Here is a 55,403-nt window from a genome sequence, read left to right as displayed (position 1 = left end):
CGATGACCTATCGGCGTGCGAGGCTCCTCCTGTGGGGGATTCGGGTCGGGCTCGACCACCTTCCGATAAAGATGCCAGGTGGCATGACCGAGCACCGGCAGCACGACAGCGAGGCCGACAAAGAACGGCAGCGAACCGATCACCAGCAGCGCCGCCACGATCAGCCCCCATGCGGCCATCACAAATGGGTTCTCTTTCACGGCCCGCAGCGACGTCCGGATGGCGTCTATCGCAGTGGCATGTCTGTCCAGCATCAACGGAAACGATACGACGCTGACGCACAGGGACACGACGGCGAACAGGAAGCCGACGCCGCAGCCGATGATGATGAGCGACCAGCCTTCCGGCGTCGTCAGCACGCGCGTTGCGAAATCAGGGATGCTCGCGGCCGCGGCATGGCCGAACGTGGCAACGTAGATAGCGTCCGCGGTGGCGATCCAGACCCCGAACAAAACGAGCAGGAGCACGCCGAGGCCGAGAATGGCGCCGAAGGACGGTGCGCTCAGCACGTGCATCGCATGCCATGCCGCGGGTTCCTCGCCGCGTTCGCGGCGGCGGCTGAGTTCGTAGAGGCCGAGCGCGGCAAAAGGACCGATCAACGCAAAACCGGCCGCCAGTGGAAACAGCAGCGGCAGCACCGAATAGCCAAGGACCAGCCTGAACAACACAAGACCGAGAACAGGATAAATTCCGCACAGGACGACAGCGTGAGTTGGTATCGCTTGGAAGTCTTCCCAGCCCAGGCGCAGCGCGTCGCGCAAGTCCGAAAGGCTGATCCTGCGAACGGCATAGGCGGTGGAGACGCCGAAGAATTGCAGGTGAGGTCTTGCAAAATACTGAGTAGCCATGGCTCCGGTCTCCTTGCTCGTGATCGCAAGGGGGAACGGCGCGGCCTTCAACTCGCGCACATTCGCCTCATGCGCGGAAATCGCGATCGAGCCCGACGAGCCAGATTCAGCGAGAAGGAGCTTTGCCGGGCGACACCTGTCGCAATGGTGTAGGAGCTTAAGGAGATGAGAGCAAGATGGCGCTCACGGTTGGGTGAATTGTGCGGTTGCACAATCTCTCTTGTTGCGTCGCATCATCAGGCGGACGGTTGCCGTCCGACAACGGTTTGCGCGACGCCGCTGACGCGGGGCGCGGCATACTCCACTATTGACGCCCGGCTCGACGCGTACCATCCTTCATATAACGCCCCCAGCTCCGATGAGACTTGCGGTCGTGGCATGCAATCCGCGTCGCGACCAGTGGAATGGGCGAGGCAAGAGGCACGACGACAGCGGATGTAAAGTCCGCCATCGCGACAGACGTGAGCTCCGCCCTCCGGTTCGTATCCGCAGCCTTTTAGCGGCAAGGATGCATGAGGGATGGCTGTAGCAATTATTCTGCTTTTGGTCGCAATCGCCTCGGTGGTGTTCCACCTCTTCAGCCCGTGGTGGTGGACGCCGCTTGCCTCGAATTGGGGCTACATCGACGACACCATCACCCTGACATTCTGGATCACCGGCGCGGTCTTCGTCGCGGTCGTCGCGTTCATGGCCTACTGCGTCTTCCGCTTCCGCCACAAGGAGGGAAGGCGGGCGGACTACAACCCCGAAAACAAGCGGCTCGAATGGTGGCTCAGCGTCGGGACAGCAATCGGCGTCGCGGCGATGTTGGCACCGGGACTGGTCGTCTGGCACCAGTTCGTGACCGTCCCGGCCGGTGCGACCGAAGTCGAGGTCATGGGACAGCAGTGGCAATGGAGCTACCGGCTTCCTGGAAAAGACGGCCGGCTGGGGACCACCGACGCCCGCCTTATCAGTGCCGACAATCCCATGGGCTTGAATCCCGACGATCCGAACGGAAAAGACGACATCGTTGTTCAAAACGACGATCTGCACCTGGCGATCGGCAAGCCTGTGAAGGTGCTGCTCCGCTCAATTGACGTCCTGCATGATTTCTATGTGCCCGAGTTCCGGGCCAAGATGGACATGATACCAGGCTCGGTGACCTATTACTGGTTCATGCCCACCCGCACCGGAACGTTCGAGGTTCTCTGTGCAGAACTCTGCGGTGCCGCGCATGCGCAAATGCGCAGCAAGGTCGTCGTCGAGGAAGAGAAAGAATATCACGCGTGGCTGGAGAAACAGCGGACATTCGCTGAGTTGTCAGGCCAGCGCAACGTCGCGAAGGCGGCGTACAAGACAGGTAGCGAATGAGCATACCGCCGAGGAGGCGCGATCGATCGTGAGGCGAACTCCTCGCTGAACGGAAGGCCAAGGAGGGAATTCCGATGGTCGATGTCCCGTATGACACAATCGCAGGCGTTCCGCCCGCTGAGGTTGCGGAGGTCGAACTCTATCATCCGAAGAGCTGGTGGACGAGGTACGTTTTTTCGCAGGATGCCAAGGTCATCGCCGTCCAGTATTCGATCACGGCGATGGCGATCGGAATGGTCGCGCTGGTGCTGTCGTGGCTGATGCGACTGCAACTGGGATTTCCCGGCACGTTCTCCTTCATCGATGCCAACCAATATCTCCAGTTCATCACCATGCACGGCATGATCATGGTGATCTACCTGCTCACCGCGTTGTTCCTCGGGGGCTTCGGCAACTACCTCATCCCGCTCATGGTCGGTGCCCGGGACATGGTTTTCCCCTATGTGAACATGCTGAGCTATTGGGTCTATCTGCTCGCGGTTCTGGTGCTGGTCTCGACCTTCTTCGTGCCTGGCGGGCCCACCGGCGCCGGCTGGACGCTCTATCCACCGCAGGCGATTCTCTCCGGCACTCCTGGGCAGGACTGGGGCATCATTCTCATGCTGGCCTCTCTGATCCTGTTCATTATCGGCTTCACCATGGGCGGCCTCAACTATGTGGTGACGGTGCTGCAAGCGCGCACGCGCGGCATGACGTTGATGCGGATGCCGTTGACGGTGTGGGGCATATTCACCGCCACCGTCATGGCGCTGCTGGCCTTCCCGGCGCTGTTCGTCGCCTCGGTGATGCTGCTGCTTGACCGGCTCCTCGGCACCAGCTTCTTCATGCCGACCCTCGTCGAGATGGGCGAGCTGACGAAATATGGCGGCGGCAGCCCAATCCTGTTCCAGCACCTGTTCTGGTTCTTCGGTCATCCCGAAGTCTATATCGTCGCCTTGCCGGCCTTCGGCATTATTTCGGATCTGATCAGCACCCACGCGCGGAAGAACATCTTCGGCTATCGCATGATGGTCTGGGCCATCGTGGCAATCGGCGCTCTCAGCTTCGTCGTATGGGCGCACCACATGTATGTGAGCGGCATGAATCCGTATTTCGGGTTCTTCTTCGCCACCACGACGCTCATCATCGCCATCCCGACCGCGATCAAGGTCTACAACTGGGTGCTGACCCTCTGGCGCGGCGATATTCATCTCACCATCCCGATGCTGTTCGCGCTGGCGTTCATCATCACGTTCGTAAATGGCGGTCTGACCGGCCTGTTTCTCGGCAACGTGGTCGTGGACGTTCCGCTGTCGGACACGATGTTTGTTGTCGCCCACTTCCACATGGTGATGGGGATTGCGCCGATCATGGCCGTGTTCGGCGGGATCTATCATTGGTATCCGAAAGTCACGGGACGAATGCTCAATGAGGCGCTCGGACGGTTCCACTTCTGGGTCACGTTCCTCGGGGCTTACGCGGTCTTCTTCCCGATGCACTATCTGGGCCTTCTGGGCATGCCTCGCCGCTATCACGACATTGGCGAAACGGCCTTCATCCCGGCATCTGCCCATGACCTCAATGCGTTCATGAGCGTGGCGGCCCTGATCGTCGGCTTCGCCCAGCTTGTCTTCATCTTCAATCTGATCTGGAGCCTGTTCAAAGGGAAAGAGGCGGGCGGCAATCCCTGGGGAGCCGCATCGCTGGAATGGCAGACACCGGAGACCCCGCCGGGGCACGGCAACTGGGGCAAGGAGCTCCCGATCGTCTATCGCTGGGCCTACGACTACAGCGTACCCGGCGCCGCCAGGGACTTCGTGCCGCAAAATGAACCGCCAGCCAAACTATCGCCGCAGGGGGCCCATCCGTGAGCGCCGTTATCCTGTTCATGGCTGGAATAGCGGCAATTGCGGGATGGTGGCTCTCGCAGCAACGGCTGACAGCAAAACCCTGGCTGGAGGAAGGAGTGATCTTCGATCTTCGCGAGGAGAGCGGATCGTCGTCGCAGGCAGCGAAGATCGGATTGGGGGTGTTTCTCGCGGTCGTCGGCTCGCTGTTCGCGCTGTTCATCAGCGCTTACTCCATGCGCATGAACATGGTGGACTGGCGGACGCTGCCGGTGCCGGCGCTGCTGTGGTTCAACACGGGCGTGCTGGTGTTGAGCAGTGTCGCGCTGCAATGGGCGTACATGGCCGCGCGCCGCGGCGACATGGACAGTGTCAGCGTCGGCCTCTGCACTGGCGGAGCATGCGCCGTTACATTCCTGGTTGGGCAGCTTCTGGCGTGGCGACAGTTGAATGCCGCTGGGTATTTCGTCGCGTCCAACCCAGCGAATTCTTTTTTCTATCTGATCACCGCGGTGCACGGGCTGCATCTGATGGGCGGTCTGGTGGCGCTCGGCAGAACGATCGCCAAAGTGTGGCGTGGCGCTGAGGTCGCAAAGGTGCGCGCGAGCGTGGAGCTCTGCGCCATCTATTGGCACTTCCTGCTGCTGGTTTGGCTGGTCTTGCTTGGTCTGCTGACCGGCTGGACCGACAATTTCGTCGACATCTGTCGCCAGTTGCTCAGTTAGGGAGGGCAGGGATCGATGGCAGAGACCGCGCTGACAAACATCGGAGCATCGCCCGCGCGGCTGGCGGGGTGGCGAGGGATCGTTGCCGACTGGTCCTCGGATCAGCGCGCATTCAAGAACGTCTCCTGGGGGAAGGCCATGATGTGGATCTTCCTCCTGAGCGACACCTTCATCTTCAGTTGCTTCCTGCTGTCGTACATGACGGCGCGAATGTCCACGACAGTGCCGTGGCCGAACCCCAGCGAAGTCTTTGCCCTCAATATCGGCGGCCAGCACATCCCGCTCATCCTGATCGCGATCATGACCTTCATCCTGATCAGCAGCAGCGGCACGATGGCGATGGCGGTCAATTTCGGTTACCGCCGCGATCGCGTCAGAACCGCAGCCTTGATGCTGGTCACCGCTGCATTCGGCGCCACGTTCGTCGGAATGCAAGCCTTCGAGTGGACCAAGCTGATCATGGAGGGCGTCCGGCCCTGGGGCAACCCGTGGGGTGCGGCGCAGTTCGGCGCCAGCTTCTTCATGATCACCGGCTTCCACGGCACCCACGTGACCATCGGTGTGATTTTCCTGATTGCCATCGCACGAAAGGTCTTGCGGGGAGACTTCGATGTCGAAAGGCGAGGCTTTTTCACAAGCCGCAAAGGGTACTACGAGATCGTCGAAATCACCGGCCTGTACTGGCACTTCGTCGATCTTGTGTGGGTGTTCATCTTTGCCCTTTTCTATCTTTGGTGAGGTTGGCGCATGACAGAAGCCGCGATACATGTGGAAGGCCAACAACCTTCGCTGCACGTTCACGCCCATGAGGCCCATGCGCCGGGAGCCGCCCAAGCAAAGGGCCAGCAGCATCCGATCAGGCTCTATCTCGTGGTCTGGGGATGGCTGTTCGTCCTTAGCACCTGCTCCTATCTCGTCGATTATTTTGGCATCCATGGCCATCTGAGATGGTCGCTGATCCTGCTGTTCATGGTTTTGAAGGCCGGTCTGATCGTCGCCGTCTTCATGCACATGGCCTGGGAACGGTTGGCGTTGGTCTATGCCATCCTGCTGCCGCCGGGGCTGGTGCTGGTATTCGTGGCGATCATGGTGTTCGAGTCCGACTACACGCATCTGCTCCGGGTCATATTTTTCACGCCAATGGCGTAGCTCCCATCGCTTCGGAGCGAAGGAGAACGGCAATGACCGAGGACAGCGTAGCGGCACACGAGTGGAGATTTCGGGATGCAGTTTACCGTCGGGTTTAAGCTAAGGGGGAAAACGGACCATGTCGTCCTGGACGGACAAGACGCGCTCGATGCCGCGCTGAAGGTGAAGGCAGAGCTCCCGGAAGCCGTCATCATGTACGTGCGCCCACAAAACCGGCGTGGCGACACACGTCATCCGTCACGTGCGCTCGCTGAAGATGTTCTTCGATGAGAGCTCGGCGGAAACGCACCTCACCGCATCTTCGACGACGGGTCGGAACGCGTTGAGTAGATCGCCGTCGAGCTTGTTTCCCATATCCTGCATTATCCTGAAGGCGTTCATTGGCGGCAGCGATTGGCGGTAAGGTCGATCTTCGACCAGTGCGGAAAAAATATCGGCAATTGTGATAACGCGTACGAGGTCTGCAATCTGCCCGGTGCGAAGCCGGTCCGGATAACCCGATCCATCGAGCAACTCGTGGTGATGAAGCACGCAATCGAGGATCTCAGCCGGAAAGCCGCCCTGTTGCGTGAGCAGGTCATATCCGTACCGGGGATGTTGTCTTATCTGCTCCATCTCATGGTCGGTCAATTTTCCCGGCTTGTCGAGAATATCAATTGGAATGAACGATTTTCCGACGTCGTGCAGCAGCGCGGCGTGCGCGATGCGTTGTTGGTCTTTGGGACGCATCTTCAGCTTCTGTGCGAACGCAACGGCGAAACCGGTCACGAGCAGGCTGTGCCTGTAGGTGCCGCCATGATGCCTCCGCACCGTTTCCATCCAGGGACCAATTCCCCAGACGTCGAGCGCCTCCAGGATCAGCGGGGTGTTGGCTTCGAGAGTTTCGAATGGAAATGAGCTCTCGTTGTGCGGCGCCTCGATTGTCTGCGCCAGCGCGCGATGAGCAGCGAAAACGCCCCGCAATACGATTTTGTTGCGCGATGGTGTTTCCGACTTGGTGCGCGCGTCATGTATTGGAGAAAATACCCGCAGCACTTCATCGGCATCGAATGGATGGTGGATGTAGTTGCGTACGCCGAATGTCTTTGCGCGACGTATCCTTTCGGCAAGCGCGCGTTCTCCAATGCTCTTGTCGATAACGAGGAGGCTGGGCAGCGAACGTGCCAGGATTGCCTGACGAGTGGGACGAAGCGCTCGGATCACCTGCGTTGACGAAAGATCAACGTCAAGAACGACGCAAGAAGCGAAATCATCGATGACAAGAGGGTCTATCGCCGGCGGCAGCAAATGAACGTCGCAGGTTTGACTGAGTATGGATGCCAGCGGTCTTGTCCGTTCCGGCGTCTCGGTTATGAGGGCGATATGAAGTTGTCGGACTGTCGTGGCGGCCTCGATCATGCGATTCACTTTCCTGGCGGTCTCGCCTGTTCGTAAATTATCGCGGCTGTCTTTTGGTGCGCTGGTACCTGCGCGAGCGACGGGGAGGCAACGGCGCATGCAATGTTGCGAACATCCACCTCATTCCTCCTGCTGCCGCCATCATTCGTTTGATGGCTTGTCGGCTTGAGATGAACAGAGAGAGTCGCGTCCCTGTCCAAGCTGCATCCGCGCGCTTGTGATCGTGATGTTGCCAACATTTCCCGGGATGTCGGCGGACATAAGCAGGAGCGCTGTTCACGTCATCTGCCACGTATCTCATGCGTATGCAGCGTTGCTGAATGAGGTGTTACCAACGCGCGGGCGCTTCGCCTTTTGGCCATATCTCGCGCGAATTGGATAGCCACCGTTAAAATTGACGCCTCGTGGCACCGCGTTGCTTAACCGGAGAATTTCGATTAATCGCGAAACAATTACGGTATGGCCTGCTCGGAATTATGAGTTCGTTTTTGCGTGTTGCGTCCCAAGACAAGCGCGGGGTTGGTTTCGATAAGTACCTTGACTGTCTCTCTATATTCCTGCCGGACGTTTCGGCGGAGCCGGAGAAGGCCGGGCGACAATTTTCGTGGCGAGCCAACTTCGCTGCGGTCAACGGCCTGACCTGCTGGCGAGTGCAGGGTAGCCACGGCTACGAAATAACCCTCAATGAGTCAGCGGAGAGCTTGCATGTCTCGCAGCCTGTCATTGGCGCTGTTGCTGCAATTGGCAGGTACGGTGCCTGCCGAGCGCTCCCAGGATCTCTGTTTACACATCTGACAGACGCGCCAAGCCGAATTTCCACCAAGGGGGCTCATGCAACGAGAGGGCTACGGTTCGAACGCCCAGAATTGATGCGGGCGCTTTCCACATTCGATGAAAAGCTCTCTGTTCAGGATCTTACGCCTCTGATGCTCCATCATCTGACGGAGACGACGACGCAATCACTTTATCACTCCGCGCAAGCGGTCGTGTCCGCCGTTCTTGATGAGGATCTTCAGGGGCGCTCCCCCATCGCAATGGCGCTGCTGAGCGAATCCTTGCTCCTGCTGGTGCTTGAGAGACTGACATCGGGCAAATTGCGGGAGCCCTCTGAATCAACCATGCGCCACCTTCGGCGGGCGGTCGATTACATGCATTCCAACATTCATCGGCCCTTTACCATGAGCGACGCCGCAGCCGCAGCGGGTATCAGCGTACGGACGTTGCAGACCGCTTTCCAGGCGCACTACGGTGCAACGCCGGTTACCTACTTGCGTCGCATCAGGCTGGAAGCCGCACATCTGGAGCTTACATCTTCGGACAACATCCTGCCTGTCTCCGAAGTCGCCCTGAAATGGGGCTTCACGCATATGGGGCGCTTTGCTGAGATATATCGCAACACCTACGGTCTTCTTCCATCCCAGCTTGCCGGACTGCGAAGGCGGAATGGTTGATCTGTGCCGGCCGTGATCTCGGCCCGCATCGCGCCGGCGGCTCCGCCGTTTCGATTTCAGCGCAAGAACCGGAGTTCGGCTTCCTTTGGTCAAGCGTAAGCCTCGTTCAGATCACCACCCGACGTCGGTGATCGTCACGAGACACAAGGAGCCATTCCAATGAGCAAGGAAGAGGATAACAAGGCCGTGGTCGGCCGCTGGTTCACGGAGTTCTGGGGCAAGGACGTCAATCTTGCTGTTATCGACGAGATCGCTGCGCCCGACATGCTGCTCAAATATTCGCTGCATGAGCCTCGCCGCGGCCGCGCCGATATCAAGGCGTTCATGACCGATTTCCGTGCTGCATTCCCCGATCTCAATTTCTGGGGCACTGCGGACCTGATCGCCGAAGGCGATTACGTCGTCGGCCAATGGGAAGGTGGCGGCACCCATAAGGGGCCGGCCTTCAACGATTTCCTGGTCGGCGGCCTGCCGGCTGCAACGGGCCGCAAGATGCATTTCACCGGCACCACGGTGCTGAAGGTGATCGACGGCAAGATCGTCGAGGAAATCGGTCTCGACGACGGCGTGACCGCGCTCACCCAGCTCGGGCTGCTCAAGGCGGCCTGATCGAAGCGGTTCCGCCACAATGGCGGCTCACCCTCGGCCGTCGAACGAGGTCCGCACGCGCCCGGGCGGGCCTCATTTGCACGCGGTCGGAAATCGGGTGGCGTTGTCCCCCATCGTCGCCGACCATCGGACAATGCGGGCACTCGCCCGCCGCCGGCAATCGAATTCGAGCGCAAGAGCCGGAGTGCGTCGGCGGGGAATTGGCGGCATCATCGATCCAACACCATATGAGAAAGAATCCAACACCATATGAGAAAGAAGATGACTGCGACCCCTGCCAGGACCCCGAAGTCAACGCCCACGTCGGTGGTGGATGATCCGCGATGGGCACGCATTGTCGCGGGTGACAAGACGGCCGATGGCCATCTCTGGTACTCGGTCGCAACGACAGGCGTCTATTGCCGGCCGTCCTGCCCTTCGCGCGTTCCCAATCCCAGGAACGTGCAACTCCACGACAGTCTGGAAAGCGCCAGGGCGACAGGTTTCCGGCCTTGCCAGCGTTGCAATCCGGAAGGCCTTTCGACCGAAGCCGAGAACGCGGCCCTGGTGGCGAAGGTGTGCCGGGTCATCGAGGAGAGCGAGGAAGAACCTTCGCTGGAGCAATTGGCCGCGGCGATCGGCCGGAGTCCGAGCTATTTCCATCGCGTGTTCAAGGCCATGACCGGGCTGACGCCGAAGGAATACGCCGCCGGCCATCGTGCCGGGAAGGTTCGCCGGGGATTGGCCTCGGGCAACTCCGTCACCGAGGCGATCTACGACGCTGGCTTCAATTCGAGCGGACGCTTCTACGAGAAGTCGACGGACATGCTCGGCATGACGCCGTCGCAGTATCGCGCCGGGGGCACCAACGAGGAGATCAAGTTCGCTGTCGGGCAGACATCTCTCGGCGCGATCCTCGTTGCCTCGAGCACGAAGGGCGTGGCTGCGATCCTCCTGGGCGACGATCCGGACGAACTCGTCCGCAATCTCCAGGATCGTTTTCCGAAAGCGCATCTCATTGGCGGTGATCACGACTATGAAGCGCTGGTTGCCCGGGTCGTCGGCTTTGTCGAAGCGCCGGCGATCGGCCTGAACCTTCCCCTCGACGTCCGCGGCACCGCCTTCCAGCAGCGGGTGTGGCGGGCCCTGCAGGAGATCCCAGTCGGCGAATCGGTGTCCTATGCCGAAATCGCACAGCGTATCGGCTCCCCCAAGGCGGTGCGCGCGGTGGCCGGTGCTTGCGCGGCGAACAAGCTTGCCATCGCCATTCCCTGCCATCGCGTCGTTCGGAAAGATGGCTCGCTCTCCGGCTACGCCTGGGGCATCGAACGCAAGCGGGCTTTGCTCGACCAGGAATGCTCGGAAGGTACGTGAACATCGCGAGTTTGAAAGCAATATTCGGAGTGCCCTGGTCGCATTCCCGTGCATTTTACTCGGTCATTCAGGTGATTGATGCATGCCTGTTGAAATCGCTGGTGATCGCCGACGCTGATCGACTGGCGGAAGGAACGCTTCAGACGATGTTTCCTCGGGATGCATTCGACGCAAAGACGAAGCGCGAGAAGCGCCGCCGCACCAGGACAATGCCCGATGCGACCGCAGGTCTCGTTTACGCCGATCCGGCAAAAGGGCGCGTGATGGCCTATTTCCGCCGGCTCGTCGCCGACGGCCATGCAGAGTGGCAGATGCTCGAGAACGGAGATATCCGGCTCCGCTTTCGCACCGGCGAAACCTATCTTCTCGCGAAGACGACAATCATCCGCATCGCGTGAGCTGACGGAGCATTTTCGATCATAAGCGCAGATACTGATCAGGAAGGAACGATCTCATGACAGTCCGTTCGTCCACCATCACCCGTGCCCCTGCGGTTGCGTCCGCAGAGGCGCGGGTTGCCGCTTACGACTGGCAGGTGCTCGCAGGTGAGCTCGACAATTACGGCTGCGCCGTCTTGCCCAAGCTGCTTTCACCTGAGGAATGCCGCACCCTCGCAGGCCTCTATCCCGACGAGAGCCATTTCCGAAGTCATATCCACATGGCGCGGCACGGCTTCGGCAAGGGCGAGTATCGCTACTTCAAATACCCGCTGCCCGACCTCATCGGCTCCTTGCGAAGGGTGCTCTACCCGCGCCTTGCAGGCGTTGCCAACGAATGGAACGCCCGGATGGGGATCGGCGAGCGCTATCCTGGCGACCATGCGGCGTTCCTCAAGCAATGCCACGACGCCGGCCAGACGCGCCCGACGCCGCTTCTGCTGCAATACGTTCCGGGTGACTTCAATTGCCTCCATCAGGATCTCTACGGCGATCTCGCATTCCCGATCCAGGTCGCGATTCTGCTCTCGCAGCCCGGTACGGACTTCGCTGGTGGCGAGTTCGTTCTGACCGAGCAGCGGCCGCGCATGCAAAGCCGCGTCGAAGTCGTGCCGCTCCGGCAGGGCGACGCGGTCGCCTTCGCGGTCCATAACCGGCCAGTGCAGGGATCGAAGGGCAATTACCGCGTGAACCTTCGTCACGGCGTGAGTCGCGTGCGTTCCGGCATGCGGCACACCGTCGGGATTATTTTTCACGACGCGACCTAGCGGCGCGGCAGACGCGATCTTGTGCTGTCGTTTTTCGCGTTCCGGCGCATCCTGAACTCTATGAAGGGCTCTGGCGCGTCAGGCCGCCTCGTTGGCGCGTTTCCACACCGGAAACGGATCGGGCAGGCCGGCCCAGGTCTGCGTATCCATGCCGGGTCTTCCTTTCACGAGGCACGCATCGAGACGCGCACGGATCGCGGCTTCGTCCATGTTTGTGCCGATGAAGACAAGTTCCTGCCGCCGATCACCGTAGAGATCGTTCCAGCTCTTCTTCAATATTCGCTGCCACTCGGGATCCCGTGGCCAGCGTTCGCGCGGTATCGCCGCCCACCAGAATCCCAAGGCCTCAGTCTTGGTGATGGCGCCGGCCTGGCTCATCTCACCGACCCACTGCGGACGCGTGGCAATCCAGAAATGCCCCTTGGCGCGAATGACGCCTGGCCAGGCGTCATGAAGGAAGTGATGAAATTTCGTCGGCTCAAACGGCCGCCGCGCACGATAGACGAAGCTCTTGATGCCGTATTCCTCGCTCTCCGGCACATGGTCGGCAAAGCCGTATAATTCCTTGAACCACAGCGGATGCTGTTGCGCCTTCTGAAAATCGAAGCGGCCGGTATCGAGGATCTGGTCGAATGGGACCTTGCTGTGATTGGCTTCCAGGATCTCGGCTTCAGGATTGAGCGCCCGGATGATCTTGCGTGCAGCATCGCGCTGCACGGGTGTTGCGTCATCCACCTTGTTCAGCACGACGACATCGGCAAATTCGATCTGCTCGACAAGCAAATCGACCAGCGTGCGCTGGTCGTTGTCGAGGGCCTCGCCGCGCTCGCTAAGGAAATCGGTGGAGGAATAGTCCCTCAACAGGTTCACGGCATCGACGACCGTGACCATGGTGTCGAGCCGCGCGACGTCGGACAGGCTCTCGCCGTGCTCGGTCCGGAAATCGAATGTGGCCGCAATCGGCAGTGGCTCGGAGATGCCGGTCGATTCGATCAGCAGGTAATCGAACCTTCCGCCTTCAGCCAGCGCGCGCACTTCCCTCAGCAGGTCGTCGCGCAGGGTGCAGCAGATGCACCCGTTGGTCATCTCAACCAGCTTCTCGTTCGTCCGGGAAAGATTCGCACCGCCATCGCGGATGAGGTCCGCATCGATGTTTACCTCGCTCATATCGTTCACAATCACGGCCACCTTCAGGCCGTGTCGGTTGTTGAGCACGTGGTTCAGCAAAGTTGTCTTTCCAGCCCCGAGGAAGCCGGACAAGACGGTGACGGGCAGTTTTTGCATGGAGATCGAACAGCCTTTGCAGCTCGAGGAATTTTCGCCCGGCAGAGGGCATCGGGGCATCCATATGTAATGTTATAACATTACATAATCTGAGCCGTTTTCGATTGTCAAGCTGCACCGACGGTAACGTGTGCAGTGTTGGAGCAATGCGAGCCGGTTGAAGCGGCCAGATCATCAACTGACGCCAAGTGACCCAACAACCTGACCAAGAGGCCACGCCTGACCGCCGTGGCTTGAGCTCCCGGAATGATCAAACATCAGGGAATGTAGGAACGAAGCAGATTCGATCGCGTTGCGCTCCGCATCTGCGTAGGTCCTGCATCGGCACTTCTGGTGCGTGCTCCGAACCGGAGGTCGCTCATGTCGAAATACCCGAAAATTGCGGCCGCACTGGCCGTAGCGAGCTTGATTGCAGTCGCTGCATTGGCCGATCCTCTGCCCCCAGACGCGACCTACAGGCCGCTTCCGACGCAGCCGCTTGATGTGGTGAAGGCGCTAGATGAGGCGCAGAAATCGCAGGTCATGCAGCGCCAGCAGGCCCTGTTGGAGCAGCGCTACGACCTCTCGAACCGGCCGATCGCGAATGTGATGATGTCGGGCGGCCGAAAGCCCGTGCAGGACGGAGTGCGGGTCAGGCTGCCGGCAGGAGTAACCTGGGACAGTCTGTCGGCGATGAGTCCGGACGAGATAAGGCAGCGTGGATTATTGCCGGCTGCTTTCATGCCGCTGCCGCATGTCAAGCAGGCGACCGGCGGCCAGGTTTTCCCGAACCAGCAAATCGACGAAATCAACCGGCAGGAATCGCGGAACATCAGGCGCTTCGATGTTGATTTCGATCTCCCCGACCAATTCACGCCGGAGTTTCCGCCGCCGATCTTTCTGACCAGCCATCCGGAACTGGGTGATGTCTCACACGGCCAGCTCCTGACGATAAAGAACTACTATCAACTGATGATCGGCATCATCACGCCCGTGCAGATGGAGGGAATGCGCCTGTTGCTGACGCCGTTCCCGCAGGAAGAGTTCAACCAGACAGAAGATCGCAAGAGCGCAGACCAAAGCCTTGGCGTCACCTGCCTCGACTGTCATGCGAATTTCCACACTAACGCGGCCTTCCACCAGACGCCTGACGTGCGCCCTCAGGCGGCCCGCTTCCGCCTCGATACGGTCAGCCTTCGCGGCATGTTCAACCAGCAAATTCATGGTTCGAAACGGTCGCTGCGCTCGATCGAGGACTTCACGCAGTTCGAGCAGCGGACGGCCTATTTCAACGGCGATCACGTCAGCGCGCAGCGGAAAGGCGTGCACCTGCCCGACCGATTCGATCAGGTCCCGATGATGGCGCAGATGCAGAACATCATCGATTTCCCGCCTGCGCCAAAGCTCGATCCACTGAGCCGGCTCGATCCCAGCAAGGCGACACAGCAGGAACTCGAGGGAGAAAGGGTATTTTTGGGCAAGGGACAATGCGCACAGTGCCACGTGCCGCAGACGTCATTCCTTGACAACAATATGCACGACCTGAAGCTCGAGCGCTTCTACAATGTCGGTCAGACCGTCAATGGTCTCGTCGCATTGGCTGATGGACCAATCAAGACCTTCACCCTGCGCGGCATCAAGGACTCACCGCCCTATATGCACGACGGGCGCTTGCTAACGCTCGCCGACACCGTCGAGTTCTTCAATCTGGTGCTCGGCTTGAAGCTAACGCAGGAGGAGAAGGATTCGCTGGTGGCGTACATGCTGACGCTGTGATGCCAGTCGGGTGCCGGCAGTTATCCCAGCGAGTCGCAAAAGGAGATTGAGTGATGCGTCTTCTAACGCTCTTAGCGATCGCGATTGCATTTCTTTCTCCGGCGGCTTTCGGCCAGTCGACCAATCCCGTGAGCCCCGCGCCGGGTAACCCCGGCGGCATGCCGCCGGGAACGAGACAATCTGCTCCGGGTGTGCCGGCGCCGCGCCAAGCCAATCAAGCGGATCGCGCCTTCATCAATGCCGCAGCAACCGGAGGATTGGCCGAAGTGGATCTTGGCAGATTCGCGGCGCAGCAAGGGGCGAGCCGCGCCGTGACGGAATTTGCACAACGCATGGTTCGCGATCACAGTGCCGCCAATGATCGGCTTTCAGCACTCGCAAAAGCGAACGGGATTGCAGCGCCCGACAAACTCGACGAAGAACACAAAGCCATGCGTACGAAGTTGGAGCAGTTCAGCGGTCCTCAATTCGATCGCGCCTACATCGAAGGACAAATCATCGACCATCAGAAGACTGCTCAGCTTCTGGAGTACGAGATCGGTTCAGGGGAGAACGCTGAACTGAAGGATCTTGCGTCAGACCTTCTGCCAACCGTCCTGGGTCATTTGCGGATGGCGCAGGCGATTGCCTCGGAAATGGCACAGCGGGCAGCAGCAGAGACACCACGAACGGAAAGACCCAGCGAGCGGCGTTAGCGATACTGCGATCGGCGCTCCCCTGAGAGGTTTCGATCGTGCGCAAAGGCAAGCAATTGCGCGTCGTCGGGCGAGGTGCGCGCTTTCGCCGCAATGGCGACGGTGCCATGTGGGGCTATGTTGAGTGCATTATGACATACGTTGTCGACATCGATCCGCGCATCGCGCGCTTCTGTCTGCACGCCGGCCGCCTGCACGCAGGCACTTAGCCGGACGGCCGATCGAGCCGTCCGGGTTCTGTTCTCATCGATATCTCGAGTTCGTGGCTTCCGTGCAGGAGCCCGATTTACTTTGAACAGAAGGAACGTGCCGTGCCGCCTCCGTCAGAGACCGTCCACACCGCATCCGATGACCGCCGCCTCGAGCGCACGCGCGAAAGTGTGAAGCAAGCCGAGTCGAATGTCGTGCCGCTGTTCCGTGCGCCTGTGGTCCGAAAAAAAGATGGCGCGATCGACGACGACCCAGGGCCAACGGCTGCCTGAAGAAAGGTGACAACAATGAGTAAGAATACCGAACCCAATCTGCCGCCGATCCGGGTGACAACGGAGGAGAAGCAGCGGCTGAGCGGACTTGCCAACTCAAGCATGGAGCTTTTTCCGCGCGTGGCCTATTTCCTTGCGCGCGAGATGGAGCGAGCGAGTATCGCGCCTGACGATGCCGATTTGCGAAACGTCGTCCGCATGGGCTCGCAGGTCGACTATCGTGACGACAGCACCGGTGCGGCGAGGGAGGTGGTGCTGGTCTATCCGCACGAAGCCGACATCTCGCGCAAGCGCATTTCGGTGCTGACTCCGGTCGGTGCCGCGCTGATCGGCCTATCAGTCGGCCAGACCATCGAATTTCAAACGCCGGATCGCCGAACGCGAGCGCTGACTGTGTTGCGGGTTTCGCATTGAGCAGGAGCTTTGCGCCCATGCGCGACCGTGTGTTTGAGCAAGCCGGGCTGATCGTGATCTGCATCACCATCGGGCTGATCGGGCTCGTCGTCGGCCTGAGCTACCTCGCGCGCTTGTTCATGTGAGTCCCGTGGCTGCTTGAGCTTGGTGGCCGGGTTCGATCCTTGCAGCGGAACGCGCTATAATTGCGCATCGCTTAAGGCGAGGCGCTTGTCATGACACAGTGGTACTTCGTCTGGATCGAAGGTCCGCGTGGGCCCGTGCCGCAAAAGTGGTCTACGGAGGGACTTTGGGGGCAGGTCAGCCGTCAGGATGTGATCGTGCGCTTTACGTTGACCGAACGCGAAGCCGCGCTTTCGCTCGACGAATTGGCGAGGTTGCATCCTGTTCCCGAGGAATGAACCTTGGGGAACTCACGAATTTAATGCGAGCGCGGGGTTGAATAGGCGGGCTCGGACCCAATGTCCCGCACTTCACGTTCGTTGAAACGCGGTCGAAACGGATCGTATTTGGCGAAGAGCCGGCGACAGGATGGCAATTCGAAGAAAATCATCCAACGGCGGCACAAGTGAAGCTCCAGTGCGTCGTCGTGTTGGCGGGATGGCTGTCCCGCGAATGCAGGCGGCCGCGTCCGGCTTAGGCCGTTGCGCGGTGCAACCCTCCAATCCAGAGGAGCGAGGAACATGAGACTGAACTCAACGCAGGTCGAGCGGGCCTTGAGCCAATTCGATGCTCACTGCCTTCCCGACGATCATCCGGCGGTCGCCCAGTTGAACCGCTTGTTCGGTGATCACACCTACTTCCTTGACACCAACGGGCTCAACGTACTCGAGCCGAGCGAGTCCGCGGAGACGGACACACAGATCGGCAAGATCGTGAACCTCGCCCATTGGAGCGACGACACCCTGACGAATTTGATGCCGCACGAGCCTGAACCGACCGGCGTCATCGTCAGTCTTGGCTCCAAGCACTGATCGTTTCTGATTGACCATCGTGAAAGCCCGCCTCCGGCGGGCTTTTATTTTGCAGCACTCATCACGGTGCTTTGGGTTCAGGCGGATAGACGCAGCGGAAGCCGATATAGGCGAGATAGAACCGCCGCATTGCATGCTATCTTGGGCCTCCAAATGGAGTGACCCTCATGCCAACCTGGACTTGCGAACAATGCGGCGCGCAGTTTTCCGACAGCGCCAATCCGCCGCCGTCTTGCCGGATCTGCGAGGACGAGCGGCAGTTCGTGAACTGGAACGGACAGGTCTGGCTCAGCCGCGAGGAACTGGCCAAACGCCATCATGTCGTCTGGCGCGACGATCTTGGGCTCGTTGGCGTCGCGGTCGAGCCGCGCTTGGCGATCGGCCAGCGTGCGTTGCTGGTCCCCGATGGCGAAGCTCTTGTGATGTGGGACTGCATCCCGCTCGCGACGCGCGAGGCGATCGACTACGTCAGGTCGCGCGGCGGACTGAAGGCGATCGCGATATCGCATCCGCATTATTATGGGGCGCTGGCCGACTGGAGCGAAGCGTTCGGCAACGCGCCGGTCTATCTGCATGGGGACGATGCGCAATGGATCACGCGGCCGCATCCGTCGATCGTGCCGTGGCGGGGGGAGGAACTCGCGATATCGGACGATCTTCGGCTGGTCCGCGCCGGCGGGCATTTCACCGGCGCCACCGTGCTGCATTGGCGCACGGGGGCAGACGGCAGCGGCGCGCTCCTGGCCGGCGATGTCGCGCAGGTGGCGATGGATCGCCGTCACGTCAGCTTCATGTACTCCTATCCGAACTACACGCCGCTGAATGCTGTCGCCGTGCGCCGTATCGCTGAGGCGATCGCGCCACTTGCGTTCGATCGCATTTATGGCGCCTGGTGGGGACGTAACATTGAGCACGATGCGAAGGCGGCGTTCGATGTGTCGGTCGCGCGCTATCTTGCGGCGATTACTGGGTGAGGCGTGAAAGGGAGGGCTCTCGCCTGGGAAATTGATAGCGATCTATTTGGCTGGAGGCAGCTCCTGGAATGGATCGATGACGGTGACGTCCATAGGCACAAAATGGCGAACATTCCGGGTTAGGAGCGTCAGTTTGTGCCAATGAGCTGTTGCGGCAATCGCGACATCTGCAAAGCCTGGAGCATGCCCACGGCTGCGTGCAAGATCAGTCAGTTGGCCAGCGATCTCTGCCGTCGGCGTATCAAACGGGAGCACCCGATCACCATAGAGATGCAGCACGGTTCGCAACCAATCCGAGAGCCTGGAGGCCTTCCGCTTGGCACCCTCGCGCTTGGCCTTGGCGATGCCATCGGCGATCTCGGCCACAGTGACGGCCGACAGAAACAAAGCAAGCGAATGAGAATCCATCCAGGCAACAAGCTGCTGCGGCGTCACCGCCGACGTGGGTGCCACAGCCGAAATGATATTGGTATCGACCAGATAGCGCGTCACAGGCCGGCGTCGCGGGAGGGCGCCTGGTTACGCTCGGGCAAGTCACCGGCTTCGATCGGCGCGGACATCAAGAGACGGCCGAAGGAGGGTACGCGCGACAGCCGTTCCCAATCCTCAAAGCCGAGGATGACCGCCTCCGGTCGCCCGTGGCGGGTAATGACGGACGGCTTGCCCCGCGTGGCCTGATCGACGACGGCGGACAATTTCGCCTTTGCGTCTTTCAGCTGAATCTTGCGCATGTTGCCTCGTGTGACTACAGTGGTCATATTTATAGTAGGTTCAACGACATAGCGCAATGCCGCGGTCGGATCATCCCGCTGCCGTCGCGGCAAATCTTGCGGGCGGAGATGGCTGCGCTATATCTGGAGTTTCCTACCCCCTATTGGTTTCACCTGAGCCCAGCAATGACTGCCACCACGACCTCCCCCGAATCCCAGCCGTTCCAGGCCGAGGTAGCCGAGCTCCTGCACCTGATGGTGCACTCGGTCTATTCGGAAACCGATATCTTCCTGCGCGAATTGATCTCCAACGCCTCCGATGCCTGCGACAAGCTGCGTTATGAGGCGATTGCCGCGCCAGACCTGATCGCCGATGGTGCGCCGCCGAAAATCTGGATCAGGCCGGACAAGAAGGCCGATACGTTGTCCGTGATCGACAGCGGCATCGGCATGGACCGGCAGGAGCTGATCGACAATCTCGGCACCATCGCGCGCTCCGGCACCAAGTCGTTCCTGGCGCGGCTCACCGAGGCCAAGGACGGCGGCAATTTGATCGGCCAGTTCGGCGTCGGCTTCTATGCCGCCTTCATGGTCGCCGACAGGATCGTCGTGATCAGCCGCCGCGCCGGGAGCGATGAGGTCTGGACCTGGACCTCGTCGGGCGGCAGCGGGTTCGAGATCGCGCCCGCCAGCGAGGAGGATGCCAAGCGCGTCACCCGCGGCACCGAGATCGTGCTGCATTTGAAGAAGGACGCCGCGAAATATCTCGAGACCTATGAGATCGAGCGCATCGTCCGCGCCTATTCTGACAACATCCAGTTCCCGATCGAACTGGTGCCGGAGGAGGGCGAGCCAAGCCAGATCAATTCCGCGAGCGCGCTGTGGCAGCGGTCGAAATCGGAGCTGTCGGCGGAGGATTACAAGGAAGCCTACAAATCGATCGCCGGCGCATTCGACGAGCCGGCGATGACGCTGCATTATCGCGCCGAGGGCCGGCAGTCCTATGCCGTGCTGCTGTTTGCGCCGTCGACAAAGCCGTTCGACCTGTTCGAGCCGGCGCGCAAGGGCAGGGTGAAGCTCTATGTCCGCCGCGTCTTCATCGCCGACGATGCCGATCTTCTGCCCGCGTATCTGCGCTTCATTCGCGGCGTGATCGACAGCGAGGATCTGCCGCTCAACATTTCCCGCGAGATGCTGCAGAACAACCCGCAACTCGGGCAAATCCGCAATGCCGTGACCGGCCGCGTCATCGGCGAACTCGAGCGATTGGCGGATAAGGAGCAGGACGCGTTCGCCAAGATCTGGGACGCGTTCGGCCCGGTCCTCAAGGAGGGCCTGTGGGAGGATTACGAGCGGCGCGAGAAGCTGCTCGGCCTGGCGCGCTTCACGACGACCGCGGGCGAGAGCCGTTCGCTCAAGCAATATGTCGAGGCCATCAGGCCGAACCAGACCGACATCTACTATCTCATCGGCGAAAGCATCGAGCGGTTGAAGTCGAACCCGAAGCTGGAGGCCGCGCAGGCGCGCGGCGTCGAGGTGCTCCTGCTCACCGATCCCGTGGATGCGTTCTGGACCTCGGCGCCGATCGATTTCGGCGGCAAGCCGCTGAAGTCGCTGAGCCAGGGCGACGTCGATTTCAGCCTGATCCCGTTCGTCGACGACAAGGCGGACGAGAAGAAGGACGAGCCGGCGGCGGATGAGGCGACGACGATCGCCGCGATCAAGGAAGCGCTCGGCGAGCGCGTTGCCGAGGTCCGCGCATCGCAGCGGCTCACCTCGAGCGCTTCGTGCCTGGTCGGCGGCGGCCGCGACCGCATGCTGGAGCGCCTCCTCGCGCAGCAGAACCGCGGTGCGGTGACCAAGCCGATCCTCGAGGTCAATCTGCGCCATCCGTTGGTCGCCGCGATCACGCGCGAAAAGGACGCGGCGAGGGATTTGTCGCTGCTTCTGCTCGAGCAGGCGCAGATTCTCGAAGGCGAACTGCCGGAAGACCCGGCCGCCTTTGCCGGCCGTCTCAACCAGCTCGTGCTGCGCGGATTGGCGAAAGCGTAACGCGCACTGTTGCTCCATCATGCCCGGGCTCGTCCCGGGCATCCACGTCTTCCCTTCCGGGAGGTGGCTCTTGCGTGGATGGCCGGGACAAGCCCGGCCATGACGGCGTCCGGTTCTACGCAACCGATCCCAAGACCGGCCGTATCTGCTAGACAGGCGCCGAAAGCGGAGCGGTCCATGGCGGCGGCAGGCGGCAGCGAGATCTTCTACGGCGGCATTCCGGTGTTCCGCGGCTTTGGCCGCCTGATGGAGCCGTCGCTGTATTCGCCTTTGCCTGATGATTGGACCATCGGCGTCGCCGACATCGTGGAATCGACCAAGGCGATTGCCGCAAAGCGCTACAAGGCCGTCAACATGGCGGGCGCGGCCGTCATCGCCGCCGTCACCAATGCACTCGGTGGCCGCGAATTCCCCTTCGTGTTCGGCGGCGATGGCGCGAGCTTTGCGGTCGCGCCCGCCGATGTCGACGCCGCGCGCGAGGCGCTGGCGGCGACCGCGACCTGGGTGAGGGACGATCTCGACCTCATCATGCGCGTGGCGCTGGTGCCGATCGAAGCAATCCGTGCGCAAGGACTTGATGTGCGCATCGCGCGCTTCGGACCGTCGACCAATCTTTCCTACGCGATGTTCTCCGGTGGCGGGCTTGGCTTCGCGGAAGCCGCGATGAAGCGGGGTGAATTTGCTGCCGCGCCGGCGCCGTCGGGCACTCAGCCCGATCTCAGCGGGCTCTCCTGCCGCTTCGAGGAGATCCCTTCCGCCCGCGGCGTCATCCTGTCCGTGCTGGTGGTGCCGGCGAAGGGCGGCGATCCCCACGCGTTCCGCAAGGTGATCGAGGACGTCATCGCTCTCGCCGAGCAGAGCCCGGATGCTGGCCGTCCGGTGCCGTCGGGCGGGCCGGCGCTGCGCTGGCCGCCGCAGGGCCTCGACTTCGAGGCACGCACCAAGCGCCGCGGTCCGCTGTTCGCGCGGCGCGTGCTGGTGTTCGTCAGCACGTTGTGGGTCTACACGGTCATCCGCTTCGGGCTCAAAATCGGCAAGTTCGCGGCGAAGGACTACATGCAGCAGGTGGTCGACAATTCCGACTTCCGCAAATATGACGATGGATTGCGGATGATCCTCGACTGCAGCGAGGAGTTGGCGCAGGCGCTCGCCGAACGTCTCGCGCAGGCCTCGGCCAACGGCGTCGTGCGTTACGGCCTGCACCGGCAGGATGCCGCGATGATGACCTGCTTCACGCCGTCGGCGGTGCGCAGCGACCACGTGCACTTCATCGACGGCGCCCGCGGCGGCTACGCCTCCGCCGCATCAGCCATGAAGGCGATGGCTGGCTCGCTCTCCACCTCCCCTTGAAAAGGGGAGGTCGGCTTGCGCGCTAGCGCAAACCGGGTGGGGATTTCTCTCCACGAGCAACTGTGCTTTTGGCTTGACCCCCATCCCGACCTTCCCCCTTTCAGGGGGAAGGAGGAAGTGAATCCGATGCACTCTCCAGTTAGCGTCCCACCCGCGTCCAGCTTTCGCCGCCGCAGAGCGCGCCGACGCAGCCTTCGACCCGTAGCGTATCGGGGCCGGCGAGCGAAATGCTGCTCGCATAGGTGCCGCCGTCGTCGGCGTTGTAGATCTGACCGGTCCACTTGCCGCCGGCCGGCCGCATGCCCGAAAACAGCGGCAGCCCGATGATCGGACGGGTGGTGAGCGACGGATTCGGATTCTTGTTGTCGACCTGCGGCTTGCCGGTTGCGGGATCGATCGGCTCGCGCAGGGAGACGATCACGCCGCAAATCCCGCCGCCGCATTTGCTGACCTTGACGCGGGCGTCGCCCGCCTGCGTCTGCCAGACGCCGGATGGATCGGCCGCGTTTTGCGCGCGCGCCGTCGGTGCGGCCAGTAATACCGCCAGCACCGCTGCGATGAGAGCTGATCTGCAAGCCATGATTCGTTCCCCAAAAAGGCACGCCTGCATAGCAACAAATCGGCTTTGTGCAATCTCACTTCCGCGCGTCGGCGCGCGATCATTTGCCCCAGTGATGCGCATCTGTCACTGCGTCTCGCCCTGAAGATTGTGTGAAGATGATGCCCCGCATCTTACGGACGGCGCAGGCCAGGCTAACCTATGCAGAGATCACCACGGCAGGCCGCACAGGTCGATGGTCCCCGTATCAGGCGCGCGCTTGATGTCGAACACGAACGGTGTCATCGCCTCGAAGCGGACGCGTCCGCCCGGCTGCTCGCAATAGACCTCGCCGGTGAAGGGCCGCCAGCCGCGCGCCTGGTAGAACGCGAAATTGTGCGGCTCACAGAACAGCAGCATGAAGCGCGCCGCTTCATTGGCACGCACGGTCTCGACCGCGGCATTGAGCGCGATCGAGGCATAGCCGCGGCGCCGGCAGTCCTCGCGGGTCGCAACCCCGCCGATGCCGCCAATATGGATCCGGTGTCCGTTCCAGGCGATGGTGCGGAAATGGATGCCGACGTGGCAGCCGACGCCGCCCTCGGGCACTTCGAGCAAGACGCGCAGGTCGGCACCGGCCCACTTGATATGGCCCCAAGGCAATTTCGCGACCACCTCGCGCGGCCAGACCGCCCGAAACAGCGGCTCGACCGTCTTCCAGGAAGCATCGCCGTTGAGGACTTCGATCTCGATGCTCACTTGAGTGGGTCCTCGCATTCCATTGGCGCGATCTTACTCGCACAAACGGGAAAACGCACCTCCGTCCGCGCCCTGCCGCTCGGAGTTGATCTTAAGCGTTTCATTCCCAACACTATTTTGCAGTTGGTTCGTTGCGCTGACGTTCTGCGAATCGCCTGCACGGCCTGCATGCCTGCGCCGAAAATGCGGTGTTTAAGTGTGATGGAACCTTCTATAAGAGGTTTCCGTTAGTGTCGTCTCCCCTCATGTTGGACATCACACCATGACTTTCACGCTACCCGACCTCCCCTACGCCCACGATGCCCTCGCGCCCTACATGTCGAAGGAAACGCTGGAGTACCATCACGACAAGCATCATCAGGCTTACGTGACCAACGGCAACAACGCGATCAAAGGCACCGAATTCGAGGGCAAGTCCCTCGAGGAGATCGTGAAGGGCTCGTACAACAAGAACGCGGCCGTCTTCAACAATGCCGGCCAGCACTATAACCACATTCACTTCTGGAAGTGGATGAAGCCGAATGGCGGCGGCAGCAAGCTGCCGGGCCGTCTCGAGAAGAAGATCAACGAGGACCTCGGCGGCTTCGAGAAGTTCAAGGCCGATTTCGCCGCCGCCGGCGTCGGCCAGTTCGGCTCCGGCTGGGCCTGGCTGCAGGTCAAGGGCGGCAAGCTCGAAATCTCCAAGACGCCGAACGGCGAGAACCCGCTGGTCCATGGCGCGGTGCCGATCCTGGGCGTCGACGTCTGGGAGCACTCCTACTACATCGACTACCGCAACCGCCGTCCGGACTATCTGAAGGCGTTCGTCGACAACCTCGTCAACTGGGACTACGTCGACGAGCTGTTCGGCAAGGCGTGACGGTTTAGGCCGTCGTTCCGGATGCGACTTTCCCGACCCTCCCCCGAAAGGGGAGGGTCGGTTCGCATGTAGCGAAGCGCAATGCGAACCGGGGAGAGGTCATCTCTCCACGCGGGCACCGTCTCAAGGGAGAGGCTGTGAATGCGCACATCGTTCAAGGAGAGGTGATCGTCCCTCTCGACGGCACACCAGCGGGGGCAGTGGTGGGAACGGCAGCAAGCTATTTTCTGGTCTTCTTCGGCGGCGGCCTCGGCGCAATGCTGCGCCATTTCATCAATCTCGCCTGCGCGCGCAGCCTCGGCACCGATTTTCCCTACGGCACCTTCATCATCAACATCACCGGTTCGACCGTGATGGGTCTGATCGCGGGTTATCTCGCCTTCAAGGGCGAGGCATCGCAGGCCTGGCGGCTGTTCCTGATGACCGGCATCCTCGGCGGCTACACCACCTTCTCCGCCTTCTCGCTCGACGCCGCGCTGCTCTACGAACGCGGCGAACTCGGGCTCGCGGCATTCTACGTGCTCGGCTCGGTCGTGCTCTCGATCGCCGGCCTGTTCGCCGGCCTCGCCATCGTCCGCCACCTCACATGATCTCTCCGTCATTCCGGGGCGCGCGAAGCGCGAACCCGGAATCCACGGGCCACATGCACAGGCTGTGAAATGGATTCCGGGCTCGATGCGGAGCCTGTCATCGGGCCGCGCTTTGCGCGGACCCGTTGGCATCGCCCCGGAATGACAAATGGAGAGGGCGCCGCAACCGCGCATGGCCATAGCCTGCGCGCGCATGGATACGTGGCCAGCTTCCGTTTGCGTCGCCTTTGTGACGGGATTAAGCAGGATGGACATTCTCACCCCGCCCTGGCCCCATTGCCTTGTCAGATGCACAGCTAAAGGATCCGCCGCCGGCCGATGACGCCGCGGAGGCCGAGTCGCCTCCCGGCCGTGTGCGCAAGCCGATCGGCTGGTCGATGATCTCAATCCTTGTGCTGGTCCTCATCTGCGCCGGCCTGGTCTATCGGCGCGACGGCGCTGACGGCGTGATCGAGATCCTCACCCACGACCTCTCGCTGTTCGGCGGGATCCTGCCGCGCGCGCTCGCGGGCTGCCTGCTCGGCGCGTTCATCGCGGAAATTCTGCCGCACGAAAAGGTCTCGCGCTCGGTCGGACCAAAGTCCGGACTGAAGGGCCTTCTGATCGGCACCGCCTTCGGCGCGATCCTGCCGGGCGGTCCCTTCACCGCCTATCCGGTGGCGGCCGCGCTGCTCACCGTCGGCGCCGATTTCGGCGCGACGATCGCGATGGTGGTGAGCTGGACCCTGATCGGTTACGGCCGCGCGGTGGCCTGGGAACTGCCGATCATGGGCACCGAGTTCACGCTGTGGCGGATCGTGATCTCGCTGCCGCTGCCGGTGCTCGCCGGCGCGCTCGGCCGCTTCGTCTATGCCCGCGTCTATCCGAACGGCGCACCGGAATGAGCGCCGCGCTCCTGATCGACATCCTGCTGTGGGGCTCGGTCGCCGGCGTCGGCTTCATCGCCTGGCGTCGCGGACGCACGGTGCTGGTGTCTTCCTTGCGCGAAGGCTCGCTCGAATTCGCCAATATCATGCCGCGGATCGCGATCGGCGTGGTCGGGTCCGGCTATATCGCCGCCGTGATCCCGCAGGAGGTCATCACCGGCTGGCTCGGGCCCGACAGCGGCTGGCTCGGCGTCGCGACTGCCGTGATCGCGGGCGCAGCGACGCCGGGCGGCCCGGTGGTCGGTTTTTCCATCGGCGCGGTGGCGCTGAAGGCCGGCGGCGGGCCACCCCAGGTGATCGCCTATGTCGTCGCCTGGGCGCTGTTCGCCTTCCAAAGGGTGATCCTGTGGGAGATACCGTTCATGCCGGCCCGCTTCGTCTGGTTCCGCGCCGCGGTCTCGGTGCCGTTTCCCTTCCTGGCCGCCGCCATCGCGATGGCGATCGGCAAACCGTGAACCATCGATCAGGTGGACTCGCGTAATGTTATAATGTAACGTTCCCGCGAAATGGCTCACGCGCATCCCCATACCCACGACCACGTCCATGGACACGGCCACGACCATGTCGTCCACAGCCATGGTCCGGCAACGCCGCATCCGGCGCAGGCGGCGACCTGGTCGATCCTGCGCATGACGGTCGCCGCGCGCCTTGCCGCGGCGCTCGCGGTCTGTGCCGGCCTGTGGGCCTTCGTGCTGCTGGCGATGAGGTGAGCGATGCCGGCGCAACTGCAATTCCGCAACGTCACGCTCGGCTATGACCGCCACCCGGCGGTGCATCATCTGAACGGCGACGTCGCCTCCGGCGCGCTGCTCGCAATGATCGGCCCGAACGGCGCCGGCAAGTCGACGCTCTTGCGAGGCATCACCGGCATCCTGAAGCCGCTCTCCGGTGCGATCGACCTCGGCGGCCTCGACCACAGGGATATCGCCTATCTGCCGCAGTCGGCCGAGATCGACCGCAGTTTCCCGATCTCGGTGTTTGATTTTGTCGGCACCGGCCTGTGGCGCGGCATCGGCCTGTTCGGCGGCATCGGCAAGGACGCGCGCGAGAAGATCCTCGCCGCAATCGCCGCGGTCGGGCTCAACGGGTTCGAGAACCGTCCGATCGGCACGCTCTCCGGCGGCCAGATGCAGCGCATGCTGTTCGCACGGGTGCTGCTACAGAATGCGCGATTGATCGTGCTGGACGAGCCCTTCAACGCCATCGACGCCAAGACCACCGCCGACCTGCTGGCATTGGTCAAGCGCTGGCACGGCGAGGGACGCACGGTGCTGGCGGCGCTGCACGACCTCGACATGGTGCGCGCCAATTTCCCGGAAACGCTGCTGCTCGCGCGCGGGCCGGTGGCCTGGGGGCCGACCGCCGAAGTGCTGACGCCTGATAATCTCACGGTGGCGATGCGGATGTGCGAAGCCTTCGACGACCGCGCCGCCGCCTGTGCCGTGGACACCTCGCGCGCCGCCTGAAGCCATGCTCACTGACGCGCTGATCGCGCCCTTCACCGAGTTCGAGTTCATGCGCCGCGCGCTTGCCGCCGTGGTCGCGCTGTCGCTCGGCGCGGCGCCGATCGGCGTGTTCCTGATGCTGCGGCGGATGAGCCTGGTCGGCGATGCCATGGCACATGCGATCCTGCCGGGGGCGGCGATCGGCTTCCTGCTTTCCGGGCTCAATCTGTTTGCGATGACGGTTGGCGGCCTGGCCGCGGGATTTACGGTGGCGCTGCTGGCCGGCCTCGTCGCCCGCAACACGGAGCTGAAGGAGGACGCCTCGCTCGCCACCTTCTACCTGGTCTCGCTGGCGCTCGGCGTCACCATTGTTTCGATCAAGGGCACCAATATCGACCTCCTGCATGTGCTGTTCGGCGACATTCTCGCGATGGACAACCAGACGCTGCTGGTCATCACCTTCAACGCCACCATCACGCTGCTCGTGCTCGCGGTGATCTACCGGCCGCTGGTGATCGAATGCGTCGATCCGGTGTTCCTGCGCACGGTCAGCCGCGCCGGCGCGCCGGCGCATCTGGCGTTCCTGGCGCTGGTCGTGGTCAACCTCGTCAACGGCTTTCATGCGCTCGGCACGTTGCTCGGCGTCGGATTGATGATCCTCCCCGCAGGCATCGCCCGGTTCTGGTCGCGCGACATCACCGGCATGATCTGCATCGCGGTCGCAAGCGCGATCCTTTCGGGCTATGCCGGGCTGGTGTTGTCGTTCCAGACGCGGATTCCCTCGGGCCCCGCGATCATTCTGGTCGCGGCCGGGGTCTATCTGGTCTCGCTCCTGTTCGGCAATGTCGGCGGACTGGTCCGCCAGATGTTCCCCGGCCGGCATCTGGAGGCCTAGCGGCGATGCGACGGTGGTTCTGGCTTGCGCTGCTCGCGCTCGTCACGCTTGTAGGTCCGGCGCGCGCGCAAGAGCGCCTCAACGTGGTCGCGAGCTTCTCGATCCTCGCCGACTTGGTCCGCAACGTTGGAGGCGACAAGGTCAATGTCGCGGCGCTGGTTGGCCCAGAGGGCGATGCCCATGTGTACCGGCCGACGCCGGCGGACGCCAGAAAGGTCGCGGAAGCGAAGCTGCTCTTCATCAACGGGCTCGGGATGGAGGGCTGGCTGCCGCGGCTGGTGCAATCCGCCGGCGGCAAAGCGACCATCATCACCGTGACGGACGGCATTGCGCCGCTCAAGCTCGGCTCGGCGTTCGATCCTCATGCCTGGCAGTCCGTTGCCAATGCAAAGATCTATGTCGCCAATATCCGCGACGCGCTTGTGGCCGCTGCGCCTGCGAACGCCGCCGCCTTCCGCACCAATGCGGAAAGCTATCTGGCAGAGCTCGACGCGCTGGACAGAGATGCGCGGCAGGCGGTCGCCACCATCCCGGAGGCGCGCCGCAAGGTGATCTCGACCCACCGCGCCTTCGGCTATTTTGCGGCCGCCTACGGTATCGAGTTCATTGCCCCCGTAGGGGTCTCGACCGAATCCGAGCCCAGCGCCCGCGATATCGCAGGGATCATCATCCAGATCAAAAAGGCGAAAATTCCGGCGATTTTTCTCGAAAATGTCAGCGATCCCCGCCTGATCCAGCGGATCGCTGAGGAGACCGGGGCCAGGATCGGCGGGACCCTCTATTCGGACAGTCTCACTGCCGAAAAGGGCGAGGCCCCCACTTACATTGCCATGGTAAGGCACAATATAAAGGCCTTGACCAGCGCGCTTGGCCACTAGGGCAGGGGCCCTCCCTGCCGGCCCGGGCAGCGCGATCTTTAGTTCCGCCCCCGGAGTCGCCATGCCAGAACCTTCTTCGCAAAAGATCCCTGTGACCGTGCTGACGGGCTATCTCGGCGCCGGCAAGACCACGCTGCTCAACCGCATCCTGTCCGAGAACCACGGCAAGAAATACGCCGTCATCGTCAACGAATTCGGCGAGATCGGCATCGACAACGACCTGATCATCGGGGCCGACGAGGAAGTGTTCGAGATGAACAACGGTTGCATCTGCTGCACCGTTCGCGGCGACCTCGTCCGCATCATGGACGGCCTGATGAAGCGCAAAGGCAAGTTCGACGCCATCATCGTCGAGACCACGGGCCTCGCCGACCCGGCGCCGGTGGCGCAGACCTTTTTTGTCGACGAGGACGTGCAGAAGAACGCCCGGCTCGATGCCGTCGTCACCGTGGCCGATGCCAAATGGCTCAGCGACCGGCTGAAGGATGCGCCCGAGGCCAAGAACCAGATCGCGTTCGCCGACGTCATCGTGCTGAACAAGACCGACCTCGTCTCAAAGCCCGAGCTCGCCGAGGTCGAGGCCCGTATCCGCGGTATCAACCCTTACGCCAAGCTGCATCGGACCGAGCGCTGCAAGGTGGAACTGGCCGACGTGCTGGAGCGGGGCGCCTTCGATCTCGACCGCATCCTCGACATCGAACCGGATTTCCTGGAAGCCGACGATCATGACCATGATCATCATCACCATGGCCACGACCATCATCACCACCATGATCACGGCCATGGCATGAAGCACTACCACGACGAGGAGATGCAATCGCTGTCGCTGCGCACCGACAAGGCGCTCGACCCCACGAAATTCATGCCGTGGCTGCAGAACCTGGTGGCGACCGAGGGCCAGAAGATCCTGCGCTCCAAGGGCATCCTCGCCTTCGCCGGCGACGACGACCGTTACGTGTTCCAGGGCGTCCACATGATGCTGGAAGGCGACCATCAGCGGAAGTGGAAGGAGGACGAGCCGCGCGAGAGCCGGCTGGTCTTCATCGGCCGCGAATTGCCGGAGCAGGCGATCCGCGACGGCTTTGAGCGCTGCATCGTCTCGTGATGAGCGAGTTCGACCCGGGCGAAGTGCCCTCCATCGCTTCGATGACCGATCAGGTACGGCCAGTGCCGCTCGGCATGGCCGTCACATCAGTGCATTTCCTTGGCGACACCGCCCACTTCATCGGCGCCGAGGAGAATGTCGCCGTCGTCGGCGGGGAGGGCGAAGTCTCGCAGACGCCGGTGCATGGCGGCGCGATCCTCTGCTCCGTCTCGGACGGCGAGCGGATCGTCATGGGCGGTGACGATGGCAAGCTGGTCGCGCTCAATGCCAAAGGCGAGGTCTCGACCTTGGCGACCGATCCGAAGCGGCGCTGGATCGATGCCGTGGCGCTGCATTCCGATGGCGCGGTGGCATGGTCGGTGGGCAAGACCGCGTTCGTGCGTCCGGCCAAGGGCGAGGAAAAATCCTTCGATGCGCCGTCCACCGTCGGCGGTCTTGCCTTTGCGCCAAAGGGCCTCCGGCTCGCAATCGCCCATTATGGCGGCGCGACGCTGTGGTTTCCCAACATGGCGGCCAAGCCGGAATTCCTGGAATGGGCGGGCTCGCATCACGCCGTCACCTTCAGCCCTGACAACAAATTCCTGGTCACCGCGATGCATGAGCCGGCGCTGCATGGCTGGCGGCTCGCCGACAACAGGCACATGCGGATGAGCGGCTATCCCGGCCGGGTGCGGTCGATGTCGTGGAGCGCCGGCGGCAAGGGGCTTGCTACCTCAGGGGCCGACACCGTCATCATCTGGCCCTTCAACAGCAAGGATGGCCCGATGGGCAAGCAGCCGGCGATGCTGGCGCCGTTGCAGGCGCGCGTCGCGGTCGTCGCCTGCCATCCGAAGGACGACATCCTGGCGGCCGGCTATAGCGACGGCACCGTGCTGATGGTGCGTATGGAGGACGGGGCCGAGATACTGCTCCGTCGCAACAAGGGCGTGCCAGTCTCCGCACTGGCCTGGAACGCCAAAGGTACGCTATTGGCATTCGCGGACGAAGACGGCGACGGGGGGCTGCTGGCGTTTTAGAGCATGATCCGGAAAAGTGGAAACCGGTTTTCCTCGCGACAAACGCGAAGCGTTTGCGCGGAGATCATGCTCAAACAAGAAAGAGATGAGATCATGATCCGATTCCGTCTAATCGGATCATGATCTCATCGTCTTGTCGTGTCCAAGCCGTATTGAGGGGCTATGCGGTTTCTGACGACCTTCCAACTCGCTGATTTCTTCGACACGCTGATAAGCCTGACCACAGCTTTTGTGCTGGGCACGCTGATCGGCGCCGAGCGGCAATATCGCCAGCGCACCGCGGGCCTGCGCACCAATGTGCTGGTCGCGGTCGGAGCGGCTGCGTTCGTCGATCTTGCGATGCGACTGTCGGGCGCGGACGGCGCCGTGCGGGTGATCGCCTATGTCGTGTCGGGCATTGGCTTTCTCGGCGCCGGGGTCATCATGAAGCAGGGGATGGACGTACGCGGGCTCAACACCGCAGCCACCTTGTGGACATCAGCCGCGGTCGGCTCCTGCGCCGGGGCTGATATGGAGGCGCAGGCCGCGGCGCTCACCTTCTTCATCCTCGCCGGCAACACGCTGCTGCGGCCGCTGGTGAATGCCATCAACCGCATCCCGCTCGACGAGCAGGCGTCGGAGGCGACCTACTATTTCAAGCTCGCGGTCTCCAGCGACGCCTTGCCCGCCATGCGCGACCAGTTGGTCGAGAAGCTCGAGGCAGCCAGCTACCCGGTTGCCGATGTCGAGCTCCAGGAGATCGGTGACGATCTGCTGGAGATCGTGGCGACGCTGGTGAGCACGTCAGTCAATCCCAACGAACTCAATGCCGTCGCGGTGGAACTGCAACGCCAAGCCGGCGTCCGCCACGCCACCTGGGAAGTCAACACGGCCGATTAGGGCGTGGACCAGCGCCCGCTGGTTGCGGAGATCGTCTTAGGTGCCTGCACGCACGGGCCGCGGCTCGATCCACACCCAACCGGCGAGGCCGGCAAGTGCGGCGCAGCTTGCGGGCACCAGCATGATCGTCCTCAGCGCCCGCTCGAATGCGGCTATCGCCCCTGCGTGAGCGTCCGCCTGTCCGGACATCACGGCATTCAGGGCCTCGTTGGCTTGCGCGGGCGTTGCTCCGGCAAGATCATGCAAGAAGGTTGCAAAGAACACCACCCCGAGTGCCGCAACCGCGAGCAGGCCGCCAACGCGAGCGACCGCGTTGTTGATGCCCGAAGCAATCCCGGCATGGGCTTCGCCGGCGGCTGCCATCACAGTCGACGTTAGCGGTGGAACCGTGATTGACATCCCCACGCCCAGCAGGACCATCGACGGAAATACGCTGATCCAGTAAGGCTGCCTGAGATCGACAAAGGCAAGTATCGTAAATCCGCAGGCTGCGACGATGGGCCCGACAGTGAGCAACAGCCGCGGCCCCAAACGGTCAGCAATGGTCCCGGCGAATGACGCCCCGAATCCCATAATCAGGGCAAAAGGCAGCAACGCCGCGCCGGCCTGGGTCGCCGAGTAGCCACCGACGCGGATCAGGCCGAACGGCAGATAATAGAGCGCACCTCCGAGCGCGAAGTAGAGCAACAGCGTCAACGCATTCGTTGCGGAAAAATCGCGAGATCGATAGAGCGACAACGGCATCATCGCCCGCTCATGGAGACGGGCTTCGATCACGACGAACGAAGCCAGGAAAGCGGCTCCCACTCCCAGGGCAACCAGCACTGTCTTGTCGCGAAATCCCGACGCCGGAATGGCGCTGAGGGACCATGTCATCGCAGCAAGGCCAATCGCGACTGAGGCGGCGCCGCTCCAGTCGAGTTGCTTCGCCCGGGGATCGCTGCTTTCGCAGCCGAAGCGAAGCGCAAGTCCGGCCGCGGCAATGGCGAGCGGGACATTGAGGAGAAAGATCGCCCGCCACGATACCTGGTCGACCAGCCAGCCGCCCAACATCGGACCGGCCGCCATCATCAGTGCACCTGCGCCCGCCCATATCCCGATTGCCCGGATCCGTTCATCCTTGCCGAAGGTCGCTCCTAACATCGCCAGACTGGCCGGCGTTAACAGCGCGGCGCCAAGACCTTGAACCGCACGGCTGACGATAAGCACCATGATATTCGGTGAGAGCCCGCAGACGATGGAGGCGGCGGTGAAGACCGCGATGCCGATAACAAAAATCCGGCGTCGGCCGTAGAGATCGGCCGCTGAGCCTCCGATCAGCACGAGCGCACCAAGCAGCAGCAGGTAGCCGTTGACGATCCACTGTGTCGCAGCCGCATCTGCATTCAGCGCGTGTTGGATCGCGGGTAGCGCGATGTTCACGACCGAGCCGTCGAGGAGGGCCATGCTGGACCCAATGACGGCCGCCGCGAGCGTCAGCCACTTGCGTCTCTGTGACAGGGCAGCGTCACAAGCCGGTGTCGCCTCGATGACCCCGGCGTCGCACGGCGGCCGTGTGAATCCAATCATTGGATGCCCGAGTAAGGACATTGGTCCGTGGGTTAGGCTGCACCTGTCAGTCGCTGAGGACAAGCGCGATGGGCTCGGGGCGGGTAGCAGCGATTGCGTACCACCGGGTCACCCGGCGCAAAAAAGGAGGGAGCGGCTGGTTGCTCGGCCGCTCTTTTGCCGTGAACACAATCCCCGTCAGGCGGCGCGCTTCATACGCCGGAGACTTGCGCCGTATGGACCTACGGAGCGAGGCGGTCGCTACCTACGAAAAACGTTTCGAGAGTCAGAAAGCGAACCGAAGTCTCGGCGCTGGTCGAGCATAGTCCGGTAGATGGGCGGCACGGCGCGACAACTCCGTCCGATCCAACCATCTGGGAAATCCTTCCCGGCTCGTTCGCTTCGAGAGAGCCGGGATTGCGTATCGAACTGCCGTTGGTTCCAGTCTCGCTTGAAAGGATTACAACCCGTGAATGATGCTTACTCGAATGAAATGAATGCCAATTCGACTGCCGGTGCTGACGCGAAACGCGGATTCGACTTGCCGCTGTTCGCGATACCGGGGGTGTATCAAAACATCGCCGAGCAAAGCATGCTGCGGGCGAAGGAAAATTGCGAAAAGATGAAGGCCGCTTCTGGCGAGATCGCCGACATCCTCAAGGAAGCCTGCTCAACCAACGCGAAAGGCGCCGCCGACTACGCGGCCAAGTTGATCGAGATCTCGGGCACGAACACCAGCTCCGCTCTCGAATTTCTCACGCATCTGATGGGGACGAAGTCGCTGCCAGAGATCATCCAGCTATCGGCCACGCATGGCCGCAAGAATTTTGAGGTCACCTCCGCTCAGAACAAGGAACTGTGGGAGCTCACTCAGGAAGTGGCGAAGGAGACTGCCGAGCCTATCAGGAAGAGTCTTGCCAGGGTGCTGCGGACAGGTCCCTAGATCGAACTTCTCTTACGCACCACCGAGAATCGGCTGGACGAAAAGCGCCTCCCGCGAGAAGAGGCGGAGTCCAGCCGATGGCCCGCGGAATGCTGCTGATGCAGCAACTCGGGACATTGAGGGAGGACCAAGATGGGTATCGTCATGATCAAATGCCCGCAGACGGGACGCGCGATCCCTACGGGCATGAAAGCCGATCGCGAGAAGTTTCGATGCAGTACGGTGTTCTTCGCGCGCACCTATTGCTCGATCTGCCAGACCAACCATGAATGGTTTGCCAAGGAAGCGTGGGTTTACGAGACGGACGAAAGAGTGAGGAGCGTGTGCTAAGGCTGGCCACTAGCTAACCGTTCTTCAACGGTGCCTTGCACGGTGAGCAGCCGCTCCGTGGGCGTGTGCGCGGTGCTGCGCTCCGTTCTCGGCGGTCGGTAGCGGGGTGTGCGCGCGCGGCCTTTCATGCACTGGCCAGGAGTGACCGCGCGGCGTCATCTCGTTTGTCGAAACGATACGCTCGATCCTGCTGCGCATGATCTGGTAGCAGTCGCATGCCGCTGCTTCGAGCCGCGGCCTGTCGATTTCGATCGAGCTTCGCCGATTGGACCTGATCGCTCCCGACGCGCGGAGCTTGGATACGACATGGGTCACCGTCGTTCGTCGCACGCCCAGCAACTCCGAAAGTGTCTCCTGCGTAAGCGGCAGCATGTCGCTTTCGGTCCGGTCGTGGATGTGCAGCAGCCAATGGGCCAACCGGGCTTCGACTGAGTGCAGCGCATTGCAAGCCGCAACATGCTGGAGCTGCACTATCAGGGCCCTGTTGAGCCTATTGACGGCGGCCTTGAGCGCGTGGCTGTGCTCGAGCGCCGCATGGAAGCGTGCCGGAGAGAGCTGCAAAGCAGTTCCGGCGATGCGAACCACCATCGTCATCGGCGAGCGGGCCGGCCCGAGCGCCGTGAGGATGTTTACCGCGCCCTCTTTGCCGACGATCGCGGTGGTGACCGTTTGTCCGTTCGGCATGTCCATAACGTGCGCGACCAGCCCGCTGGAAGGGAAATAGATCTGTTCAATCAGATCGCCCGATCGCGCCAGGACGGCGTCGCGTTTGAGCGACACGTTCCGGAAATGGGGCGCAAGCAAATCTAGGTCCGCTTGCGGCAGCGCGGCCAGCAGTCGATTTTCAATCCTGGTCTCATGCTCCATCGCGGGAAAGCTCCTTCCCAGAGACGGAGGCGAGGTGCACTTAGTGCCATGCGCACTAACCCACCACGCCGGACCACTAAAAACGGCCGCGCGGGAGAAAGTTCCAATGGGAGCCGCAGCGCCAGGTGGCGGGGTGCGCCACGCCATCTGGAAGGTCAACACAGCCGATGGGGGCCTCGGTCGTCAGCGCTTCTCCGGCGGGACCTTGTAGCCGACGATGCGTGTGTTCCAGACGCAGGGAGTGGCATCATTGGCCCACTGCTGGGTCGCCCACAATGTCCTGCGGTCCACCGGGTCGAGCGCGGTCAGGATGCCGACCGAATTCCCCATCGGGCTCACGTTCCTCTCATTCGGGCAGGTGTAGGGATGCGTGCCCGCGACGATCGTCGTCGGGCCGGTGAACGTGTTGGCCGGATCGTCCTGGCGGCGGGTCCAGAGCAGGACCGACAGGTTTGCGCGCGCGCTTGAGGACGTGCCGACGATGCCCAGGTTCCCCGCATCGTCCACGCCAATCGTGCCAAACTCCAGGTGATTGTCAGGGCTGGCAATCTTTGCCGTCTGGCTGACCACGCAGGCGGCCGGCTGCGAGCAATCCAGGTCCACCCAGATCAGCAAATTGTTGGCATCAGCGCCCTGCGCCCCGCAGGAGTCAGTGCATGGCCCGGACCCGAGGACGCCATACAGGTGCGAGCCGTGCTGGACGACATTCATCAGGCGGTGGCTGGTTGCGGCGCGAAGGGTGACGTCGCTGCCGGCCTGCGGGATCGACATGGTCTGGCCGCAGCACGGCGTGTTGTAGAGCCACTTGTTCTCCTTCGAGCCGATATCGGTCTTGATCACCTGCTGGGCGCCGCCGGCATTGTAGGTGCCGGTGGCGCCATTCCACCTGAAGGTGTTCACGATCCAGTGAAACGAGAAATTGGTCGAGCGCTGGCAGGAGTATTGCGCCGCGTGGTCGCAGCTCTTGTTGGCAAAGAACGCCGGAGCCGATGGTGCCTTCGATCGATCGTGGTCAACCGCAGGGACGATGTCGAGCGGCAGGTTGTGGCCACGGTTGATATGGGTTGGCGCTGTGCCTTGCGCGATCGCCTTGATCTCATCCGGCGGCACTGCAAAGCAGTCGTAGGACACGCCCGGCACCGTGCTCGGATTGTCGTCGCCGACATGGCCTCCGCAGATGTACACACCGTTCTTGTCGTAGCCCAGCTTGATGCCGGGATTGCGGTCGAGGCAAGGGCCGCCCTGCAGGCAGGACAGGTAGGTGCCGCCCCACGAATCCGTCGCGTCGGCGCTGGCGCTCACAAGCGTGCAGTCGTTGGCGCAGGTCACGGTGATGATCCAGCGCTCGATGAACTCGTTGTAGACGATATGCGGCTCGAACGGTCCGCCGCCTTTCGCCGGGTTCGGGTCGAGCCCGGCACTGCGGATCAGTGCGGCCAGCGGCGTGGATTTCAACAGCTTGCCCGTAGTGTCATACACGTTGACGTTCTGCCAGGTGACCTGCACGATCTGCTTGCCGCTCGCGGCAACGTCCATCTCCGCCCGATCACAATGGATCGGCCCCCCGTTCGATTTGCACACCGCCTGACCTGGTCCGCGGTCGCCCTCGAACGAGTTGACGGTCTGCGCGCTCGCGGCTCCCCAATGAGACAGCATTGGCAAGACGATCAGCAGAGCACCAACGGCAAGCTGCTTTCCGGTTCGTCGGTTAGACATGATTGGTTCAGCCATCGCTAGAAGTTGAAAGTTGTCGAGACCAGATAGGTTCTTGGCGCGCCGAGATAGACGTATCTGTTGGTGTTCGCGCCCTGCCAGTAGTTCTTGTCGAACAGGTTCTCGACCTGGAAGCGCACCACCACCGGCTTGTTGTTCCACGGTGCCGTAAAGGTGTAGCGCGCACCGGCGTCGTAGCGTGTCCAGTCCGAGACCAGCAGCGTATTGGCCTGATCGGCGAAGAAGCTGCCGGTATAGATCGCGCGTCCCGTCAGCGTCAGGCCGTGCAGGAACGGCACATCCCACTCACCGCCGAGATTGAGCTGTGTGTCGGGCACGCTGAAAGTCCGGTAGCCGTCAAACTGCCCGCGCTCGGTCTTGTCCTGACGCGCATCGATGAACATCACGCCGCCCAGCAGCCGCGCGCCTGGCGTGACCTCACCGAAGACATTCAGCTCGACGCCGCGGTTGCGGCTCTCGCCGGATTGCGTCAGCGTGTTGGTGACGAAATCGACGAGCTGCAGCGGCCGGTTGATGTCGAAGGCGCTGACGGTCGTCGTTATCCGGCCCCAATCGACCTTGGCGCCGACTTCATACTGCCGGGTCCGGTAGGGTGGCAGCACCTGGCCGGCATTGGCATACTGAGCGCCGACCACGGTGCCGGCCTCGAGCCCTTCGATGTAGTTGGCATAGATGGAGACGTTCTCCAGCGGCTTGATCACCACCGCATAGGCCGGCGTCGTCGCCGAAGTGTCATAGCTGGACGTCTGCAGCCCGGTCGTTGCACTGAACGAGCGGCTCTCGACATATTGCTGGCGCACGCCCGCGGTGAACTGGACGCGACCGTTTGCCACCGACATGGTGTCGGCAATGCCGAAGCTCGACAGATGCGTATCCGAGATTTTCGGCGGTGCTCCAACCGAGATCAGCGGCGTCGGGCTCGGACGCGGGCTATAGAGATTGGACGTGAAGGCCGTGCCCGTCGTGTTGATGATGCCGACGTCACCTTCGGATCCCGTCGCGTTGAAATTGATCGCGTGATGGATTGGCCCGGTATCGACCGAGGCTCGGAAGCCCGCCTGCACCGCCGCCTGGTCGCGGGTCTGGCTGTTCAGTCGTGGCGAACCGTCGAAATTGCCGTTGAGGTTGGTGACCCTGATATCCGAATAAAGATACTTGGTCTCGCCCTTCACCACGCCGGCCTGGGCATAGGCCGTCAGGTTCTCGGTGATGTCGACCTCACCCTGCACGAGGCCGAAATTGCCTTCGCCGTTCCAATAGCCCCAGCTTGGCATGAAGCTCGCGCGTGCATCCGGCGGCACTGGCACGCCGGTCAGCGTCGGACCTAACACCACGAAGCGCGTCATGGCGTCGACGTTGTTCTTCTCGTAACCGACATCCGCGGACAGGCGGACGCGCTCGCCGCGGTAGTCGAGGCCGAGCGCTGCCGTCCCGAGCTCCTGGCTCTGGTTGGCGAGTTCGGTATCGCCGTTGCGATAGCTGCCGTTGAACCGAACGCCGAATTCGCTCGCTTCGCCGAACCGGCGGCCGACGTCGAAATGCGTGCCGAACTGCGAGCGCGACGCATAGGTGTTGGTGAGCTGCGCGATCGGATCATCGCCAGCGCGCTTGGTGACGAGATTGATGCTGCCGCCGACGCCGCCGCCCGGCGGCATGCCGCTCAGCAGCGCGCCCGGCCCCTTCAGCACCTCGACGCGTTCGATCGCGGCCAGCGACGAGAACGAGAAAGCCGAAGCGATGCCGTACAATCCATTGATGCCGTAGGCCGAACTCGGCACGTCGAAGCCGCGGATGGACACGAAATCGAAGCCGTAGGCGCGCGGCGCGTTGGAGCGGACCGACGGATCGTTGGCGAGCACGTCATCGAGCTTTCGCGCCTGCTGATCCTGGATCGTCTGCGCGGTGTAGCTGGTCTGGTTGAACGGCGTGTCCATCACGTTGCGATTGCCGAGCATGCCGACCTGGCTGCCCGAAGCCACCTGCCCGCCCGCGTAGGACGGCGGCAGGCTGCCGATCATGCCGGTCGGCGGTATCGTCCGCGCACGAGGCTCGACAGGGCGCGAGGCTGCACGCGGCGCAGTTGCGGCATTTTGGCGCGGTGCGACACGACGCGCCGCGCGCGGCGTTGGCGCATGCACCTGCACGGCCGGCAGCTCGTGCGACGTCTGCGCAACGGCTGCGTCTCCGCCATCAATCAGCAACGCAAGTCCGCTCGCTGCAGCCAGAAGGGTTTTCTTGTGAAGTGTAGTCCCGCACGTCATCAGATCAGTCGCCCCAAAATCCCCAGCCGACTTCTGTCGGCTACCGGGATCGCGACCTACAGGAGGTCGTGGTGCGGTCACAATGCGGCGGGCTTAGATTCCATCTAGCTTTTCACGCAGATTGAGAAGCGAAAGGCTGCACACAACTCCGCGCACGGCGCGATATGACAACAGCGATTGCGTCTGACCTTCGACTTTCGTTCGTTCTTTGGAAGCTGCCGTCATCCACGAGAATTCAACTAAACAATCGCGCTTCGATACGTGCAGGCGCGCGTCTCGCTTGGCTACGGCTGTGCTTCCATGCCACCAACGAGGCAGGCATGTACGACGTGGATTTGAACGGAAGAAGCGACTTCCCGCGGTCAGCCTAGCACCTTCTTCTGCAGATAGCTGAAGGCAACGAAGACCAGCACGGCGCCAAGGATCCGGAGCAGATAGAGCATGCCCTGAGGCCATCCATTATAGCGCACATCTTGGTGGTTCTTGTCCAAGTGGATGCCCGGGATCACTGAATCCAGAGCTAACAGGAATGGACTCTTCGGTTGGTACGAGCCTGCTGCCAGACGAGTGGAGGCGTGCCAGAAGATTCCCCAGCCAAGCAGCACGAATCCGGCGATCCACAAGAAACCCACTTCCGGATGGAAGCCGTAATCGGCGACAAGCCATGTGAAAGTGAGGCCAACAAAATCCAGCGATACCAAGTCCGCCCAGTGCCAGTCTTGGTTGTTCTTGGCAATCAGGATCTTGTCGGAGTTATGGGTTTCGCCGCGTTGTGCGTACGACTTGGCGATCAGCGTATACGGCTCCAGGTCGGGACGACCGTGAGTGCGGATTCCAGCGTATGCATCCATGGCGCGGATGACCGGCATCGGGTCCGGACCGAAATAGGCATTGGCGAAGATGAACTGGTCGAGCTTGATCTGCTGTGGCGATGCCCCCGTAGAGCTGGTCTGAATGGTGAAGACCCCGTGGTCCACGGACTCGGTGATGCTCAGCTCTGGTCGATCGGTGTCCCTGGAGCGATTCCAGTCAGGCTGAACGATGAATAGGTCGCCAACTTTCACGCGCTTCAAGTCGATCGCGTCGTAGGACCCTTCCAGGATCGATATCCGGTCGTCGATCCGGGCCGTATGAATCGTCAGTGCTCCATCCGGCTTCTCTGCATCCAATGGCGGCGGATTGGGACCCGCATGGCCCGGTCCGACCTTCTTCGCGGTAACCGATACCTTGTTCAGCAGGAAATGCTTGGCGGCCACCAATTGCATCTTGATGCTTGCCAAGTGGGAGTTCTCCAACCTGAGATCGCCATCAATGGTCGTATTCTGGATTGCGAGCCTCTCGACATATGCGTTTCGTATGTCCAGCGATTTCAGCGCCGCGGTGTCGATAACAAGTCGGTCGGTACTGAACCCAAACAACCTGAGCGGTACGTTCCAGGTGTGACGCCTCAATTCAGGGTCGCCGAAAATCATTGCCAGAAATTTGCCGCTCAGCGTTCGCGATTCGTCGGTGGCCAGCTTCTCGGGGTTCTCATTGTTCTCCGTTCGAAGAGCTTCAAGCTTCTGCCGGTACACCGCATCGCGCTTGGGTGAATTCTTCTCCTGTCTGTCCGCGTAGTCGTTCGCTTCCTTCTCGTCGAAATCGACGTTGAGATGCCGGCAGATTTGTTGCCATGCCCATACCTCAGGTTCCGACCAGGTGTCGGAAGCCATCTTCTCGCACTTTTTTGCGTCGACAATGAAGACAGCGGTTGCTGCCAGGTCTTCCGATGGCGTGCCGTTAGGCTGATCGGCGGGTTTGAAGGTTGCCTGGGCAGCGCAGGTGGCAGAGGCCGAGATCAGGCAGATGCTGCAGCAGGCGACAAAAGCAACAAGCGATCCCCGCTTACGCCAACGCTGTATCCATTCCAAACAAGCTGTGCTTTGCATGGCCGTGCCCTCCGGCATCGGATGGATCATCGTCAATTTAGCAGGAAACTCACACGAGCAATGTGAGCAGCTTCACACCGTTCGCGGGTGTTCAGTGCGGACTGGGGTACCCGACCATGCTCCCATTGAGTAGAAGGTTTACGTTTTTTCCCAAAGCCGTCGCCGCTGTCGTTGATCGGTCATGGCCTCTGAGACAGAATTGGCCAACCGCAATTTGCGTGAATCGCTGCAAATCAGAAACTTATGACCAAGCCCGCGAGCAACGCCCCTATCGCCGAAATCTTCCATGCCTACTGGAAATCCGACTGGCGGGCGCTGTCGCTGGTGGCGGCGGTCGTCTTCCTGTCGAGCGCCAGCGGCATCGCTGCGCCGTACCTGTTCTCCCGCCTTGTGGACCGGCTGACCAAAGAGACTGTTGTCTCGGACCTTCTATGGGCGTTCCTGCTCTACGCCGCGCTGGTGGGCGTTGCCTCGGCGCTGCAGCGCGCGGTGCAACACCTATCGGTGCTGACGGCCGAAAACCTTGGCTTCATCGTGAGCACGCGGTTCTTCGAACGCATCTTGAGAAAAAGATCCGACTTCTTCGTCGAGCATAACCCGGCCGAGATCCAGACTGCCGCCGCCCAGGGGCGCGGCGCGCTGACGACGATCATGCACATCGCGCTGATCGTGTTCATCCCGGGCGCGACGCAGATCGCGCTCACGCTCGTCACCCTCGGCGCTCTCTTGAGCATCGAGGTCGTGGCGATCGTCGCCGCTTACGGCGCCGCCATGATCACGGTGACATTCGTCTCGACGCGTCGATCGCAGGCCCTTCTCGACGCCGCCGTCTCGGCTGCGCAGGAAAATGCCCGATTCGTCGGCAACGCGATGAACGCGATGGAGACGTTGCGTCATCTCGGCAGTCATGCGTGGATGAGCCGCCGCTTCACCGAGAAGGCTCGCGCGGTAAAGGATGGCTGGCGGGCTTACACATTCCGTCGCGCCGGCTCGTCGGCCCTGCTGGGCCTGGGTCTCTCGATCCAATTCGCCGTCAATTTCCTGCTGTTGCTGCCCCGCCATCAGGCCGGAGCGACGACGGTCGGCGATATCGTGCTGTTCAACGCCCTGTTGCTCCAGCTCAACCTGCCGTTCGAGATGATCGCCCAGACGATGGACGTTTTCGCGCGTTCCCGAGCGCAACTCATTCCGCTCGCGGACATGTGGCGGGCTCCGGAAGAGAATGAATCGCCGCATGCAGAGACCTTTGTCCCCCGAGAGGGACGCATCACCTTCGACGATATCAGGTACGATTACGGCAATGGTCGTGGGGTCGATGGCATCAGCTTCACGGCAAGCCGCGGCTCCATCACGTTTATCGTAGGCGAGACCGGCTCTGGAAAGTCCACCATCTTCAAGCTCGCGCTGAAATCCATCGAGCCGCATTCAGGTCGCATTCTGGTCGACGACATCGACCTCCTGCGCATCGCACGCGCCGACTGGTACCGCGCCATAGCGGTCGTGCCTCAGGACGTCGCGCTGCTGAACGAAAGCCTTGCGGACAACATCATTCTGGGCCGCCCTCGCGATGAGGCCCGGCTTCGCGACGTCTCGGAAAAGGCGGCTATCCTGTCTTTCATCGATGCGCTCCCGGAGGGCTTCGAGACCAAGGTCGGCGAACGTGGCCTGAAGCTGTCGGGCGGAGAGCGCCAGCGCATCGCGATCGCCCGTGCTTTGTATGGCAATCCAACCGTTCTTTTCCTCGACGAAGCGAGCTCTGCGCTCGATGACGCGACCGAGCGGGACATCATGAACCACGTTCGTACCCTGGTTCGCGATGTGACGGTGCTGGCCATCACACATCGAAGATCCGTCCTTGGCGCTGCGGATAATGTCGTGGATCTCAGCTATCCCGGGCAATCCCGCGCCCCAGCAATTCCCGCATTCGCGCCGCAGCCAGAGGAATAGCAGGCATCGAACGCGTTCTCGCAGCGCCTCGATCCAGGACTACACGCCCCAGGTCGGTACAGTTCCCGTTGCCCCGCGCGCGGAACCAGGTCTCGCTGGAATCGTTGAACCCGCAGACAATGACGCGGGTAGAACGAGATGGCGACCGACAGGCAGCGCAGCTACCGGAAGGATCTTCTGATCGCATCCGCCCTGTTTGTGGGCGGACTGGTGATTTCGACCGCTTCGCTGGTGGAGATTGCAGCGCGTCAATCTGAGGAGGTGGCGCAGGCGACGCCGCCAGTGCAGTCTTCCCCGCCCGAGCCGCAGACGAAGCCAGCCGAGTCAAAGCCAGGCGGCGAGCGGCCGACCACGCCGGCGCCCGAGCCCGCACGTCCCGACCCGGACGCGCAGAAGACCGGTGCACAGCCCGCGCTGCCACCGGCGCCCGCAGAGAAGACCGCTCCGCCGGTCCAGAAAAAGTGATGTCCTCTCATTGCCCGGGATCGGCCTGAACGGATCCTGCCGAATTTACGGTCTCGCCTGCGTCCCTCTGTCGCCGCATAATCGCGATCTGCCAACGACACGCCAACAACCTTTGGGGTCAGCAGATGAAGATCGACGATGTCAGGCGAAGTGCCTATTCGATGCCGCTCACCAGCCCCGCGTTTCCGCCGGGGCCCTATCGCTTCTTCAACCGAGAATATTTCGTCATCACCTACAGGACCGATCCCGAAGCGCTCGCCGCCGTGGTGCCCGAGCCGCTCGAGGTCGCCGAGCCCGTGGTGAAATACGAATTCATCCGGATGCCCGACTCCACCGGCTTTGGCGACTACACCGAGACCGGCCAGGTGATCCCGGTTCGCTTCAAAGGGGAGGAGGGGGCTTACACCCACGCGATGTATCTGGACGACGAAGGGCCGATCGCCGGCGGCCGCGAGCTATGGGGATTCCCGAAGAAACTGGCGAGGCCGAAGATCGAGGTCGAGAGCGACGTGCTGGTCGGCTCCCTGCATTACGGCTCGGTGCTCTGCGCTTCCGCTACTATGGGCTACAAACACCGTCCGGTCGATCATGATACCGTACTGAAGGGCATGAAGGCGCCGAACTTCATCCTGAAGATCATCCCGCATGTCGACGGCAGCCCGCGCATCTGCGAGCTCGTGCGCTTCAATCTCGAAGAGATCACGCTGAAGGAATCCTGGACCGGCCCTGCCGCTCTCGGCCTGTTTCCACACGCGCTCTGCGACGTCGCGCGGCTTCCGGTCCGCGAGGTCGTCTCCGCCCTGCATTTCAAGGCGGACCTGACGCTCGGGCTCGGCACGGTGGCGTTCGATTACATGGCGAAATGACCGGAGGCGGCGCCTGACCCTCGCGGCTTCGTCATGGCCGGGCTTGACCCGGCCATGACGTCTTGGCCAACCGAGGCGAAGCGTGCATGCGCGGCGCGAGGCCGCGCATGACCTCGTTGGCCGCAGCGCCGGCCCGGCATGCGTCACGGATCACCGATCAGGCGGCGCTATCCACGGGCGGCTGCGCTGTCGCTTTAGGCGTGATGAGATCAGGTCGAGTTGGCGCCACGCTGGAAGTGCCTTACCTCTCCCCATCGGGGAGAGGTCGGATCGCATCGTGAGATGCGATCCAGGTGAGGGGGGATGAGCTTCATCGAGGAACCGTAACCCCTCACCCGGCGCTGCGCGCCGACCTCTCCCTATGGGAGAGGTGAACGACTGCGGTCACGCCGATTCGAACAAAAATCATCACGCTTTGACCGCCGAAGATTGGCGCAGCGACAAGAGTGCTATCAGTGCCGAAAGGCTCAGTCCGGCCGACACAATCACTATCGATCGGCCAAGAGTGTCTATGAGCAGTCCGAATCCAAGGGGCGCCAATGCTTGGCAAATGCGGGATGGTGCGCCGATCAATCCAAGTCGATAGGCGTAGTTCTCCGGTCCGAAAATCGCCAATGGGAGCGTTCCTCGTGCAATGGTCAGAATACCATTGCCGGCCCCATGTAGCAGAGCGAAGACGCCGGCAGCACCACCGCCGAAAATACCGATTACGCACGCTCCGATCGGATGAGTGATACAGGCAAGCCGTGTCGAGACGAGCGGATGAAAACGACTAAGAAGGCTCGCTTCCATCACACGGGCTGCGACCTGCGCGGGTCCGATCATCATGCCGGCAAACACCGCCTGCGCTGGCGTCGCGCCGAATGCTTCGACGATCCGCGGCAGATGCGCCGCCATCGCCGATGTCACCGTCCAGGCGGCCGCGAACGCGAATGAGAGCAGAACCATGGTGCGGTCGATCGTAATATGCGGCTTCGCCACGGGTCCTTCTGAACGGACCGGCTTTGCCGTGCTGGGCAGCGCGAGATTGAGGGGTAGACCGATCACGATGTGCGCGATCGCCCAGGCGTAGCAGGTTTCCCGCCAACCGATCGTCTCGAGCCCGAATGAACTCAGCGGCCAGCCGACCGTGCTGGCAAAGCCGGCAATCAGCGTGATGCCGGTGATCGAGGCGCGCGCGTCGCTGCCGTAGATGCGTCCCAGCGCGCCGAACGCCGCGTCGTAGAGCCCAAGGCCCATGCCGATGCCAAGCAGGAGCCAGGCCACCGACATCATCCACACCGAGGCCGATGCGCCGAGCAATGCGAGCCCGCCCGCAAAAACCACATTCGAGATACAGAGGACCTGCCTCCCTCCGACGCGGTCGATCTGGCGGCCGACGCGCGGCCCCAATAATCCGGAGATCACCAGGGAGGCCGAGAAGGCGGCGAAGAACCAGTTGGTCGAAATTCCGAGATCGTGCGCAATGGGGTCTGCCAGGATCGCCGGCAGATAGTAGCTCGATCCCCAGGCCAGCGTCTGGGCGGTCCCCAGCGCGGCAACCACCCGCAAGCGTTGTCCGTTCACGCGGGCGGCCTTAGCAGCCGCAGCCCGGCTTGCCGGCGGCTTTCGTGATAGCGTCGTCGGAACAGCAGGCGTCGATGCCGGCGGGTGCCGGCCCTCCGCAGCAGCCGGATGCTGCGACCGCGCCCTCTACGCCGCCGCGTGTGCAGACGCCGGTTTCGGGGAGCTCGAGTTCGACGCGCTCGGCAGCTTCCTTGTCGCCGGCGATATCGGCAGCGATCGAGCGCACCTGTTCGTAGCCGGTGATCATGAGGAAGGTTGGCGCCCGGCCGTAGGATTTCATGCCGGCGAGGTAGAAGCCCGGATCGTCCTGCTGCAGTTCGCGCGCGCCATGCGGGCGCACGGTGCCGCAGGAGTGCTCGTTGGGATCGATCAGCGGTGCGAGCGCGACGGGCGCCTCGATCGCAGGATCGAGCCGGAGCCGAATCTCGCCGAGGAAGGAGAGGTCCGGACGGAAGCCGGTTGCGATGACCAGCTCGTCGGCGACGACGCTGCGTCCGCAGCAGGCTGACGACGTCGCGATCCGAAGCCGGCCGTCGCTTGGCGAGATCGCCGCGACGGAAAATTCGGCCTCAACCTGTACCTCACCTGATGCGACCAGCGATGCGAAGTGTGTGCCGAGTTCGCCGCGCGCAGCGAGCTTGTCGTTCGCGCCGCCCCCGAATGCCTTGGCCGGATCATTGCCCCGGAGCAGCCAGATCGGGCGGGTGTCCGGCATCTGACGGGCAAGCGTCGCCAGGTCGGTCAGGGTACCGATCGTCGAGTGTCCGGCGCCCAGCACGGCGACAATCTTGCCCGCGTAGCGCTCACGGTCTCTCCCGAGCACATCCGGCATGCCGTAGGCGATCCTCGCTTGTGCTTCGCGTTCGCCGATCGCCGGCAGGCCATTGGCGCCGGCGGGATTCGGCGAGGCCCACGTTCCGGAGGCGTCGATGACGGTATCGGCGCGCAGGGTCTCGGGCCCTTTGCCGTTCTGGTAGCGTATCTCGAAGGGAGCCGCCTCCCGGCCCTTCGTCCTCGCCTTGTCAAAGCCGACACGGGAAACGGCGCTGACGCGGCTCGACGTGTGGATCACGTCCTTCAAGAGCGTGCGCGTCGCGAGTGGGACAAGGTACTGTGCCAAGAGCTCGCCGCCGGTCGGATAGACCTGCGGGTCCGGCGAATTCCAGCCAGTTGGCGCGAGCAGCCGCGCGGCCGCCCGGTCGACGTTGTATTCCCACGGTGAAAAGAGCTGGACGTGTTGCCATTGACGGACCGCATGTCCCGCTTCTGGCCCGGACTCGAGCACGACGGGCGTCATGCCGCGCTCCAACACGTGCGCGGCTGCCGCCAGGCCGACGGGTCCGGCTCCTATGATCGCGACGGTCTTTGCTGCGCTCATTTTGCTTCTCCCAACCTTCTAGAATTACCGAATTATCGGGCAAAAAAAATCAGGCCGCCGTCTGAGCGTCTTTGCATTGGGTCTCGTCGATGCAGCATTCAGCAACGAGGAAATCCACCAAGCCCTGCATCGTGTCGTATTCGGCGTGGCAAGCCAGTGTCGTGCCCTCGCGCACCTGCGAGATCAGACCGACGGAGACCAGCGCCTTGATGTGGTGCGACAGTGTCGACGCCGGAATCTTGAGCCGCTCCTGCAGGCGCCCGACCGGCATGCCTGCACGCCCTGCGCGGACCAGCGCGCGATAGATTTTCAGCCTGGTGGGGTTGCCCAGCGCTTCGAGGCGGGCTGCTGCTTCGTCGAGCTTCATGGCGGAAAGGATGAGCGCGACTGGCCTCTTTGTCAAACTATATTTCTAGTATATTCGAAATAGCGAGCAACCCTCCGGTCTCCAGGGTTCTGAATCTGGTTGACTTGGTCCAATATTTCCATAAATCTGGATATATGGAAACGGAAGAAGCAGTCTTGGCCCTTGCGGCGCTCTCGCAATCGACCCGCCTGGAGGCCTTCCGTACATTGGTCAGGCATGAGCCTGACGGCCTCGCGGCTGGCGATCTTGCCCGCCTGCTGGAAGTTCCGCCGAACACCCTGTCGGCGCATCTGTCGATTTTGACCCGAGCGCGCCTCGTGACTTCCGAGCGGCATAGTCGCTCAATCGTCTACCGCGCCAACCTCGGTGAGTTTCGCGACGTCGCCGTGTTTCTCCTCCGGGATTGCTGCGACGGACGACCGGAGGTCTGCGCGCCGGTCGTCGAAAGTCTGCAGTCCTGTTGTTCTCCAAAGCGAAACGAGCGAACCCGTGGCTGACAACCTCTACAATGTTCTGTTCCTCTGCACCGGCAACTCGGCGCGCTCGATCATGGCGGAATCGATCCTGCGGAAGGACGGGGCCGACCGTTTCAGGGCTTTTTCCGCCGGCAGCGCACCGAAGGGCGCGGTGCACCCGCTGGCGCTGCACACTCTCGAAAGCCTCGACTATCCGACAGGCGGCATGCGCTCGAAAAGCTGGCTGAAGTTCGCCGCTCCCGATGCGCCGGTGATGGATTTCGTCTTTACCGTCTGTGACAACGCTGCTGGCGAAACCTGCCCCATCTGGTCCGGCCAGCCGATGACCGCGCACTGGGGCATCGAGGACCCCGCCGCGGCCCTCGGCACAGAACTGGAAAAGCAGGCAGCGTTCATGACTGCGTTCCGCTATCTCAAGAATCGGATCGGCACCTTCATCAGTCTCCCGCTTCGGAGCATCGACAAGCTCTCGCTAGGCACCAAGCTGCGCGAGATCGGCCGATCCGAGGGCGCGACATCCTCCAGAAACGACGTGGCCTGAAACATGAGCATTTTCGAACGGTATCTGACCCTCTGGGTCGCGCTTTGCATTGTGGCCGGCGTCGCGCTCGGCCACATCATGCCCGGCTTCTTTGGCGCGGTGGCGGCGGCCGAGATCGCCAAGGTGAACTTGCCGGTCGCGGTGCTGATCTGGCTCATGATCGTGCCGATGTTGCTCAAGATCGACTTCGGGGCGCTGGGGCAGGTGCGCGAGCACTGGCGGGGCGTCGGCGTCACGCTGTTCATCAACTGGGCGGTCAAGCCGTTCTCGATGGCGCTGCTCGGGTCGTTCTTCATCGGGCATGTCTTCGCGCCGTTGCTGCCGTCAGCACAGATTCCCTCCTACATCGCTGGTCTAATCCTGCTGGCGGCTGCACCCTGTACCGCGATGGTGTTCGTGTGGTCCAATCTCTGCGAGGGCGAGCCTCACTACACGCTCAGCCAAGTCGCGCTGAACGACGTGATCATGGTGTTCCTGTTCGCGCCGCTGGTGGGGCTCCTGCTGGGCGTGGCGTCGATCACCGTTCCGTGGAGCACGTTGTTGCTCTCGGTGGTGCTGTACATCGTAGTACCTGTGATCGTCGCGCAGCTCTGGCGGAGCGCGCTGCTGCGTGCCGGCGGCGGCGCCTTCGAGCGCACCATGCGGATGTTGCAGCCTCTCTCGCTCGTCGCCTTGCTGGCAACCCTGGTCCTACTGTTCGGGTTTCAGGGCGAGCAGATCATCAAGCAGCCGGTCGTTATCGCGATCCTCGCTGTGCCGATCCTGATCCAGGTCTACCTCAATGCGGGTCTTGCGTACTGGCTCAGCCGGCGTTTCGGCGTCGCTTGGTGCGTGGCCGCGCCGGCTGCTCTGATCGGAGCCAGCAACTTCTTCGAACTGGCCGTTGCTGCCGCGATCAGCCTGTTCGGTCTCGACTCCGGAGCGGCGCTGGCTACGGTGGTCGGCGTTCTCGTCGAGGTGCCGGTGATGCTCTCGGTGGTCCGCATCGTGAAGGCGACGAGGGGTTGGTATGAAGCCGGAGCCGCTGCGTCGGCGCCGGCAGTGGAGGCGCGGCAATGACGGTCACGATCTATCACAACCCGGATTGCGGCACGTCCCGCAACACGCTTGCGATGATCCGGCAGAGCGGCGTTGATCCCATCATCGTCGAATATCTCAAGACGCCGCCGTCGCGCGAGAAGCTCAAGGAGCTGATCGCCGCGATGGGCATCCCGACGCGCGCCCTGCTGCGTGAGAAGGGCACGCCCTGCAAGGAACTTGGCCTCGATGATCCGAAATGGTCGGACGACGAATTGCTGGATTTCATGATGGCGCATCCCATCCTGATCAACCGCCCCATCGTGGTCACGCTGAAGGGCGTGCGGCTTTGCCGGCCGTCCGAGGCGGTCATCGACCTTCTGGAGAATCCGGTCGGACGTTTCGTGAAGGAAGATGGCGAGGTCGTTGAAGGCCGCAGATAAATTACGGCCTCGCAAAAGTAGCTTCCGTCATTCCGGGCTCGCGCTTACGCGCGCCCCGGAATGACGAGAGGAGCGCGCGGGTCAGCGCACCAGCACGTTCCGGAACTGCCAGGGATCGGACGTGTCGATGTCCTCGGCAAACAGGCCCGGCCTGTCGTTCAGCGGGGTCCAGTCGGTGTAGAAACCCTTCACCGGGCCGAGATATGGCCGCTGGATTTCCAGGCAGCGGTGGAAATCCAATTCGTCGGCTTCGACGATGCCGGCTTCCGGATTTTCCAGCGCCCAGACCATGCCGGCAAGCACGGCCGAGGACACCTGCATGCCGGTCGCGTTCTGATAGGGCGCAATCCGGCGGGTCTCCTCGATCGAGAGCTGCGAGCCGTACCAATAGGCGTTCTTGGCGTGGCCATAGAGCAGCACGCCGAGCTCGTCGATGCCGTCCTCGATCTCGTTCTCGTCGAGGATGTGCCATTTCGGCTGCATCCGCCCCGCAGCGCCGAACATCTCGTGCAGCGACAGCACGGCGTCGTTGGCCGGGTGATAGGCGTAGTGGCAGGTCGGGCGATAGATCACCTTCTCGCCGTCGCGTACGGTGAAATAGTCCGCGATCGAGATCGACTCGTTATGGGTGACGAGGAAGCCGTATTGCGCGCCTGGAGTCGGGCACCAGGAGCGCACGCGGGTGTTGGCGCCCGGCTGCAGCAGATAGATCGCGGCCTGGCAACCATGCGCGTGCGTGCGGCCGTTCTCCGGCATCCACTTCTCATGGGTGCCCCAGCCGAGCTCGGCCGGCTGCAGGCCCTCGGAGACGAAGCCCTCGACCGACCAGGTGTTGACGAAGACGTTCATCGGCTTCGGCTTCTTCGAACGCTGGGTGTCGCGCTCGGCGATATGGATGCCCTTGACGCCGAGCTTATGGGCGAGCTGGCCCCAGCCCTCGCGGCTCTTCGGTTCGTTGAATTCGACGCCGGTGTCGCGGGCGATGTCGAGCAGCGCCTGCTTGACGAACCAGGACACCATGCCGGGATTGGCGCCGCAGGTGGAGACCGCGGTGATGCCGCCCGGGTTCTTGCGCTTGGCGGCCAGCAGGGTCTCGCGCAGTGCGTAGTTCGAGCGCCCTTCGGTGCCGATGTTCTTGTCGAAATAGAAGCCGGCCCACGGCTCGATCACGGTGTCGATGTAGAGCGCGCCGATCTCGCGGCACAGCGTCATGATGTCGACCGAGGAGGTGTCGACCGAGAGGTTGACGCAGAAGCCCTGGCCGCCGCCGGCGGTGAGCAGCGGCACCAGCAGTTCGCGGTAATTGTCGCGGGTGACGCCATCCTTGATGAAGCGCACGCCATGCTTCTTGGCGAGCTCGCCGTCCTCATGCGGATCGATGATGACGAAGCGCGACTTGTCATAGTCGAAATGCCGCTCGATCAGAGGCAGCGTGCCTTTGCCGATCGAGCCGAAGCCGATCATGACAATGGGGCCGGAAATCTTGGCGTGGATCTGCGAGGAGGGGCTCATCTAATATCTCCAGGAGATTGGCTCGAGCGGGTGGACAGGTTTGGTGGTTCAGGCGGTACGTCGTTTCGCGGTGACTTCGATCTCGACCTTCATCTCAGGCTTCAAGAGTCCCGCGACGATCAAGAGCGTTGCGGCCGGGCGGATGTCGCCGAGAAACTCGCCGCAGACCGCGAAGTGGGCGTCCGCGTCCTTGGCATCCGTCAGGTAGTAGGTCGCGCGGACGATGTCGGCCAGCGCGAAGCCGCCTTCCTTCAAGGCGGCCTCGATGGTCTTGAAACAGTTCCGTGACTGGCTCGTGACATCTTCAGGCATTGCCATCGTCGTGTAGTCATAGCCGGTGGTTCCGGCGACGAATGCGAAATCGCCGTCGATCACGGCGCGGCTGTAGCCGGCGGTCCTCTCGAAAGGCGAGCCGGTCGAAATCAGGCGTCGGGACATTCAGGACCTCCTATTCTCAGCGTTGCGGGACATACGGGTACTTGCGCGGGTTTACGGGATTTTCCCGCCCGCGCAAACCTCACGTGCTGGTTTTGCGATCAGCGGGAGTGCTGGGTCGTATCTGCTGCCGGCGCGGACGGCGAGCTCCAGCGGCGCACGAAGATGTCCCTGACGATCATGACCGAGATCAGGATCAGGACGATGGTGGTGATGATGCTGCGCAGAACTGGGCGCGCGACGTCGCTGGTTGCGGGAAGGCTTTCGGCCATGATCGCAACCGTCACGCGGCCTGCGGCACGGCGCGCAATGCGCGTGCCTTGCGTTTGAGCAGCAATGCGCCGGTCGCGGTGACCATGCCGCTGGCGCCGTCGAGCGCGCCCTCGGCAAGTTCGAGGCCGAGCAGCCGGTCGCGCTCGAACGGGCCGGGCAGCACGAGTTCGCTCATCCTCTCCGGCGAGAAGCCGAAGCGGGCGTAATAGGGCACATCGCCGAGCAGGATCACCGCCCCGTGGCCGCGCGTCCGCGCGATCGAAATCGCGCGGTCCATCAGCGCGGCGCCGACACCGAGGCCGCGGCAGGTGGAATCCACCGCCAGTGGCCCCAGCATCAGCGCGGGGTTGCCCCCGGCGCTGACGTGCCACAACCGAACGGTACCGACCAGCCGGCCGCTTGCGACCGCCGACAGCGCAAGGCCTTCGGCGGGCGCGCGTCCGTCGCGCAGGCGCTGGCATGTGCGCTGATGGCGGTTCTCGCCAAAGCAGGCATCCAGCAGCATTTCACGCGCCTCGACGTCCGAGGAACGTTCCGCACGGATCGCGAACGGAGCGGCGCTCGGGGTGAGGGCAACGGTGGTCTTCCGCAAAGCAGTCATGGCACGTCAGTCCCCGCTTCCAGCGGCGGGGCACACCGGTGAAAGCGTCGTTCGAAAATTCGAAAATGTCGGGGAGGGAGCCGGCAGGCCGGCTCCCTGTTTTCTTCTCCCTCTCCCGCAAGCGCGAGAGGTAAGAGACGTCAGATGTGGTAGGTCCTCAGCGGCGGGATGCCGTTGAAGGCCACCGACGAGTAGGTCGACGTATAGGCGCCGGTCCCCTCGATCAGCAGCTTGTCGCCGATCTCGAGCGTCACCGGAAGCGGATACGGCAGCTTCTCGTACAAGACGTCGGCCGAGTCGCAGGTCGGGCCAGCAAGCACGCACGGCGTCATGTCCGCGCCGTCATGCGGAGTGCGGATCGCGTAGCGGATCGACTCATCCATCGTCTCGGCGAGACCGCCGAACTTGCCGATGTCGAGATAGACCCAGCGCACCTCGTCCTCGTCGCTCTTCCTGGAGATCAGAACGACTTCGGTCTCGATGATGCCGGCATTGCCGACCATGCCGCGGCCGGGCTCGATGATCGTCTCCGGGATCTGGTTGCCGAAATGCTTGCGCAGCGCGCGGAAGATCGACCGGCCGTACTGCACCACCGGCGGCACGTCCTTCAGGTACTTGGTCGGGAAGCCGCCGCCCATGTTGACCATGGACAGGTTGATCCCGCGCTCGGCGCAGTCACGGAACACGGTCGAGGCCATCGCCAGCGCACGGTCCCACGCCTTCACCTTGCGCTGCTGCGAGCCAACATGGAAGGAGATGCCGACGGGCTCCAGGCCCAGCCGCTTGGCGAGGTCGAGCACGTCGACCGCCATCTCCGGGTCGCAGCCGAACTTGCGCGACAGCGGCCATTCGGCGCCGGCGCAGTCGTAGAGGATGCGGCAGAACACCTTCGCGCCGGGGGCGGCACGGGCGACCTTCTCGACCTCGGCGGCGCAGTCGACCGCGAACAGGCGAATGCCGAGCGCGAAGGCACGCGCGATATCGCGCTCCTTCTTGATCGTGTTGCCATAGGAGATGCGGTCCGGCGTCGCGCCTGCCGCCAGCGCCATCTCGATCTCGGCGACGGTCGCAGTGTCGAAGCAGGAGCCGAGCGAGGCGAGCAGCGACAGCACTTCCGGCGCCGGGTTGGCCTTCACCGCGTAGAACACGCGGCTGTCCGGCAACGCCTTCGCGAAGCTCTGGTAGTTGTCGCGCACGACTTCGAGGTCGACGACGAGGCACGGCTCGGTGTCGAGGCCCTCGCTGCGGCGGTGACGCAGGAATTCCTGGATGCGCTCGGTCATGGCACTCTCCCAACGACCCCAGCGACGGGGCCGCATTCAAAAAACGTGACGTCGGATAAGAGTGCCTTGGCCGAATTGCGCGATGGAGGCGCAACGAAGCCAAAAAACTCAAACCAGACTGTGCTG

60 protein-coding genes (1 of these 60 running past the window's edge) are annotated in these 55,403 nt (G+C 62.5%); 40 read left to right on the top strand and 20 right to left on the bottom strand.

Annotated features, from left to right (window positions below):
• A protein-coding gene (locus YY7_RS0109550) for a DUF2189 domain-containing protein (RefSeq protein WP_028163040.1) crosses the window boundary here: on the bottom strand, positions 1-848 show its 5' portion. 52 nt of this gene lie to the left of the window's left edge; 848 of the gene's 900 nt are visible here — the first part of the coding sequence; its start codon is at positions 846-848; its stop codon lies beyond the left edge, outside the window.
• 519 nt (positions 849-1,367) lie between these two features.
• On the opposite strand from YY7_RS0109550, the gene YY7_RS0109545 reads away from it, so the two are divergent.
• The 6 genes from YY7_RS0109545 to YY7_RS57920 all read left to right on the top strand — a co-directional run bounded on the left by YY7_RS0109545 (position 1,368) and on the right by YY7_RS57920 (position 6,171).
• Positions 1,368-2,201, top strand: a complete 834-nt coding sequence (locus tag YY7_RS0109545; protein WP_028163039.1) for a cytochrome c oxidase subunit II — start codon at positions 1,368-1,370, stop codon at positions 2,199-2,201.
• Positions 2,202-2,275: 74 nt separating this feature from the next.
• Complete coding sequence (ctaD, locus tag YY7_RS0109540) at positions 2,276-4,051, top strand: cytochrome c oxidase subunit I (protein WP_028163038.1); 1,776 nt, start codon at positions 2,276-2,278, stop codon at positions 4,049-4,051.
• Positions 4,048-4,752 carry a cytochrome c oxidase subunit 3 gene (locus tag YY7_RS0109535; RefSeq protein ID WP_028163037.1) on the top strand — a complete coding sequence of 235 codons (705 nt, stop codon included), beginning with the start codon at positions 4,048-4,050 and terminating at the stop codon, positions 4,750-4,752. The genes ctaD and YY7_RS0109535 overlap by 4 nt, the downstream gene beginning before the upstream one ends.
• 15 nt (positions 4,753-4,767) lie before the next feature.
• Complete coding sequence (locus YY7_RS0109530; protein WP_035689652.1) at positions 4,768-5,490, top strand: heme-copper oxidase subunit III family protein; 723 nt, start codon at positions 4,768-4,770, stop codon at positions 5,488-5,490.
• 9 nt (positions 5,491-5,499) lie between these two features.
• Positions 5,500-5,901 carry a cytochrome C oxidase subunit IV family protein gene (locus YY7_RS0109525; protein WP_028163035.1) on the top strand — a complete coding sequence of 134 codons (402 nt, stop codon included), beginning with the start codon at positions 5,500-5,502 and terminating at the stop codon, positions 5,899-5,901.
• A 75-nt stretch (positions 5,902-5,976) separates the two neighbouring features.
• Complete coding sequence (locus YY7_RS57920; protein WP_080663641.1) at positions 5,977-6,171, top strand: hypothetical protein; 195 nt, start codon at positions 5,977-5,979, stop codon at positions 6,169-6,171.
• On the opposite strand, the gene YY7_RS51175 is transcribed toward YY7_RS57920, so the two are convergent.
• Positions 6,139-7,299, bottom strand: a complete 1,161-nt coding sequence (locus tag YY7_RS51175; protein ID WP_051396620.1) for an HD-GYP domain-containing protein — start codon at positions 7,297-7,299, stop codon at positions 6,139-6,141. The genes YY7_RS57920 and YY7_RS51175 overlap by 33 nt on opposite strands.
• A 476-nt stretch (positions 7,300-7,775) precedes the next feature.
• On the opposite strand from YY7_RS51175, the gene YY7_RS56435 reads away from it, so the two are divergent.
• From YY7_RS56435 to YY7_RS0109490, 5 genes are all read left to right on the top strand, one after another.
• Positions 7,776-8,750, top strand: a complete 975-nt coding sequence (locus YY7_RS56435; RefSeq protein ID WP_051396619.1) for a helix-turn-helix domain-containing protein — start codon at positions 7,776-7,778, stop codon at positions 8,748-8,750.
• A 159-nt stretch (positions 8,751-8,909) separates the two neighbouring features.
• Entirely contained in the window at positions 8,910-9,359 is a 450-nt protein-coding gene (locus tag YY7_RS0109505; RefSeq protein WP_028163034.1) for an ester cyclase, read from the top strand.
• Positions 9,360-9,620: 261 nt separating this feature from the next.
• On the top strand, positions 9,621-10,712 hold the full coding sequence (gene ada, locus YY7_RS0109500) for a bifunctional DNA-binding transcriptional regulator/O6-methylguanine-DNA methyltransferase Ada (protein ID WP_035689690.1): 1,092 nt from the start codon (positions 9,621-9,623) through the stop codon (positions 10,710-10,712).
• A gap of 71 nt (positions 10,713-10,783) precedes the next feature.
• Positions 10,784-11,110: a hypothetical protein gene (locus YY7_RS51165; RefSeq protein WP_155255106.1), complete on the top strand. Its 327-nt coding sequence runs from the start codon at positions 10,784-10,786 to the stop codon at positions 11,108-11,110.
• 56 nt (positions 11,111-11,166) lie between these two features.
• Positions 11,167-11,916, top strand: coding sequence for a 2OG-Fe(II) oxygenase (locus tag YY7_RS0109490; protein WP_028163032.1), 750 nt, complete (start codon positions 11,167-11,169; stop codon positions 11,914-11,916).
• 78 nt (positions 11,917-11,994) lie between these two features.
• Here YY7_RS0109490 and zigA read toward each other — a convergent pair whose 3' ends face one another.
• Complete coding sequence (gene zigA / locus YY7_RS0109485) at positions 11,995-13,200, bottom strand: zinc metallochaperone GTPase ZigA (protein ID WP_028163031.1); 1,206 nt, start codon at positions 13,198-13,200, stop codon at positions 11,995-11,997.
• A gap of 360 nt (positions 13,201-13,560) precedes the next feature.
• Here zigA and YY7_RS0109480 point away from each other — a divergent pair, with 360 nt between their 5' ends.
• The 7 genes from YY7_RS0109480 to YY7_RS0109440 all read left to right on the top strand — a co-directional run bounded on the left by YY7_RS0109480 (position 13,561) and on the right by YY7_RS0109440 (position 18,494).
• The gene (locus YY7_RS0109480) at positions 13,561-14,955 is read left to right on the top strand and encodes a cytochrome b6 (RefSeq protein WP_028163030.1); all 1,395 of its coding nucleotides are present in this window, start codon (positions 13,561-13,563) and stop codon (positions 14,953-14,955) included.
• Between the two features lie 53 nt (positions 14,956-15,008).
• Positions 15,009-15,650 carry a DUF4142 domain-containing protein gene (locus tag YY7_RS51160; RefSeq protein ID WP_063623367.1) on the top strand — a complete coding sequence of 214 codons (642 nt, stop codon included), beginning with the start codon at positions 15,009-15,011 and terminating at the stop codon, positions 15,648-15,650.
• A gap of 38 nt (positions 15,651-15,688) precedes the next feature.
• Positions 15,689-15,859, top strand: a complete 171-nt coding sequence (locus YY7_RS60170; RefSeq protein WP_155255105.1) for a hypothetical protein — start codon at positions 15,689-15,691, stop codon at positions 15,857-15,859.
• A 288-nt stretch (positions 15,860-16,147) separates the two neighbouring features.
• Positions 16,148-16,546, top strand: coding sequence for a nucleoside diphosphate kinase regulator (gene rnk, locus YY7_RS0109460; RefSeq protein WP_028163028.1), 399 nt, complete (start codon positions 16,148-16,150; stop codon positions 16,544-16,546).
• 215 nt (positions 16,547-16,761) lie between these two features.
• Positions 16,762-16,947 (top strand): hypothetical protein, encoded by a 186-nt coding sequence (locus tag YY7_RS0109450; protein ID WP_028163027.1) that lies wholly within the window; start codon positions 16,762-16,764, stop codon positions 16,945-16,947.
• Between the two features lie 282 nt (positions 16,948-17,229).
• On the top strand, positions 17,230-17,520 hold the full coding sequence (locus tag YY7_RS0109445; RefSeq protein ID WP_028163026.1) for a hypothetical protein: 291 nt from the start codon (positions 17,230-17,232) through the stop codon (positions 17,518-17,520).
• 167 nt (positions 17,521-17,687) lie between these two features.
• Entirely contained in the window at positions 17,688-18,494 is an 807-nt protein-coding gene (locus YY7_RS0109440; RefSeq protein ID WP_028163025.1) for an MBL fold metallo-hydrolase, read from the top strand.
• 42 nt (positions 18,495-18,536) lie between these two features.
• On the opposite strand, the gene YY7_RS0109435 is transcribed toward YY7_RS0109440, so the two are convergent.
• Positions 18,537-18,986, bottom strand: coding sequence for a type II toxin-antitoxin system VapC family toxin (locus YY7_RS0109435; RefSeq protein WP_028163024.1), 450 nt, complete (start codon positions 18,984-18,986; stop codon positions 18,537-18,539).
• Positions 18,983-19,225 (bottom strand): type II toxin-antitoxin system Phd/YefM family antitoxin, encoded by a 243-nt coding sequence (locus YY7_RS0109430; RefSeq protein ID WP_028163023.1) that lies wholly within the window; start codon positions 19,223-19,225, stop codon positions 18,983-18,985. The genes YY7_RS0109435 and YY7_RS0109430 overlap by 4 nt, the downstream gene beginning before the upstream one ends.
• Positions 19,226-19,390: 165 nt before the next feature.
• On the opposite strand from YY7_RS0109430, the gene htpG reads away from it, so the two are divergent.
• Together htpG and YY7_RS0109420 are read left to right on the top strand one after the other, a co-directional pair.
• Positions 19,391-21,256: a molecular chaperone HtpG gene (gene htpG, locus YY7_RS0109425; protein WP_028163022.1), complete on the top strand. Its 1,866-nt coding sequence runs from the start codon at positions 19,391-19,393 to the stop codon at positions 21,254-21,256.
• A 177-nt stretch (positions 21,257-21,433) separates the two neighbouring features.
• On the top strand, positions 21,434-22,606 hold the full coding sequence (locus tag YY7_RS0109420) for a DUF3095 domain-containing protein (protein WP_028163021.1): 1,173 nt from the start codon (positions 21,434-21,436) through the stop codon (positions 22,604-22,606).
• Between the two features lie 139 nt (positions 22,607-22,745).
• On the opposite strand, the gene YY7_RS0109415 is transcribed toward YY7_RS0109420, so the two are convergent.
• Both YY7_RS0109415 and YY7_RS0109410 read right to left on the bottom strand, forming a co-directional pair.
• The gene (locus YY7_RS0109415; protein WP_028163020.1) at positions 22,746-23,186 is read right to left on the bottom strand and encodes a DUF2147 domain-containing protein; all 441 of its coding nucleotides are present in this window, start codon (positions 23,184-23,186) and stop codon (positions 22,746-22,748) included.
• A gap of 189 nt (positions 23,187-23,375) precedes the next feature.
• Entirely contained in the window at positions 23,376-23,903 is a 528-nt protein-coding gene (locus YY7_RS0109410) for a GNAT family N-acetyltransferase (RefSeq protein WP_028163019.1), read from the bottom strand.
• A gap of 262 nt (positions 23,904-24,165) precedes the next feature.
• Between YY7_RS0109410 and YY7_RS0109405 the strand changes: the two genes are divergently transcribed.
• From YY7_RS0109405 to YY7_RS0109355, 11 genes are all read left to right on the top strand, one after another.
• Positions 24,166-24,762, top strand: a complete 597-nt coding sequence (locus YY7_RS0109405; protein ID WP_028163018.1) for a superoxide dismutase — start codon at positions 24,166-24,168, stop codon at positions 24,760-24,762.
• 203 nt (positions 24,763-24,965) lie between these two features.
• Positions 24,966-25,352: a fluoride efflux transporter CrcB gene (gene crcB / locus YY7_RS0109400; RefSeq protein ID WP_028163017.1), complete on the top strand. Its 387-nt coding sequence runs from the start codon at positions 24,966-24,968 to the stop codon at positions 25,350-25,352.
• Between the two features lie 281 nt (positions 25,353-25,633).
• On the top strand, positions 25,634-26,236 hold the full coding sequence (locus YY7_RS0109395; RefSeq protein ID WP_028163016.1) for a permease: 603 nt from the start codon (positions 25,634-25,636) through the stop codon (positions 26,234-26,236).
• Entirely contained in the window at positions 26,233-26,733 is a 501-nt protein-coding gene (locus YY7_RS0109390; RefSeq protein ID WP_028163015.1) for a hypothetical protein, read from the top strand. The genes YY7_RS0109395 and YY7_RS0109390 overlap by 4 nt, the downstream gene beginning before the upstream one ends.
• A gap of 51 nt (positions 26,734-26,784) precedes the next feature.
• Positions 26,785-26,988, top strand: a complete 204-nt coding sequence (locus YY7_RS0109385) for a hypothetical protein (protein WP_028163014.1) — start codon at positions 26,785-26,787, stop codon at positions 26,986-26,988.
• Positions 26,989-26,991: 3 nt separating this feature from the next.
• Positions 26,992-27,744 (top strand): metal ABC transporter ATP-binding protein, encoded by a 753-nt coding sequence (locus YY7_RS0109380; protein WP_028163013.1) that lies wholly within the window; start codon positions 26,992-26,994, stop codon positions 27,742-27,744.
• Between the two features lie 4 nt (positions 27,745-27,748).
• Positions 27,749-28,618, top strand: coding sequence for a metal ABC transporter permease (locus YY7_RS0109375; RefSeq protein WP_028163012.1), 870 nt, complete (start codon positions 27,749-27,751; stop codon positions 28,616-28,618).
• Positions 28,619-28,623: 5 nt separating this feature from the next.
• Positions 28,624-29,496: a metal ABC transporter solute-binding protein, Zn/Mn family gene (locus tag YY7_RS0109370; protein ID WP_028163011.1), complete on the top strand. Its 873-nt coding sequence runs from the start codon at positions 28,624-28,626 to the stop codon at positions 29,494-29,496.
• A gap of 61 nt (positions 29,497-29,557) precedes the next feature.
• Positions 29,558-30,601 (top strand): CobW family GTP-binding protein, encoded by a 1,044-nt coding sequence (locus tag YY7_RS0109365; RefSeq protein WP_028163010.1) that lies wholly within the window; start codon positions 29,558-29,560, stop codon positions 30,599-30,601.
• A complete protein-coding gene (locus YY7_RS0109360) occupies positions 30,601-31,617 on the top strand; it encodes a WD40 repeat domain-containing protein (RefSeq protein WP_028163009.1) in 1,017 nt (338 codons plus the stop codon). The genes YY7_RS0109365 and YY7_RS0109360 overlap by 1 nt, the downstream gene beginning before the upstream one ends.
• Before the next feature lie 162 nt (positions 31,618-31,779).
• A complete protein-coding gene (locus tag YY7_RS0109355; RefSeq protein ID WP_028163008.1) occupies positions 31,780-32,496 on the top strand; it encodes an MgtC/SapB family protein in 717 nt (238 codons plus the stop codon).
• Positions 32,497-32,532: 36 nt separating this feature from the next.
• Here YY7_RS0109355 and YY7_RS0109350 read toward each other — a convergent pair whose 3' ends face one another.
• Positions 32,533-34,065 (bottom strand): MFS transporter, encoded by a 1,533-nt coding sequence (locus YY7_RS0109350; protein WP_028163007.1) that lies wholly within the window; start codon positions 34,063-34,065, stop codon positions 32,533-32,535.
• A gap of 313 nt (positions 34,066-34,378) precedes the next feature.
• On the opposite strand from YY7_RS0109350, the gene YY7_RS0109345 reads away from it, so the two are divergent.
• A complete protein-coding gene (locus YY7_RS0109345; RefSeq protein WP_245287230.1) occupies positions 34,379-34,987 on the top strand; it encodes a phasin in 609 nt (202 codons plus the stop codon).
• 132 nt (positions 34,988-35,119) lie between these two features.
• The gene (locus YY7_RS0109340) at positions 35,120-35,317 is read left to right on the top strand and encodes a hypothetical protein (protein ID WP_028163005.1); all 198 of its coding nucleotides are present in this window, start codon (positions 35,120-35,122) and stop codon (positions 35,315-35,317) included.
• Positions 35,318-35,341: 24 nt separating this feature from the next.
• On the opposite strand, the gene YY7_RS51155 is transcribed toward YY7_RS0109340, so the two are convergent.
• The 4 genes from YY7_RS51155 to YY7_RS0109320 form a co-directional block, all read right to left on the bottom strand.
• Positions 35,342-36,184 carry a Crp/Fnr family transcriptional regulator gene (locus YY7_RS51155; RefSeq protein WP_063623366.1) on the bottom strand — a complete coding sequence of 281 codons (843 nt, stop codon included), beginning with the start codon at positions 36,182-36,184 and terminating at the stop codon, positions 35,342-35,344.
• A gap of 183 nt (positions 36,185-36,367) precedes the next feature.
• Positions 36,368-37,900: a hypothetical protein gene (locus tag YY7_RS0109330; protein WP_028163004.1), complete on the bottom strand. Its 1,533-nt coding sequence runs from the start codon at positions 37,898-37,900 to the stop codon at positions 36,368-36,370.
• A 17-nt stretch (positions 37,901-37,917) separates the two neighbouring features.
• Complete coding sequence (locus YY7_RS0109325; RefSeq protein ID WP_028163003.1) at positions 37,918-40,179, bottom strand: TonB-dependent receptor; 2,262 nt, start codon at positions 40,177-40,179, stop codon at positions 37,918-37,920.
• 362 nt (positions 40,180-40,541) lie between these two features.
• Positions 40,542-42,143: a hypothetical protein gene (locus YY7_RS0109320; protein WP_155255103.1), complete on the bottom strand. Its 1,602-nt coding sequence runs from the start codon at positions 42,141-42,143 to the stop codon at positions 40,542-40,544.
• A 207-nt stretch (positions 42,144-42,350) separates the two neighbouring features.
• Here YY7_RS0109320 and YY7_RS0109315 point away from each other — a divergent pair, with 207 nt between their 5' ends.
• From YY7_RS0109315 to YY7_RS0109305, 3 genes are all read left to right on the top strand, one after another.
• A complete protein-coding gene (locus YY7_RS0109315; protein ID WP_028163001.1) occupies positions 42,351-44,054 on the top strand; it encodes an ABC transporter ATP-binding protein in 1,704 nt (567 codons plus the stop codon).
• A 138-nt stretch (positions 44,055-44,192) separates the two neighbouring features.
• A complete protein-coding gene (locus tag YY7_RS61815; RefSeq protein ID WP_028163000.1) occupies positions 44,193-44,519 on the top strand; it encodes a hypothetical protein in 327 nt (108 codons plus the stop codon).
• Positions 44,520-44,644: 125 nt separating this feature from the next.
• Positions 44,645-45,385 (top strand): acetoacetate decarboxylase, encoded by a 741-nt coding sequence (locus YY7_RS0109305; protein ID WP_028162999.1) that lies wholly within the window; start codon positions 44,645-44,647, stop codon positions 45,383-45,385.
• Positions 45,386-45,793: 408 nt separating this feature from the next.
• Here the strand turns inward: YY7_RS0109305 and YY7_RS0109300 are convergent, their stop codons facing one another.
• From YY7_RS0109300 to YY7_RS0109290, 3 genes are read right to left on the bottom strand one after another with little or no spacing between them, the layout of a single operon-like run.
• Positions 45,794-46,951 carry an MFS transporter gene (locus YY7_RS0109300; protein WP_028162998.1) on the bottom strand — a complete coding sequence of 386 codons (1,158 nt, stop codon included), beginning with the start codon at positions 46,949-46,951 and terminating at the stop codon, positions 45,794-45,796.
• 10 nt (positions 46,952-46,961) lie between these two features.
• Positions 46,962-48,329: an NAD(P)-binding domain-containing protein gene (locus tag YY7_RS0109295; protein ID WP_028162997.1), complete on the bottom strand. Its 1,368-nt coding sequence runs from the start codon at positions 48,327-48,329 to the stop codon at positions 46,962-46,964.
• Between the two features lie 49 nt (positions 48,330-48,378).
• Positions 48,379-48,696: an ArsR/SmtB family transcription factor gene (locus tag YY7_RS0109290; protein ID WP_028162996.1), complete on the bottom strand. Its 318-nt coding sequence runs from the start codon at positions 48,694-48,696 to the stop codon at positions 48,379-48,381.
• A gap of 134 nt (positions 48,697-48,830) precedes the next feature.
• Here YY7_RS0109290 and YY7_RS0109285 point away from each other — a divergent pair, with 134 nt between their 5' ends.
• Genes YY7_RS0109285 through arsC form a run of 4 tightly spaced genes read left to right on the top strand, consistent with a single transcriptional unit; the run spans position 48,831 to position 51,173 of the window.
• Positions 48,831-49,193, top strand: coding sequence for an ArsR/SmtB family transcription factor (locus tag YY7_RS0109285; protein WP_028162995.1), 363 nt, complete (start codon positions 48,831-48,833; stop codon positions 49,191-49,193).
• Positions 49,186-49,713, top strand: coding sequence for an arsenate reductase ArsC (locus YY7_RS0109280; protein ID WP_028162994.1), 528 nt, complete (start codon positions 49,186-49,188; stop codon positions 49,711-49,713). Before YY7_RS0109285 ends, YY7_RS0109280 begins: the two co-directional genes overlap by 8 nt.
• A gap of 3 nt (positions 49,714-49,716) precedes the next feature.
• On the top strand, positions 49,717-50,772 hold the full coding sequence (arsB, locus tag YY7_RS0109275; RefSeq protein WP_028162993.1) for an ACR3 family arsenite efflux transporter: 1,056 nt from the start codon (positions 49,717-49,719) through the stop codon (positions 50,770-50,772).
• Entirely contained in the window at positions 50,769-51,173 is a 405-nt protein-coding gene (gene arsC / locus YY7_RS0109270; protein ID WP_028162992.1) for an arsenate reductase (glutaredoxin), read from the top strand. Before arsB ends, arsC begins: the two co-directional genes overlap by 4 nt.
• An 81-nt stretch (positions 51,174-51,254) precedes the next feature.
• Here arsC and YY7_RS0109265 read toward each other — a convergent pair whose 3' ends face one another.
• The 5 genes from YY7_RS0109265 to YY7_RS0109245 all read right to left on the bottom strand — a co-directional run bounded on the left by YY7_RS0109265 (position 51,255) and on the right by YY7_RS0109245 (position 55,277).
• Positions 51,255-52,685, bottom strand: a complete 1,431-nt coding sequence (locus YY7_RS0109265; RefSeq protein WP_028162991.1) for a homospermidine synthase — start codon at positions 52,683-52,685, stop codon at positions 51,255-51,257.
• A 48-nt stretch (positions 52,686-52,733) separates the two neighbouring features.
• Positions 52,734-53,123, bottom strand: coding sequence for a RidA family protein (locus YY7_RS0109260; protein ID WP_028162990.1), 390 nt, complete (start codon positions 53,121-53,123; stop codon positions 52,734-52,736).
• Positions 53,124-53,221: 98 nt separating this feature from the next.
• Positions 53,222-53,407, bottom strand: a complete 186-nt coding sequence (locus YY7_RS51150; RefSeq protein WP_035689642.1) for a hypothetical protein — start codon at positions 53,405-53,407, stop codon at positions 53,222-53,224.
• The gene (locus YY7_RS0109250; protein WP_028162989.1) at positions 53,404-53,994 is read right to left on the bottom strand and encodes a GNAT family N-acetyltransferase; all 591 of its coding nucleotides are present in this window, start codon (positions 53,992-53,994) and stop codon (positions 53,404-53,406) included. The genes YY7_RS51150 and YY7_RS0109250 overlap by 4 nt, the downstream gene beginning before the upstream one ends.
• A gap of 140 nt (positions 53,995-54,134) precedes the next feature.
• Complete coding sequence (locus tag YY7_RS0109245) at positions 54,135-55,277, bottom strand: type III PLP-dependent enzyme (protein ID WP_028162988.1); 1,143 nt, start codon at positions 55,275-55,277, stop codon at positions 54,135-54,137.
• Positions 55,278-55,403: the final 126 nt, after the last annotated feature.

Source organism: Bradyrhizobium elkanii WSM2783, from assembly GCF_000472865.1.
GTDB lineage: Bacteria > Pseudomonadota > Alphaproteobacteria > Rhizobiales > Xanthobacteraceae > Bradyrhizobium > Bradyrhizobium elkanii_A.
Note: the sequence above shows the minus strand (reverse complement) of the source record. Positions and strands in the feature narration are given on the sequence as shown.

Coding starts and splice junctions, on each gene's coding strand:
- YY7_RS0109250 (WP_028162989.1), bottom strand. CDS start 53,994: ATGACTGCTTTGCGGAAGACCACCGTTGCCCTCACCCCGAGCGCCGCT.
- YY7_RS0109325 (WP_028163003.1), bottom strand. CDS start 40,179: ATGACGTGCGGGACTACACTTCACAAGAAAACCCTTCTGGCTGCAGCG.
- YY7_RS0109315 (WP_028163001.1), top strand. CDS start 42,351: ATGACCAAGCCCGCGAGCAACGCCCCTATCGCCGAAATCTTCCATGCC.
- YY7_RS0109285 (WP_028162995.1), top strand. CDS start 48,831: ATGGAAACGGAAGAAGCAGTCTTGGCCCTTGCGGCGCTCTCGCAATCG.
- YY7_RS0109375 (WP_028163012.1), top strand. CDS start 27,749: ATGCTCACTGACGCGCTGATCGCGCCCTTCACCGAGTTCGAGTTCATG.
- YY7_RS0109420 (WP_028163021.1), top strand. CDS start 21,434: ATGGCGGCGGCAGGCGGCAGCGAGATCTTCTACGGCGGCATTCCGGTG.
- YY7_RS56435 (WP_051396619.1), top strand. CDS start 7,776: ATGAGTTCGTTTTTGCGTGTTGCGTCCCAAGACAAGCGCGGGGTTGGT.
- YY7_RS0109350 (WP_028163007.1), bottom strand. CDS start 34,065: ATGATTGGATTCACACGGCCGCCGTGCGACGCCGGGGTCATCGAGGCG.
- YY7_RS0109430 (WP_028163023.1), bottom strand. CDS start 19,225: ATGCGCAAGATTCAGCTGAAAGACGCAAAGGCGAAATTGTCCGCCGTC.
- YY7_RS0109525 (WP_028163035.1), top strand. CDS start 5,500: ATGACAGAAGCCGCGATACATGTGGAAGGCCAACAACCTTCGCTGCAC.
- YY7_RS0109490 (WP_028163032.1), top strand. CDS start 11,167: ATGACAGTCCGTTCGTCCACCATCACCCGTGCCCCTGCGGTTGCGTCC.
- YY7_RS0109450 (WP_028163027.1), top strand. CDS start 16,762: ATGACACAGTGGTACTTCGTCTGGATCGAAGGTCCGCGTGGGCCCGTG.
- YY7_RS0109530 (WP_035689652.1), top strand. CDS start 4,768: ATGGCAGAGACCGCGCTGACAAACATCGGAGCATCGCCCGCGCGGCTG.
- YY7_RS0109265 (WP_028162991.1), bottom strand. CDS start 52,685: ATGAGCCCCTCCTCGCAGATCCACGCCAAGATTTCCGGCCCCATTGTC.
- YY7_RS0109505 (WP_028163034.1), top strand. CDS start 8,910: ATGAGCAAGGAAGAGGATAACAAGGCCGTGGTCGGCCGCTGGTTCACG.
- YY7_RS51160 (WP_063623367.1), top strand. CDS start 15,009: ATGCGTCTTCTAACGCTCTTAGCGATCGCGATTGCATTTCTTTCTCCG.
- zigA (WP_028163031.1), bottom strand. CDS start 13,200: ATGCAAAAACTGCCCGTCACCGTCTTGTCCGGCTTCCTCGGGGCTGGA.
- YY7_RS0109305 (WP_028162999.1), top strand. CDS start 44,645: ATGAAGATCGACGATGTCAGGCGAAGTGCCTATTCGATGCCGCTCACC.
- ctaD (WP_028163038.1), top strand. CDS start 2,276: ATGGTCGATGTCCCGTATGACACAATCGCAGGCGTTCCGCCCGCTGAG.
- YY7_RS0109385 (WP_028163014.1), top strand. CDS start 26,785: ATGGCTCACGCGCATCCCCATACCCACGACCACGTCCATGGACACGGC.
- YY7_RS0109345 (WP_245287230.1), top strand. CDS start 34,379: ATGGGCGGCACGGCGCGACAACTCCGTCCGATCCAACCATCTGGGAAA.
- YY7_RS0109380 (WP_028163013.1), top strand. CDS start 26,992: ATGCCGGCGCAACTGCAATTCCGCAACGTCACGCTCGGCTATGACCGC.
- YY7_RS0109330 (WP_028163004.1), bottom strand. CDS start 37,900: ATGTCTAACCGACGAACCGGAAAGCAGCTTGCCGTTGGTGCTCTGCTG.
- YY7_RS51175 (WP_051396620.1), bottom strand. CDS start 7,299: ATGATCGAGGCCGCCACGACAGTCCGACAACTTCATATCGCCCTCATA.
- YY7_RS0109545 (WP_028163039.1), top strand. CDS start 1,368: ATGGCTGTAGCAATTATTCTGCTTTTGGTCGCAATCGCCTCGGTGGTG.
- YY7_RS0109260 (WP_028162990.1), bottom strand. CDS start 53,123: ATGTCCCGACGCCTGATTTCGACCGGCTCGCCTTTCGAGAGGACCGCC.
- YY7_RS57920 (WP_080663641.1), top strand. CDS start 5,977: ATGCAGTTTACCGTCGGGTTTAAGCTAAGGGGGAAAACGGACCATGTC.
- arsC (WP_028162992.1), top strand. CDS start 50,769: ATGACGGTCACGATCTATCACAACCCGGATTGCGGCACGTCCCGCAAC.
- YY7_RS0109445 (WP_028163026.1), top strand. CDS start 17,230: ATGAGACTGAACTCAACGCAGGTCGAGCGGGCCTTGAGCCAATTCGAT.
- YY7_RS0109390 (WP_028163015.1), top strand. CDS start 26,233: ATGAGCGCCGCGCTCCTGATCGACATCCTGCTGTGGGGCTCGGTCGCC.
- YY7_RS51155 (WP_063623366.1), bottom strand. CDS start 36,184: ATGGAGCATGAGACCAGGATTGAAAATCGACTGCTGGCCGCGCTGCCG.
- YY7_RS0109405 (WP_028163018.1), top strand. CDS start 24,166: ATGACTTTCACGCTACCCGACCTCCCCTACGCCCACGATGCCCTCGCG.
- YY7_RS0109370 (WP_028163011.1), top strand. CDS start 28,624: ATGCGACGGTGGTTCTGGCTTGCGCTGCTCGCGCTCGTCACGCTTGTA.
- YY7_RS0109245 (WP_028162988.1), bottom strand. CDS start 55,277: ATGACCGAGCGCATCCAGGAATTCCTGCGTCACCGCCGCAGCGAGGGC.
- YY7_RS0109340 (WP_028163005.1), top strand. CDS start 35,120: ATGGGTATCGTCATGATCAAATGCCCGCAGACGGGACGCGCGATCCCT.
- YY7_RS0109290 (WP_028162996.1), bottom strand. CDS start 48,696: ATGAAGCTCGACGAAGCAGCAGCCCGCCTCGAAGCGCTGGGCAACCCC.
- YY7_RS61815 (WP_028163000.1), top strand. CDS start 44,193: ATGGCGACCGACAGGCAGCGCAGCTACCGGAAGGATCTTCTGATCGCA.
- YY7_RS0109365 (WP_028163010.1), top strand. CDS start 29,558: ATGCCAGAACCTTCTTCGCAAAAGATCCCTGTGACCGTGCTGACGGGC.
- YY7_RS0109295 (WP_028162997.1), bottom strand. CDS start 48,329: ATGAGCGCAGCAAAGACCGTCGCGATCATAGGAGCCGGACCCGTCGGC.
- htpG (WP_028163022.1), top strand. CDS start 19,391: ATGACTGCCACCACGACCTCCCCCGAATCCCAGCCGTTCCAGGCCGAG.
- ada (WP_035689690.1), top strand. CDS start 9,621: ATGACTGCGACCCCTGCCAGGACCCCGAAGTCAACGCCCACGTCGGTG.
- YY7_RS0109415 (WP_028163020.1), bottom strand. CDS start 23,186: ATGGCTTGCAGATCAGCTCTCATCGCAGCGGTGCTGGCGGTATTACTG.
- YY7_RS0109360 (WP_028163009.1), top strand. CDS start 30,601: ATGAGCGAGTTCGACCCGGGCGAAGTGCCCTCCATCGCTTCGATGACC.
- YY7_RS0109355 (WP_028163008.1), top strand. CDS start 31,780: ATGCGGTTTCTGACGACCTTCCAACTCGCTGATTTCTTCGACACGCTG.
- YY7_RS0109480 (WP_028163030.1), top strand. CDS start 13,561: ATGTCGAAATACCCGAAAATTGCGGCCGCACTGGCCGTAGCGAGCTTG.
- YY7_RS0109440 (WP_028163025.1), top strand. CDS start 17,688: ATGCCAACCTGGACTTGCGAACAATGCGGCGCGCAGTTTTCCGACAGC.
- arsB (WP_028162993.1), top strand. CDS start 49,717: ATGAGCATTTTCGAACGGTATCTGACCCTCTGGGTCGCGCTTTGCATT.
- rnk (WP_028163028.1), top strand. CDS start 16,148: ATGAGTAAGAATACCGAACCCAATCTGCCGCCGATCCGGGTGACAACG.